The sequence below is a fragment of the Streptomyces sp. NPDC030183 genome (assembly GCF_055573455.1).
The window spans coordinates 1-54,757 of sequence record NZ_JBVIBK010000019.1; the positions used below are offsets into that span (position 1 = coordinate 1).

Consider the following 54,757-nt stretch of genomic DNA (forward strand, 5'->3'; position numbering starts at 1 on the left):
CACCCCCCAGGTCATCCCATCGACAGGGGGCAACAGTCATGCCGGGCCCGGAGGCCAGCGGCCCTCTTGCAGGACCGCGAAAAACATAACGGGGCGATCCGTGCCCGAGGGCCGCCGGGGTGTCCAGTCGGCCGTCCCCCGCGCGCCTCGCCCGCCGCCGGCGTCGGCTCGAAGTCCTCCACCCGTCACTTGCGGCGGTTGGTGGTGACGGCGACCTCGGGGACGAAGGGGACGGAGTGCCGTGAGTGATCATTCCTAAGAGGGAGGGCCGCCTCTACACTTACCGTCGGCGGACTCGCGGGCGGTGAGGGGCGGTTGACGGTGCGTAAGGCATGGATCGTGGTGATCTCCGCTGTCGGCGCCGGACTCGCGTTCGTCATGCTGCTGGTCGTCGGTGTCTACCTGGTCGCCGGGAACCTCGCCAACGGGGTCGGAGGAAAGGCCGTCGGGCTGGCCAAGGGTGCCGTGCCGGCGGCGTACCAGTCGCTGGTGCAGAAGTGGGGCAATCTGTGCGACGCCATCAATCCGGCGTTGCTGGCCGCCCAGCTGTACCAGGAGAGCGGGTTCAACCCGAAGGCGCAGAGCCCCGCGGCCGCCCAGGGCATCGCGCAGTTCATCCCGGGGACGTGGGCGGCGCACGGGCTGGACGGTGACGGGGACGGCGACCGTGACGTCTGGGACCCGAATGACGCGATTCCATCGGCCGCCTCGTACGACTGCAAGCTCGCCTCGTACGTGAAGGACGTCCCCGGTGATCCGACCGCGAACATGCTCGCTTCCTACAACGCGGGCGCGTACGCCGTCATCAAGTACGGGGGTGTCCCGCCCTACAAGGAGACCCAGAACTACGTCAAGACGATCACGACGCTGTCGGAGAGCTTCGCCGCGCCCACGAGCCGCGTCGACCCGAGCGAGCAGGCGGCGGGAGCCATCGCGTACGCCCAGAAGAAACTCGGCACGCTCTACCTCTGGGGCGGTAACGGCACCGCTGACCAGGGCGGACGTTTCGACTGCTCGGGTCTGACGAAGGCGGCGTACGCGAGCGTCGGGATCACGCTGCCGCGCGTCGCGAACGATCAGTACAACGCCGGGCCGCACCCGTCGCGGGGTGAACTCCTGCCGGGCGATCTCGTCTTCTTCTCCGACGACCTCACCAACTCCCGCGCCATTCGGCACGTCGGTATTTATGTGGGGGGCGGATATATGATCAACGCCCCGCGGCCGGGCGCGGTCATCCGGTTCGACCCGATTGACACCCCCGACTACTTCGGGGCCACCCGGGTCACCGAAGATGGCGCGAAAGCGCTGCCCAAGACTGTCTGACGGGGCCGTAATTCTCCGTGAACCCCTGCCCTGAGCTGCGGCGACGCGTCTCTCTTCGATAACGTCTGCGTGATCATTCAGTGGAGGGTGGAACGCATTGGAGAGAAGTGTGCGTTCCTATTTGACGTAGCGCGTTGACGCCTACGTACACCACGGGGGTGGCAACAGCGCGGCGCACGTACGGGTGCGGTCGCGAGGACGATGACGAAAGGGCCGCAGCACGATGGCTGGACTCGCCGCGCATGCCGCACTTGCCGCTGATTCCGGATCCAATCCCGACGTCGAGCTGCTGTATGACATCAATGGCCTGGCCAAGGACGCCCCGACCTGGCTCGACCGGGTCATGGAGTTCGTCGGCGAGTACGGCCTGCTGTTCGCCATGGTGCTGCTGATCCTGTGGTGCTGGTGGGGCGTGCGCAGGCGCGGTGGCGAGGACGCGGCCTCGTCCGTGGCCGCGCTGGTGTGGGCGCCGCTGGCCGCCGGTGTCGCCGTCCTGATCAACGTGCCGATACGCGGGTTCGTCGAGCGGCCCCGGCCCTTCCTCGACCACGAGGGGCTGGAGGTGCTCGTCTCCGGCAAGACCGACTACTCCTTCGTGAGCGACCACGCGACCCTGATCATGGCGATGGCGGTCGGACTCTTCGTCGCCAACCGGAAGTTCGGCCTGGTCGGCCTGGTCATCGGGTTCCTCGGCGGCTTCATCCGGGTCTACATGGGCGTGCACTACCCGACCGACGTGATCGGCGGCTTCGCGCTCGGCACCGCCGTCGCCCTGCTGCTCTCGCCGCTCGCCATGGCGCTGCTGACGCCGGTGATGAAGGCGATCGAGCGGTCGCCCCGGGTGGGGTGGCTCGTCCGGGCGCGCGGGCGTGACGGTCAGCGCGCGGTGATCCCGGGCGCGCGGGTCGAGGCGTCCTCCACGGAGGAGCGGGACCTGGCGGCGTAGCCACGACCGCCCGGCTCGGCGCGACCGAACGGCCCCCTCACCGCGTGCCGGTGAGGGGGCCGTCGTCATGGGACCGCCGTGGCCCCCGGGAGCGCTACAGGGCCTGCGGGAAGGTGAAGAAGCGGTTCGGGTCGTACTTCTTCTTCAGAGTGGTCAGCCGGGCGGCCGCGTCGCCGTAGTACGCCTTCTTCCAGTTCGTGAGCGTGGGGTCGGTGTAGTTCTGGTAGGCGGCGCCGGAGGCGTGGCGGGCCATCGACTTGTGGGCGGTGTTCAGCCAGGACTGGGCGGCCGTGCCGGAGGTGCCGGGCTTCCAGGAGGCGATGTACTGGGCCAGCATCCGCGAGCGGCGGTGGACGAAGGCCGTCGCGGTCGGCGAGACGCGGTTGACCTGGCCGCCGAGCGCGGTGAGGGCGATGCTGCCGGCGCCGCCCTTGACGCCGGTGATCTGGGTCAGCAGGGTCTGGATGCCCGCCGAGGAGATCGAGCGGTCGAAGAAGTCCGAGCGGGCGGCGTACGTCTCGCGGCCCAGCTTTCCCTTGGGGGACCGGCCGGGCGTCGTGCCCGGCAGATGGCACTGGGCGTCCTCGGCGAAGGACCCGCAGCCCGCGTAGCCCTCCATGGCGTCCTCGTAGGTGCGGCGCTTGAGGGAGACGCTGCGGGCCGGGGCGCCCACCCGGTCGGCGAGCCGGTCGACGGCGTTCTGGAGCTCGCCGTAGGTGCCGAGGGAGAAGGCGGCGACGGAGACGGTCGGGGTGCCGCCGGCCGACTTCGCGATGTGGCAGGACGACCAGATCTCGTCGGCCTGGGTGGGGCCCCACTCCTGCCATGCCTTCAGGACGGCGGCGGCCCGGGACCAGGGCCAGGTGAGGTACGCGGTGACGCCGGCCGGGGCCGCGTGGGTCTTGAAGCGGAGTTCGGTGACCACGCCGAAGTTGCCGTTGCCGGCGCCGCGCAGGGCCCAGAAGAGGTCCGTGTTCGTGGTGGCGTTCGCGACCAGCTGCTTGCCGTCGGCGGTGATGAGGGTGGCCTGGGTGAGGCTGTCGCAGGTCAGGCCGTAGGCGCGGGACGTCACACCGTGGCCGCCGCCGAGGGTGAGACCGGAGACGCCGACGGTGGGGCAGGAGCCGGCGGGGATGGTGACGCCCTTGGCGGCGAGCGCGCGGTAGACGTCGATGAGCTTCGCTCCCGCGCCGATGACGGCCTCGCCGCCGGAGGCGCGGACCTTGCTGAGCTTGGAGACGTCGATGATCAGCCGGCCGTTGCCGGAGGACCAGCCGGCGTAGGAGTGGCCGCCGTTGCGTATCGCGACCTTGAGGTCGTGGGCCCTGGCGTAGGCGAGGGTCGTGCGGATGTCGTCGGGGTGGGCGACATAGGCGACGGCGGTGGGCTTCAGGGTGTCGAAGCGGGTGTTGTAGAGCTGGCGGGCCGTCGTCCACGCCTTGTCACCGGGGCGGATCAGCGGGCCGTCGAGGTCCCGGGCGAGGGCGGACCAGTTGGCCGCGCCGGGCTTCCCGCCCGCGCCGGTGACCGTCGTCGTGGTCGTGAGGAGGGAGGCGTTCGTGGCCGTGGCCGAGGCGTCGGAGCCGCCGCCGGAGGTGCAGGCCGAGGCGGTCAGTGCGGTGAGTGCGGCCGCACCGCCGCCGATGAACGTACGCCGTTCCATGTGCGCCTCCCGGTGCGCCGCGAGCTGGGGTCGTCTGACGAGACGGGGGTTGGCGGGGGTCGGGTTCCCTCCGTCCGGGAGTGTGTTCGGGGTGCCGGCTGGATCGGGGTGCCTGTGGATCGGAGCGCCCATGAACTCGGGTGCCCGATGTCGTCGCGGGTGTGCGCGGGCTCGGTGATTTCCCGCGCGGTTCCCCGGGCCCCCTGCCCGGTCCGGGTGGACGTGTCTGGTATGCGTGGAGTTTCCTTTTCTCGAAGGATTTCTCCACCTGTGAAATTGCAGAGATGCCGGTCGACCCCCGCACCGCAGGGTGCCGGTGCGGGCGGGTGTTCCGTCCAGAGGGCGGCGGGCGCCGTAAGCATTCCGTTACCTCACCGCACTGTCGGCAGGGGTTCACTCGCCGTTCACTTCCGTCCATCGGCGGCTTCACCTGATCTGCCTAATTTCGGCCTTACCCGGTGCGGGGTGCGGGCCGAGAACGGCCCATACACCCCGTGACGACAGCAGCCTGAGGGACGACAGGCGCCCGCGAGGGCAGTCCTGAGGCTGATACGACGACTTCGCACGCCGCCATGTGGACGGCGGCTCCTGGAAGGAACCCCCGAAAGTGAAGCTTCAGCGCAAGAACCGGCTGCGCGCCCTTTCCCTCGGTGCTGTCGCCGTCACCGGCGCCCTGACCCTGACGGCCTGCGGCTCCGACGAGACCGGCAACCCGGCCGACGGGGGCTCCTCGCAGGCGGCCAACAGCAAGATCGACTGCGGCGACGCCAAGGGCCAGCTGCTGGCCGACGGCTCCTCCGCGCAGAAGAACGCCATCGACGCCTGGGTCAAGCAGTACACGGCCTCCTGCAAGAGCGTCCAGATCAACTACAAGGGCAGCGGTTCGGGCGCCGGTATCACCGCGTTCACGCAGGGCCAGGTCGCCTTCGCCGGTTCCGACTCCGCGCTGAAGCCGGAAGAGGTCACCGCCTCCAAGGAGGTCTGCAAGGGCGGTCAGGGCATCGACCTGCCGATGGTCGGCGGCCCGATCGCGGTCGGCTACAACGTCCCGGGCGTCGACAGCCTGGTCCTGGACGCCAAGACCCTCGCGCTGATCTTCGACAGCAAGATCACCAACTGGAACGACAAGGCCATCAAGGCGCTCAACCCCGACGCCGAGCTGCCCGACCTCAAGATCCAGCCGTACCACCGCTCGGACGAGTCCGGCACCACGGACAACTTCACCAAGTACCTGATCGCCGCCGCGCCCGACAACTGGAAGTACGAGGGCGGCAAGGCCTGGCAGGCCAAGGGCGGCCAGTCCGCGCAGGGCTCCTCCGGTGTCGCGCAGGGCGTCAAGGAGACCAAGGGCGCCATCTCCTACATGGAGCTCTCCTACGCCAAGGACGGCATGAGCACGGTCGACATCAAGACCGGCGCCACCGAGCCGGTCAAGGCGACCGTCGAGAACGCCACCAAGGCCATCTCCGAGGCCCAGGTCGTGGGCACCGGCAAGGACCTCGCGCTGAAGCTGAACTACACGCCGACCGCCGAGGGCGCGTACCCGATCACCCTCGTCACCTACGAGATCGTCTGTGACAAGGGCAACAAGGCGGACACCCTGCCCGCCACCAAGTCCTTCCTCACCTACATCGCCTCCGAGGACGGTCAGGGCCTGCTCGCCGACGCCGGCTACGCCCCGATGCCCGAGGAGATCATCACCAAGGTCCGCAGCACCATCTCGGGCCTGAGCTGATCCGCGTGCGGCCCAGCCCCGACCGGGACTGGGCCGCACCGTCCGGTGCACCGCCGCCAGGAGCCGTTCCGCCACCGCGGACGGCTCCGCCCCGAGTCGCCGTCCGCACGACGACGGCTCCGCAGACCGGAGAACCTGATGGACATATCCACGACCAAAGACACTCCCCTCCCCTCCACACCGCCGCCGCCCGCCGCGGAGGAGAAGCGCGCCGCCCGCGGCGCCACCCGCCCCGGCGACCGGATCTTCCTCGGCCTCTCCCGCGGCTCCGGCATCTTCCTGCTGGCGATCATGGCGGCCATCGCCGTGTTCCTCAGCTACCGCGCCGCGCTCGCGATCAGCAAGGACGAGGGCAACTTCTTCACCACCTTCGAGTGGAACCCCACCGGCAACCCGCCGGTCTTCGGCATCGCGGTCCTGGCCTTCGGCACCATCGTGTCGTCGATCATCGCGATGGCCATCGCGGTCCCGGTCGCCGTCGGGATCGCCCTGTTCATCACGCACTACGCCCCGCGCAGGCTGGGCGGCCCCATCGCGTACGTGGTCGACCTGCTCGCCGCCGTGCCGTCCATCGTGTACGGCCTCTGGGGCGCCCTCGTGCTCGTACCGCAGCTCGACGGCCTCTACGGCTGGCTGAACGACTACCTCGGCTGGACCGGCATCTTCGAATGGCAGGGCGGCGCCCCCCGTTCGATGCTCACCGTCGGCATCCTGCTCGCGATCATGATCCTGCCGATCATCACCAACGTGAGCCGCGAGGTCTTCCGCCAGGTCCCGCAGATGCACGAGGAGGCCGCGCTGGCCCTCGGCGCCACCCGCTGGGAGGTCATCCGCATGGCGGTCCTGCCCTTCGGGCGCTCCGGCGTCATCTCCGCCTCGATGCTCGGCCTCGGCCGCGCCCTCGGCGAGACCATGGCCGTCGCGATGGTGCTGTCCTCCAGCTTCGAGATCAACCTCAGCCTGCTCGACCCGGGCGGCGGCACCTTCGCCCAGAACATCGCCAGCAAGTTCAGCGAGGCCACCGAGATGGGCCGGGACGCGCTCATCGCCTCCGGTCTGGTCCTGTTCGTCATCACCCTGCTGGTCAACGGCGCGGCCCGCCTGATCATCGCCCGCCGCAAGGAGTTCTCGGGGGCCAACGCATGAGCAACGCAACTCTCACCGACAAGCGCCCCAGCTCCCTGCGCGCCGCGTCCCTGCCCAAGTGGTTCTCCTGGGCGGTCGCCGCCGCCTCCGTCGCCCTCGGCCTCGGCATCTCCGCCGCCCTCGGCCTGGAGAGCTCCATCCAGTGGGCCCTGATCGCCGGCGTCCTCTTCGTCGCCGGGACGTTCGGCATCGCCGCCCGCGTCGAGGGCAAGCGGCAGGCCAAGGACCGGGTCGCCACCAGCGTCGTCTGGGTCGCGTTCCTCCTCGCCGTCGTCCCGCTGGCCTCCCTCGTCTGGGAGACCGTCAGCCGCGGTGTGAAGGTCCTCGACATGTACTTCCTCACCCACTCGATGGGTGTGGTCGCCGACACCGAGCCGGGCGGCGGTATCTACCACGCCATCCTCGGCACCCTGGAGCAGGTCGGCCTCGCCACCCTGATCTCCGTGCCGATCGGTGTGCTGACCGCGATCTACCTGGTCGAGTACGGCCGTGGCAGGCTCGCCAAGGCCGTCACCTTCTTCGTCGACGTCATGACGGGTGTCCCGTCGATCGTCGCGGGCCTGTTCATCCTCAGTACCTGGATCCTGATCCTGGACATGGGCCCCTCCGGTTTCGCCGGCGCGATGGCGCTGACCATCCTGATGCTGCCGGTCGTCGTCCGCTCCACCGAGGAGATGCTCAAGCTCGTCCCGAACGAGCTGCGCGAGGCGTCGCTGGCGCTGGGCGTGCCGAAGTGGCGCACGATCCTCAAGGTGGTGCTGCCGACCGCGATCGGCGGCATCACGACCGGTGTCATGCTCGCGGTCGCCCGTATCGCCGGTGAGACCGCCCCGGTCCTGCTGCTGGTGTGGGGTTCGAACTTCATCAACGCGAACCCCTTCTCCGACCCGCAGGCGTCGCTGCCGATGTACATCTACCTGCAGTACGCCAACAGCGGCGGCTCCGGAGCGGCGTACGACCGTGCGTGGGCGGCGGCCCTGACGCTCATCGCCTTCATCATGATCCTGAACCTGGCGGCCCGCGGCATCGCCCGCTGGAAGGCCCCGAAGTCCGGTCGCTGACGCGGCCATACAGCGACCAGAACCCAGCGAATTCCCCGCGAATTCCTCGCGAAAGAAGCAGTGATTCACATGGCCAAGCGAATCGACGTCAGCGGCCTCAACGCCTATTACGGCTCCTTCCGGGCCATCGAGGACATCTCGATGACCGTCGAGCCCCGCACCGTGACGGCCTTCATCGGCCCCTCCGGCTGCGGCAAGTCCACCTTCCTGCGCACCCTGAACCGGATGCACGAGGTCACGCCGGGTGGCCGCGTCGAGGGCAAGGTCATGCTCGACGACGAGGACCTGTACGGCGCCGGGGTCGACCCGGTGTCGGTGCGGCGTGAGGTCGGCATGGTCTTCCAGCGCCCCAACCCGTTCCCGACGATGTCGATCTACGACAACGTGGCGGCCGGTCTGAAGCTCGTCGGCAGCAAGAAGAAGTCCGAGATGGACGACGTCGTCGAGAAGTCCCTCAAGGGCGCCAACCTCTGGAACGAGGTCAAGGACCGCCTGAACAAGCCGGGCTCCGGTCTCTCCGGCGGCCAGCAGCAGCGGCTCTGCATCGCCCGCGCGATCGCGGTCGAGCCGAAGGTGCTGCTCATGGACGAGCCCTGCTCGGCCCTGGACCCGATCTCCACGCTCGCCATCGAGGACCTCATCGGTCAGCTGAAGGAACAGTTCACGATCGTCATCGTGACGCACAACATGCAGCAGGCGGCGCGAGTCTCGGACCGCACGGCGTTCTTCAACCTGGCGGCCGTCGGGCAGCCGGGCAAGCTGATCGAGATCGACGACACCGAGCGGATCTTCTCCAACCCGTCGGTGCAGGCCACGGAGGACTACATCTCCGGCCGCTTCGGCTAGGCCGGTCTCCTCAGGAACCCCTCGTGGTGCTGCATGGCGGTGCCGCCACGAGGTAGGTAAAGGGCCCGTCCCCCGGCTCCCGGGGGACGGGCCCGTGCCCTTGTGGGCGGGTGTTCCCGTCAGGGCGGTGGTTCCGTCAGAGGACCGCCAGGTTCACGATCCAGAAGCTGGCCGCGGCCACGAGGGCGGCCGCCGGCATGGTGATGAACCAGCCGAGGACGATGTTCTTGGCGACGCCCCAGCGGACCGCGTTCACCCGCTTCGTGGCACCGACGCCCATGATCGCCGAGGTGATGATGTGGGTCGTGGAGATCGGCGCCTTGAAGATGAAGGCCGTGATGAACATGATCGACGCGCCGGTGGTCTCGGCGGCGAAGCCCTGCGGCGGGTCCAGCTCGATGATCTTCCGGCCCAGGGTGCGCATGATGCGCCAGCCGCCCGCGTAGGTGCCGAGGGACAGCATCACGGCACAGGCGATCTTCACCCAGATCGGGATCGGGTCGCCGTAGTCCTCGACGTCCGCGATGACCAGGGCCATCACGACGATGCCCATCGTCTTCTGGGCGTCCTGCAGACCGTGGCCGAGGGCCATGCCGGCCGCCGACACGGTCTGCGCGATACGGAAGCCGTGCTTGGCCTTGTGCGGGTTGGCGCGGCGGAAGATCCACATGATCGCCGCCATCACCAGGTAGCCGACGACCAGGCCGACCACGGGGGAGACGAACATCGGGATGACGACCTTCTCCAGCACGCCGGACCAGTAGACCGTCGTGCCGCCCGCCAGCGCGGCCCCCACCATGCCGCCGAACAGCGCGTGGCTGGAGGAGGACGGCAGGCCGAAGTACCAGGTGATGAGGTTCCAGGTGATCGCGCCGACGAGGGCCGCGAAGAGGATGCCCATCCCCTTGGAGCCCTCGGGGGTGGAGATCAGCCCCTCGCTGACCGTCTTGGCGACGCCGCTGCCCAGGAACGCGCCCACGAGGTTCATGACGGCGGCCATGGCGAGGGCCGCGCGCGGGGTGAGCGCACGCGTCGAGACCGAGGTCGCGATCGCGTTCGCGGAGTCGTGGAAGCCGTTGGTGTACGTGAAGAAGAGCGCGACCCCGATGGTCACGACCAGAGCGAAGGTGTCCATGAAGGGCTCAGGACTCCTTGACCGCGATGGTCTCCACCGTGTTCGCCACGTGCTCGAAGGCGTCCGCCGCCTCCTCCAGCACATCCACGATCTGCTTGAGCTTCAGGACCTCGATGGCGTCGTACTTGCCGCTGAAGAGATAGGCGAGCAGCTTGCGGTGGATCTGGTCCGCCTGGTTCTCCAGCCGGTTCACCTCGATCCAGTACTCGGTGAGGTTGTCCATCGTGCGGAGGTTCGGCATCGCCTCGGCCGTCAGTTCGGCCGCGCGGGACAGGACCTCGATCTGCTGCTCGACGCCCTTCGGGAGGTCCTCGATGTTGTAGAGGACGACCAGGTCGACGGCCTCCTCCATGAAGTCCATGATGTCGTCGAGGGAGGACGCGAGGGAGTAGATGTCCTCGCGGTCGAACGGCGTGATGAACGAGGAGTTCAGCTGGTGGAAGATCGCATGGGTGGCATCGTCACCGGCGTGCTCGGCTGCCCGCATGCGCTCCGCGATCTCGGCCCGGGCAGACGTGTCCGCCCCGAGCAGTTCCATGAGGAGCTTCGAGCCGGTGACGATGTTGTCCGCGGAGGCGGCGAACATGTCGTAGAAGCTCGTCTCCCTGGGGGTCAGACGAAAGCGCACAAGGGGTCCTCGGGGTGCATCGGTTTCGGTCAGGCTGATGCTAAGTGCATCATCCGGCCACGGCTAATGGGCCGTCCCCCAGTGTCGCCCATCGGCTACAGCGGTCGGCAGGGGGGCCGCCCGGAGGCCGTATACCCGCCAAAGTTCGATACGATATACCCAGTAGGGGTATATGTCTGGAGGACGCGATGACGACCACCGGGGCCGGCGCGGGAGCGCCCTCCGTCGCAGATGCCGTGGAGCCGCCCGTCGTGACCGACCACGACCATGGAATCCACGGTTATCACCACCAGAAGGACGAGCATCTCAAGCGGCTGAGGCGCATCGAGGGCCAGATCCGTGGGCTCCAGCGGATGGTCGACGAGGACGTCTACTGCATCGACATACTCACGCAGGTCTCCGCCTCCACCAAGGCCCTGCAGTCCTTCGCGCTGCAACTGCTGGAGGAGCACCTGCGGCACTGCGTGGCCGACGCGGCCCTCAAGGGGGGCGCCGAGGTCGACGCGAAGGTGGAGGAGGCCACGAAGGCGATCGGCCGGCTCCTGCGGACCTGAGCGTCCGCCCGCCGGCCCAGGTGACCGGATTTCGGCCACCGCCCGCGTCCCCGGACGCCCTCCCGCGCCGGGAGCGGGCGGCGGGCCGCGCACCACGGCCGGGGGTTACGGGGTGTCCTGGGCGCGTTCCTCCCACACGCGGAGGACTTCGTCGATGCGGTCGGGGCTGAGGCGGTCCCCGTCGGTGGCCGAGGCGGCGATCATGAGTTCGCCGCAGAGCTCGATCTCGGCGAGGGCCACGTGGTCATGGACCGCCGTACCGCCTGCCGGAGCCACGCGCATCACCTCTTCTCCGCCGTCACCGACCTCCTAGGGTAGGCAGCGGCCCACAGGCCGCGCATGGCACCAACGGACCATTTCCGGCCCCGCGCGGCCCCCGAGGGACCTACTCCTCGGCGATCTTCCCGGCGTAGATGTCCTGCGGCCGTGGCAGCCGTACGGCGACGTGGACACCGAAGTCGTACAGCAGGGTCGTCGAGGCGACGGCCACCGTGTCCTGCTGCCGGCCGTTGACGAAGCTGAACCGGTGGCGGACCTTGCGGATCCGTCCCTCGTCGTCGAGGTACGCGTCGAAGGGGACCCTGGCCGTGGCGAACCCCCGGGCCGCGGCGCGCAGCGGGGCCCGGTTGCCCTCGGAGGCGGCGCGGGAGGCGGCGGTGAGGTCGGCGGTGCCGCGGTAGTGGCGGACGGGGATGCCCTCGACCTCGGCCCGCCCGACGTAGGTCGCGGTACGTGTGCCGCGCAGGACCTCGGCGGCGGCGAACGGGTCGGTGGCGCCGCCGGTGACCAGGTTGCCGTCGGAGAGGGTGCCGGTGTCGACGCGGACCCACTTGTCGGGGGGAACACCGGCGCCCCGGTTCTTCATGAACAGGGCGCCGGGGGCGAGGAGTTCGGTGATGGGGCGGTGCTCGCTGGTGCCGGCGGGGTCCTGCGGCAGCAGCACCTTGAGCCGGCCGAGCTGTCGGCCGTAGTCGTAGACGCCCTCCCCGTGGATGGTGACCCGGGTGCCGCCGGTGGCCATCTCCATCTCCGTACGGGTCTTGGAGCTGCCCGCGCGGACGAGGGCGGGGGCGGCGCGGTGGAGGAGGCCGACGGGGTCGGAGGGGGCGGCGTCGTCCCCGGGGCCGCCGGGGGCACAGCCCAGGGGGGAGACCACCAGTCCCGCCGCGACGACCACCGAGCCCGCTCTGCTGTGCCGCCGCGTCACCATCGCCCGCAAACCCCCTGGCCGGTCCGTACCGGGTCCTCCTGTCGTCCGGTTAACGACGGGTAGGGGAGGTCGTCACGCGGGGTGCCCCCGGCACGTGCGGGGCGGGAGTTGGGGAGTCGTTCACCTGACGTGGGTAACGTCATCGTGTGGCACAGCACGACGAGGCGGTATTACCGCAGGAGCACCGCACGACGACCGTCGAACAGGGCCGATTCTGCGTGGCCCGCTGCATCTGTGGATGGCGGGGTCCGGCGCGCAGAGCCCGCAGCCTGGCCCGCACCGACGCCGAGGGGCACGAGACCGGAGGGTGAGGGGCGCGGGCGCGGACGGGGCCCGGGCGGTCAGGCCAGGCGCAGGGTCGCCAGGAACTCGTCGACCAGTTCCCGGTCCCGGGGCTGGGTGAGACGGGCGCGGGCGGTGGCCGGCTCCAGCCAGAGCACGCGGTCCACCTCGCGGCTGGGGGTGAAGGAACCGGCGGTCGCCTCGGCCGCCCAGTAGCTGACCCGCTTGGCGCGCCCGCCCACGTAGTAGTGGGTCGAGGGCAGCCGCGGACCGGGCTCGCAGCGGTACCCGGTCTCCTCCTCGACCTCGCGCAGCGCGCCGTCGAGCGGGGCCTCGCCGCGCTTCAACTTGCCCTTGGGGTGCGACCAGTCGTCGTACTTCGGCCGGTGGACCAGGCAGATCTCCAGGTCCCCGGCGGCGGGGGAGCGGCGCCACAGGACGCAGCCGGCCGCGTGGATGACGTCGTCGCTCATGACGTACTCACCGCCTCTTTCTGCCAGGACTGCTGGAACGCGAAGCGGGCCGCCTCGACTTCGTGGCGCTGGTCGGCGTGCAGGACGCCGAGGGCGTAGGCCGTGGCCGGGGCGATCCGGGGGGTGCGGGCGGCGGCCGCCGCGGCGGAGGCCGCCTCGGAGGCGTCTCGGTGGCGGTTGAGGGCCTCGCCGGCCGCCAGGAGGCGTACGTCCACGGGGACCGCCTGGGGGTGGAGGACCTCCAGGGCGTAGCGGTGCAGGCGCAGCAGGAGCCGGACCTGGTGCCAGGGGGCGTCCTGGGGGTGGGGGGCGGTGTCGGGGGACAGGCCGTGGATGAGGGCCTCGGCGTTGTAGGGGTGGCCGGCGGTCAGCAGGGGGAGGCCGGCGACGGCGTCGCGGAGGCGGTCGTGGGCGGCGGCGGCCAGGGGGCTCAGGTCCATGGCGGACGCGGCCGGGGTGAGGGGGACCTCGCTGGCCAGGACGGCGACGCTGTCGGCGACGGCGTGGAAGCGGGACGAGCCGAGCGCCTGGAGGGCCGCCGAGTGGGCCCGGGTCCGGGCGAGGGTGAGCTGGCGGTCGAGGAGGGCGCCCGCCTTCGCGGCGCCGACGGTGAGGTTGCCGCGGTCGGGAGCGGCCGGGGGGCGGGTGCCGCCGGCCGGGCCCGCGCGTTCCGCCCCGGCGGCGCGGCCGGCCGATCCGGCCTGTGCGGGGAACCCGGTGGCGGCTCCGGACAGCCGGTTCAGGGCCGCCACCAGGCGGTCCAGCCGGGCCGCGTAGGCGTGCTCGCGGCCCAGGGTGCCCGACAGCCAGGCCAGTTCGGGACGGAGGGACTCCGACCAGTCGGCGTCGAGCAGCGGGCGGAAGGTGTGGAGGGTGCCGCTGATGCGGCGGGCCGAGCGGCGCAGGGCGAGCGCCGCGTCGGTGGACTCCTCGGCTCCGCCGACCGCGCCCCCACCGGTCTCCCGGTGGGTGCGCAGCGCGCGGAGGAACTCGGTGGCCTGGGACCGCAGATACCCGGCGAGGGCGTCGGCGGCGACGGCCGTGGAGTTCCTGGGGTCAAGGTGTTGCTGTGCCACGCCGGCGCCTCCGGGCGTCAATGAGCATCTCCTGGACGTTGCGCAGGGGCTGGCCGTCCGTGTCGGTCGAGTGCCGGGTCCACTCGCCGTCGGGGCCGAGGTGCCAGGAGGAGGTCGTGTCGGACATACCGGTCTCCAGCAGGCGGTTGAGGGCCGCCCGGTGGGCCGGGTCGGTGACTCGTACGAGGGCCTCGATCCGGCGGTCGAGGTTGCGGTGCATCATGTCGGCGCTGCCGATCCACACCTCGGGCTCGCCGCCGTTGCCGAAGGCGAAGATCCGGGAGTGTTCGAGGAAGCGGCCGAGGACGGAGCGGACGCGGACGTTCTCCGACATGCCGGGGACGCCCGGCCGTACCGCGCAGATGCCGCGCACCCAGATGTCGACGGGCACGCCGGCCTGCGAGGCCCGGTAGCAGGCGTCGATCAGGGCCTCGTCGACCATCGAGTTGACCTTGATGCGGACGTACGCGGGACGTCCGGCGCGGTGGTGCTGGACCTCCTTGTTGACGCGGGCGATCAGTCCGTCGCGCAGGGACTTGGGGGCGACGAGGAGCCGGCGGTACGTCTCGCGGCGGGAGTAGCCGGAGAGGCGGTTGAACAGGTCGGAGAGGTCCGCGCCGACCTGCTGGTCGGCGGTGAGCAGGCCCAGGTCCTCGTAGAGGCGGGCCGTCTTCGGGTGGTAGTTGCCCGTGCCGACGTGGCTGTAGCGGCGCAGGGTCTCGCCCTCCTGGCGGACCACCAGGGACAGCTTGCAGTGGGTCTTCAGACCGACCAGGCCGTAGACGACGTGGCAGCCCGACTCCTCCAGCTTGCGGGCCCACTTGATGTTGGCCTGCTCGTCGAAGCGGGCCTTGATCTCGACCAGGACGAGGACCTGCTTGCCGGACTCGGCGGCGTCGATCAGCGCGTCCACGATCGGGGAGTCGCCGGAGGTCCGGTACAGGGTCTGCTTGATGGCGAGGACGTCCGGGTCGGCGGCCGCCTGCTCCAGGAACGCCTGCACGGAGGTGGAGAAGCTGTCGTACGGGTGGTGCAGCAGGACGTCCCGCTCGCGCAGCGCGGCGAAGATGTCGGGCGGCGACGCCGACTCGACCTCGGCGAGGTCGCGGTGGGTGCCGGCGATGAACTTCGGGTACTTCAGCTCGGGCCGGTCGAGGGCGCCGATGCCGAAGAGGCCGGTGAGGTCGAGGGGGCCGGGCAGCGGGTACACCTCGGCCTCGGAGATCTTCAGCTCGCGGACCAGCAGGTCGAGGACGTACCGGTCGATGGACTCCTCGACCTCCAGGCGCACCGGCGGCCCGAAGCGGCGCCGCATGAGCTCCTTCTCCAGGGCCTGGAGGAGGTTCTCGGCGTCGTCCTCCTCGACCTCCAGGTCCTCGTTGCGGGTGAGGCGGAACGTGTGGTGCTCCAGCACCTCCATGCCCGGGAACAGCTCCTCCAGGTGGGCCGCGATCACGTCCTCGATGGGGACGTAGCGGCTGGGGGACGCCTCCAGGAAGCGGGAGAGCAGCGGGGGGACCTTGACGCGGGCGAAGTGGCGGTGGCCGGAGACCGGGTTGCGGACGACCACGGCGAGGTTCAGCGACAGGCCCGAGATGTACGGGAAGGGGTGGGCCGGGTCCACGGCGAGGGGGGTGAGGACCGGGAAGATCTGGTGCCGGAAGAGCGTGAACAGGCGGGCCTGCTCCTTCTCGGTCAGCTCGCCCCAGCGGACCACGTGGATGCCCTCCTCGGCGAGCGCCGGGGCGATGTCCTCGTGGAAGCAGGCGGCGTGCCGGGCCATCAGCTCACGGGAGCGGGCCCAGATCATCTCCAGCACCTCGCGGGGCTGGAGGCCGGAGGCGGACTTGGTGGCGACGCCGGTGGCGATACGGCGCTTCAGACCGGCCACCCGGACCATGAAGAACTCGTCCAGGTTGCTGGCGAAGATCGCGAGGAACTTGGCCCGCTCCAGCAGGGGCGTGTTCGGGTCCTCGGCGAGCTCCAGGACACGCTCGTTGAAGGCGAGCCAGCTGCGCTCCCGGTCGAGGAAGCGGTTCTGCGGCAGGCGGTCGCCGTCGTACGGCGCCTCCTCGTAGGCGTCGAGGTCGGCGTCCATGTCGGGTTCGAGATCGGAGACGACCGCGGCCACCGTGTGCGGGCGGTGCGCGGCTATGGAGCCGACGGACGGCTGCGCGTGCTGGACCTGTGCCTGGGCGTTGGACTGGCTCATGGCACCATTCTTCCGCGCCGCGAGCATCACAGGCGCGTCGGAGAGGGCCACAGGGAGCGCGACGGCGTTCCCGGCGATGTCCGCGTCGATCCGCGCGACGACGTCGTCGCTGACGCCGGGGCGCGCGGCGGTGGGCGCGGGGCGGCCGCTCCCCGCGCTCTTCCCGTTGCTTGGGCCGTTGCGTGGGGGAGGCGAGGGCTCGGGCGGGACGGGGTTCATTGCGGAAGCGTCGCAAGGTCGTCTGAATCGCCGGTTACGGAGACCTTACGTGCGGGATAGCGCAGGGAGGCCCGCCGGTTCCCCGGGCGTGCGCCCCCGGCCCGGGATGTGCGCCGCCGCCTCGCCCCGCACCGGTTCACGTCCGCGGCACGCCCCTCCCCCCGTAGGAGGGGCGTGCCGGGTCAGGGTCGCCGTCAGCGGGTGCGGCGGCGCAGCAGCCAGTAGGCGGCGCCGGTGGCCACGGCGGCGACGGCGAGGACGACGCCGGTGGTCATCAGGTGCAGGGGCCAGAAGTGGGAGGCCGGGTGGTCGTCGGGGAACAGGATCTCGCCGGTGCCGGAGAGGGTCCTCGCGGGCCACAGCTCGTGCCAGTGCCTGTCGACGTACAGGTGGAACCAGAGGACGAAGCCGAACGCCACCGCCAGGGCGGGCAGGGAGCGCCGCAGGGCGATGCCCGCGAGGGCGCCGACGGCCAGGGCGCACAGGGCGTACGCGAGGACCGCGGGGCCGCGGTTCAGGAAGGGGTCGGGGTCGTACCACTCGCCGCCCCGCAGCTCCCCGCTCGCCGACCAGAACCAGCGGTAGACCAGGACCAGGACGGTGGTCCCGACGGTCAGCGCGACGGCCGGCACCGCGAGCTTGGCGGTGAGCCAGCGGGTGGGGGTGAGGGACTGGGCCCAGGCCAGCTGGGCGGTGCCCCGCTCCAGCTCGCGGCCGATGAGGGAGGCACCGGCCCAGGCGGCGATGCCGTAGGAGGAGTAGGCGATGAGGGTGCCGATCCAGCCCTCGTTCATGGAGTGGCTGAACGTCATCACGTCGATGCACCCGCCCTCCACCCTCCGGCAGGCGTCCAGCTCGGCGCGCACCCGCGCGGCCGAGACGTGGTGCACCCAGAGCATCCAGCCGGTCATCAGCAGGACGTACGCGCACCACACCAGCAGGGCCGGGCGGTGCACGCGCAGCACGGTCCAGGTCAGGCCGCGCGGGCGGCGGCCTTTACGGGCGGCGGTGGCGGCGACGGCGGTCGTCATGACGTACCTCCCGTACGGCGGCGCAGCAGGTGGAAGGAGGCCAGGACCAGCAGGGCGGTGACGGCGAGGACGATGCCGGTGGTCATCAGATGCAGGGGCCAGAAGTGGGACTGGGGGTGCACCTCGGCGTACAGGTCGGTGAAGCCGTTGTCGGCCATGCACCTGGCGTAGCCGGCGTCGGTGTCGACGTCGAAGCAGGTCAGGTCATTGATCCGGGCACCCGAGCCGGTGACCGCTCCCAGCTCCAGCTGGTCGGCCGACATCGGCAGCCGGCTCGCGGCGGTGCCGGTGAGCGTCTTCGCCGGCCACAGCGTGTTCGACCGCTCGTCGAGGTACAGGTGGAGGCAGACGACGAAGGCGAGGGCCGTGCCCAGCGCCGGCAGCGCCCGCTTCAGGGCCAGGCCCGCCAGCGCGCCGACGGCCAGCGCGCACAGGGCGTACGCGACGACCGCGGGGCCACGGTTGACGAAGGGTTCGCTGTCGTACCACTCGTCGCTGCGCACCTCTCGGTTCGCCGACCAGATCCAGCGGTAGACCAGCATCAGCACCGTGGTGCCCACGGTGAGGGCGACCGCGGGAACCGCCAGCTTGACCGTCAGCCAGCGCGTCGGGGTGACCGACTGGGTCCAGGCCAGTCGGGCCGTGCCGTGCTCCAGTTCGCGCCCGGTCAGGGAGGCACCCGCCCAGGCGGCCACGGCGTAGGAGGCGTAGGCGACGAGGGGGCCGATCATGGACATGCCCTGAGTGAAGGGGAACACGTCGAAGTCGACGCAGCCCCCGTCCCGCCCCAGGCAGGTGTCGCGCGCGGCGCGCGCCTGCGCCCCCGAGACGTGGTGCACCCAGAGCATCCAGCCGGTCATCAGCAGGACGTACGCGCACCACACCAGCAGGGCCGGGCGGTGCACGCGCAGCACGGTCCAGGTCAGGCCGCGCGGGCGAGGGCCTTTACGGGCGGCGATGGCGGCGACGGCGGTCGTCATGACGTACCTCCCGAACGGCGGCGCAGCAGGTGGAAGGAGGCCAGGACCAGCAGGGCGGTGACGGCGACGACGACGCCGGTCTCGACGAGCTGGAGGGGCCAGAAGTGGGAGGCGGGGTGGTAGTCGCGGTAGTGGCCGACGACATCCTCCCCGGGCATGCATTCCGTGCTGGCCATGCAGAGGTCGGGGACCCGGACACCGCTGGGGGTGATGCCGCCCTCCTCGACGGTCATGCCGAGGTAGGCGGGGTGGCTCAGAGCGGACTGGGTCGTCGCGGTCCTCGCCGGCCACAGGTACGGCCGGGCCAGTTCGAGGGCGTACAGCAGACCGCCGAGGGCGAAGAAGCCGTAGCCCATGGCGGCCAGGGAGCGGCGGGTGAGCAGGCCGGCCAGGACGCCGACGGCGAGGCCGAGCAGGACGTGGGCGAGGGCGACGGGACCGTTGCCGATGAAGATCGAGCTCTCGTGCCACTGCCAGACGCCCCGCGTCCCCCACTGGTCGGTGTGGGCCTGCCACATCGTCCGGTGCAGCTGGACGAGCAGGAGCGTGCCGGAGGAGAGCACGGCCGCGGGGAGGGCGAGCTTGGCGGCGAGCCAGCGGGCCGGGGTGACGGACTGGGTCCAGGCGAGTTTCGCGGTGCCGTTCTCCAGCTCCCGACCGATCAGCGCGGCCCCCGCCCAGACGGCGACGAGCATCGGCGCGATGGTGATGATCGCGGAGCCCAGGTACAGGGCCGTGTCGTACAACTCGATCGCGGGGGCGTTGAGGTTGCAGCCCTCGTCCACCACTCCGTTGTCGCAGCCCCCCGAGGTGTACGCGGCCCAGGCGGCGTCGCCGCCCGCCACCGCGGCCCACAGCAGGCACCCGGCGGCCACGGCGACGAGGAGCGCCCAGAACCACAGGGCCGCGCTGTGCAGGCGCAGCAGTGTCCAGGTCAGTCCGCGCGGGCCGCCTCCCGCGCGGGACGCGGCGGTCGTGAGGGCGGTCACGCGGCGCCTCCCGTGCGGTGGCGCAGCAGGTGGAAGGAGGCCAGGACCAGCAGGGCGGTGACGGCGACGACGATGCCGGTCCCGACGAGCTGGAGGGGCCAGAAGTGGGAGGAGGGGTGGGAATGGGCCCAGTAGCCGACGACGTCGCTCCGCCCGCAGTCGAAGTCCTCGCAGAGGGAGTTCGAGATCCGGTCGCCCGAGGCGGTGACGACGCCCCGGTCGACGAGCATGCCGGTCCACCGCGGCTCCGAGGCGGTCGCACGGGTCTCCGCCACGGGCCACAGGTGGTGCCGGTTCCCCTGGAGCACGCCCATGAGGGCGGCCGTGCCCGCGAAGCCTGCGGCGAGCGCGGGCAGGGAGCGGCGGAGCAGCAGGCCGGCCACCACGCCGGTGGCCAGGGCGAACAGGGCGTAGGCGGTGGCGAGGGTGCCGTTGCCCGTGAAGGTGGTGTACCCGAACCAGTCCCGGGTGCCCACCGCGTCCCGGAGCGGCTCCTCCCGCCACCACACCAGGCGGTTCAGCAGGGTCAGCAGGACCGTCCCGGAGACGATCAGGGCGGCCGGGACCGCCAGCTTGGCGGCGAGCCAGCGGGCCGGGGTGACGGACTGGGTCCAGGCCAGGTTCGCGGTGCCGCTCTCCAGCTCGCGGCCGATCAGCGAGGCACCGGCCCAGGCCCCGATCAGGAGCGGCGCCACGGTCAGCGCGGCGGGAGCCAGGCTGACGACCAGGTCGTAGTGCTGGTACGCGGGGCCCATGTCGCAGTAGTCGGCCTCCTTGCAGCCACTCCTGAGGTAGGCGTCCCAGACGGCGTCGTACCCCGGCCCGGCGGCCCACAGCAGTCCGCCGCCGATCAGCACCAGCAGCAGCCCCCAGAACCACAGCGCCGACTGGTGCGGGCGGAGCACCGCGCGGGCCAGGGCACGGGCGGGGTGCGCGGGGCGACGCTCCGGTGCCCCGGCGGACACCACGGTCACGGCGCTCATACGGAGGCTCCGCGGGTCTGCGCGCCGTTGGTCTCGCCCTGGTCGCCGTCGATCCCGCCCTCGTCGTCCTCGTCCGTGAGGGTGAGGGCCGGGGCGCCGGGGGAGCGCAGATGGGCGAGGACCAGCTCCTCCAGGGTCGGCTCGGCGGTCTGCCAGCCGGCGGCGATCCGCCCCTCGGGGCGTATGAGCGCGGTGAGCTGACGGCCGGTCGTCCGGGACTCGACGACGGTGTGCGGGGCGAGGTCACCGGTCGGGCCCGTGACCAGGGTGTGTGCGGCGATGAGGGCGTCCAGCGGGCCGGCGAGGCGGACGCGACCGCCGCCGAGGAGGAACAAGTGGTCGCAGGAGCCTTCGAGTTCGGCCACGACGTGCGAGGACATGACAACCGTGGTGCCGTGTTCGGCGGAGTCCGCGAGCAGGGTGCCCATCAGCTGGTGTCGGGCGAGCGGGTCGAGGTCGGCCATCGGCTCGTCCAGCAGCAGCAGTTCGGGCCGCTTGCCGAGGGCCAGGGCGAGGGCGACCCGGGTGCGCTGGCCGCCGGAGAGGGAGCGGATCTTGGAGCCGAAGTCCAGCCCGCCCTCCTCGACGATCCGCTCCGCGACGGCCGCGTCCCAGCGGCGGGGGTTCAGCTCGGCGCCCATGCGCAGGGTCTCGGCGACGGTGAGCTGCGGGTACAGGGGCTTGTCCTGGGCGACGTACGCCATGCGTTCGCGGGCGGCCGACGGCGTCGTGCCCAGCACGCTGATCGCGCCCTCGGTGGGGGCGAGCAGGCCGGCCGCGTGGGCCAGCAGCGTCGACTTGCCCGCGCCGTTCGGTCCGACGACCGCGCAGACGCGCCCCACCGGGAGCCGCAGCGTGCAGTCGCGCAGCGCCCAGCCCTTCTGCCGCCACCCGAACCTCTTGCCGAGTGCGGCCGCCTCGATGGCCGTGTCGGTCATGCCTCGTCCCCCTGATCTTCCTTGAAGTGTTCGTCCAGTACGGAGGTGAACAGCGCCTCGACGTCGCCCCGTTCGAGCCCGGTCTCCTTGGCCCGGACGGTCCACTGAGCCAGCTCCTCGCGCAGCGGGGAGTCGACCGGATGGGCGCCCAACGACTTCCGTACGAAGGTGCCGAGGCCGCGGCGGGCCTCGACCAGGCCCTCGCGCTCCAGCTCGCGGTAGGCCTTCAGCACCGTGTTCGGGTTGATGGCGGTGGCCTCCACGACCTCGCGGGCCGTGGGGAGCTTGTCGCCGGGTTCCAACAGGCCGAGCCGCAGGGCCTGTTTGGTCTGCTGGACGATCTGCACATAGGTGGCGACACCGCTGCGCCGGTCGATGCGGTACTCGACCACTCGAACAACCACCCTTTCACTAATTGAGTAGTGAAAGGGTGGTGCAAGAGAGGGGGCGGTGTCAACACACCGCCCCCTGCCTGTGGACGACCTCCGCCGGGGGAGGCGCAGGCCCCCGTCCCGTGCGTCAGGTTTCGCTGCGGTACATCAGATCCGTCTCGTACGTCACGAATCCGAGGCGTTCGTACACGGTCACCGCCGCCTTGTTGTCCGCGTCGACGTAGAGCATCGCGGTCGGCAGGCCCTGTGCGGCCAGGTGGCGCAGGCCGATCGTGGTGAGCGCCTTGCCGAGGCCGCCGCCCTGGGCGCCGGGGCGGACGCCCACGACGTAGACCTCGCCGAGCTGTTCGGCGGCGTGGACCTTCGTCCAGTGGAAACCGGCGAGTTCGTCGCCCCGGAAGGCCAGGAAGAACCCGGCCGGGTCGAACCAGGGCTCTGCCTTGCGGTCGTCGAGGTCGCGCTGGGTGAGGGAGCCCTGTTCGGGGTGGTGGGCGAACGCCTCCGCGTTCGCGGCGAGCCAGGCCGCGTCGTCCTCGCCGGGCACGAAGGCGCGGACGGTGACGCCCTCGGGGAGGGCCGGCTCCGGGGGGTCGAAATCGGCCAGTGAACGGCGCATCTGGCGCAGTTCGCGGAAGAGGGTGAGGCCGAGGACCTGGGCGAGATGGCGGGCCGCGGAGTGCCCGCCGTGCGCCCACACCCGCAGGCGCTTGCCGGACTCGGCGAGCAGCGCCGAACCGAGGGCCCGGCCGTGGCCGTGGCCCCGGTGCGAGGGGTGCACGACGAGTTCGGCGGCGGGGGCCTCGACGGGGTCGGTGTCCTCCAGTTGGGCGTAGCCGACCAGGGTGTCGCCGACGGTGAGCAGGAGGTGGCGGACGCCTTCGCGGGGGCCGCCGCGGAGTTGGAGGCGGCCCTGCTCGGACACCGCGGGCTGGCCGTCGACCTGGGCGGCCTCGTCGAGGAGGTCGAGGACGGCCGTCCTCTGGTCGGGGGTGAGTTCCAGGCGGGTCTCGATACTGCGGGCGGCTGAGTGGGGCCGGGCGGTGTCGTCGCTGGTCATGGGTTCGAGATTAACCGGGGGCCGCGCCGGGAGGGCGCCTCGGAACGGGGTCGGTTCCCGGGGGTGGCGGGCGGGGGATGTGGATGGCCTGATCCCGCCTGCGCGGAGGGGCGGCGGGTGGCGTGAAGCTGCCTGCGCGGAGGAGTGGCGGGAACCGGCCGTGCGGAGGGGCGGCGGGTGACGGGAACCGGCCGTGCGGAGGAGCGGCGGGTGGCGTGAATCGGCCACCGTGCCCGAGCCGTGCCGGGGGTTCCGGGCGGACCGTACGCCCCGTTTTGTCAACCATCCTCCTCGATGGCAACCAGGTCGTAACCATGAACCCCCTGTCGCGCTACGCGCGTTGAATCTACGCTTCGGGCCGACGGGGCCTGTTCTCACGTTTTCCTTACGTCTCTTACGAACCAGGGGGGCACATGTCAGCCACACCCCACGCGCAACGCCGTGGCAGCCGCCGCAACCGGATCGTCGCGGTCGCGGCCGGTCTCGCGACCGTCGGCGCGCTGGCCGCCGCGCTCCCGGCGAGCGCCGGTGAGGCCAAGCCGGGCAAGACCGAGCCGAGCCGGTACCAGGACGTTCAGCTGCTGTCGTTCAACGACCTGCACGGCAACCTGGAGCCCCCGGCCGGTTCCTCGGGCCGGGTGACCGAGCTGCACGAGGACGGGACGACCACGACGATCAACGCCGGTGGTGTGGAGTACCTGGCCACGCATCTGCGCGACGCCCGCGGGGACAACCCGTACTCGATCACGGCGGCCGCCGGTGACATGGTCGGCGCCTCGCCGCTGCTGTCGGGCCTGTTCCACGACGAGCCCACCATCGAGGCGCTGAACAACCTCGACCTGGACGTCACGAGCGTCGGCAACCACGAGTTCGACGAGGGCGCCAAGGAACTGGCCCGCCTGCAGAAGGGCGGCTGCCACCCCACCGCCGGCTGCTACGTCAAGGGCAAGAAGTTCAAGGGCGCGGACTTCCCGTACCTCGCCGCGAACGTCATCGAGAACAAGACCAAGAAGCCCCTCCTCAAGCCCTACTGGGTGTGGAAGAAGAACGGCGTCAAGATCGGCTTCATCGGTGTGACCCTGGAGGACACGCCGGGCGTCGTCTCCGCCGAGGGCGTCAAGGGCCTCACCTTCAAGGACGAGGTCAAGACGATCAACAAGTACGCCAAGGAGCTGGAGCGCCAGGGCGTGAAGTCCGTCGTCGCGCTCATCCACGAGGGCGGTGCCCCCGCCTCCACGTCGTACAACTACGACTGCGACTCGCCCGGCGCCGGTGACGGCATCTCCGGCCCGATCGTCGACATCGCCAAGAACATCACCCCGAAGGTCGACGCCCTCGTCACCGGCCACACGCACGCCGCGTACGCCTGCACGATCAAGGACCCGTCGGGCAAGCCGCGCATGGTCACCTCGGCCGCGTCCTTCGGCCGCCTCTACACCGACACGACGCTGACGTACGACCGCAAGACCGGCGACATCTCCCGTACGGCCGTGAAGTCCGCCAACCACGTCGTCACCCGTGACGTGGCGAAGGCCGCCGACATGACGGACCTCATCAACCGGTGGAACACGCTGGCCGCGCCCATCGGCAACCGGCCCATCGGCTACATATCCGCCGACATCCCGAGCACCGGCACCGAGTCCCCCATGGGCGACCTCATCGCCGACGCGCAGCTCGCCGCCGGCAAGAAGCTGGACCCGGAGACCGACCTCGCGCTGATGAACCCCGGCGGTGTCCGCGCGCCCCTCACCTACGCCGCCAAGGGCAGCGAGGGCGACGGCGTCGTCACCTACGCGGAGGGCTTCACCGTCCAGCCGTTCTCCAACACGGTGAACCTGCAGAACTTCACGGGCGCCCAGCTCGTGCAGATCCTCAAGGAGCAGGTCAGCGGCTCCAACGCGGCCTCGCCGAAGATCCTGCTGCCGTCGACCGGCTTCACGTACACGCTGGACATGACGAAGACCGGCGCCGACCGGATCGTCGTCGACTCCATCAAGCTCAACGGCGCGGCCCTCGACCCGGCCGCCACGTACCGCGTCGCGACGAACAGCTTCCTCGCGGGCGGCGGCGACGGCATCACCACGCTGGGCCAGGGCACCAACGACCTGGTCGGCGGCGACGACCTCGCCGCGCTGGAGGCGTACCTGCTCGCCAACTCCTCGGCGGGCAACCCGATCGCCCCGCCGGCGGCCAACCGCATCACGATCGTCAGCTAGTCGCCGGCCGGCTGTTCGGTTCGCCGTGCCAGCCGAATCCCCGCGTCCCCGAGTCTCAGGGGCGCGGGGATTCGCGTTCGCTGTCTTCGCGTCTCGCTCAGACGCCGACGGGGGTCCGCTCCACGGGGGTCCGCTCCACGGGGATCCACAGCTCGGCATCCGCCTCGGTGGCGTCCTCCGAGAGACGGGTACGGAGTATCTCCGGGCCCGGTCGGCTCCGGTACGGGTTGGACGGGAACCACTGGGTGAAGACGTCCCGCCAGAGGTACTGGAGGGCCTGCGGGAACGGGCCGGAGCTTTCGAAGACCGCCCACGAGCCCGCCGGGACGAGGAGCGAGTCCAGGTCGTCCGGGACGTCCGGTGCGGCGGCCGACGTCACCACGGCGTGGTAGTAGTCCAGTTCGGTGCCCTCCGCCCGGCTCGGGTCGAGGTTGTCGCTCACCCCGAGGATGCCCGCCGGCTCCTCGTCGGAGAGGGCGGCGATCCGCTCGATCGTGTCCCGCCCGAGCCCGCGCACGAACTCGACGATCCCGGGGTTCATCCCCTCGTGGACCAGCGGCACCCTCACCTTCCTCCCCACCACACGGAACTCCTCCTTCTCCACGACCCGGTATCGCATGCTGCTCCTCCCTTCGACGACGAGACGGAAGGACATCCGAGGCTGCGACCGCAGCGCCGCGCGGTCCCGCCGGGCCTCGCCCGGCCCCACCCCGTGCATCGCCTTGAACGCCCGTGCGAACGCCTCGCCCGAGCCGTAGCCGTGGCGCACCGCGATCTCCAGCAGCGTCCGCTCCCCCGCGAGCACCTCGGCGCCCGCGAGGGTGAGCCGCCGGCGCCGGACGTACTCCGAGAGCGGGATCCCCGCGAGTGCGGAGAACAGCCGCCGGAAGTGGTACTCCGACGTGGCCGCGATCCGGGCCAGCTCGGTCACCTCGATCGGCTCGGCCGACTCGGCGAGCCGTGACTCGATGTGGTCCAGGGCCTGGTTCAGCCGCTCCAGCACCTCGGTCTCCTTCCCTTGCGCCGTCCACGCTAGGAAGAGGACACCGCACCGCACCCGACATCCTGTGCCCGGTCGGGTCAGTCCGGGTCCGGGACGGGGGCCGAGGTCCCGTCGAGCCGTCGCCCCCGGCTGACGGCGATCCGTACGACGTCCTCCAACGACTCCACGGCCCGCGTGAGCGCGAACCGCAACGCCCGCTCCCCGGCCACCGGGTCCGCCAGTACGGCCCTGCCACCGGCCGCGACCTCCTCCGCCGACCCCAGCTGCATCGTCTCCACGTGGTCGGCGAGCAGGGACAGGGTGCCCGGGTGCACGGTGTCCGGGTCGAGATAACAGGGCTTGCCGTCGGGGGAGGTCCAGGGCAGCAGCCGCAGCCCGGGCATCACGCGGACACCCCGTCGAGGTCCACGCCGTAGACGTACAGCTCCTCGGGGCTCAGCACGTAGGGCCGTACGAAGTTGTCGTAGGGCTCGAAGGGCCAGAGGTCGTCGATGGGTTTGAGGGAGGGGAGCGGAAGGGGTTCGGGTGGCTCGTGGGTATCCACAGGCTGTGGGTCCACGGCGGTGTGCCGTTGCATGAAGACCCGGAGTCTCGCGACGAATCCGCGCATGGCAAAGCGTCCCCTTCTCGTCTCAGGGTTATTTCAGGGTCGGAATGACGAGCGGTGATTACCGTTCGCGATCAGATCGTCACGGCTGCGGCGTACGTTGGGGAAGAGGCCAGGCGTTGCCTGGAGCGCCAGACAACGGGGAGGGGTGACGTGAGCGAATCGGTTGACGGGATGGCGGAGTCGGGCCGGGCGGTGCTGGGTCAGGCCCTGCGCTTCCTGAGGGAGAAGGCGGGCAGGACGCTCGGGCAGTTGGCCGACGAGACCGGGTACGACAAGAGCTATCTGAGCCGCCTGGAGTCGGGTGAGCGGCTGTCCAAGCTGACTGTGATGGAAGACCTGGACGGGTATTACGGCTCCGCTGACCTGCTGGTCTGTCTGTGGAAGGTGGCTCGGCTCGACGCCTTCAAGGACAAGTACAAGGAGTACATGCGGCTGGAGGCGTCAGCCCGGATCGTGCATGTGTACACCCCGGACGTGCCGGGGCTGTTGCAGACGGAGGAGTTCGCCCGCGAGGTGTTGTCTGAGCCCCAGACAACACCCAAGGACGCTGAAGTGATCGAGGAGCAGGTGGCTGCGCGCCTGGGGAGGCAGCTGCTGTTGAACAGGGATCCGGCGCCCAGCATCCGCTTCGTGATCGATGAACCGGCGCTCCGACGTCGGGCCTCCAGCGCGGAGACCTGGCACGGCCAGTTGCTGCACCTGGAGGCAGCGGCCCAGCGGCCCAATGTGGTGATTCAGGTGCTGCCGTTCACCGCGGGAATCCACCACTTCGTGGGGAAGGGATCGCTGACCCTGTTGTGGCAGCCGGACGCAACCGCCGTGGCCTACACGGAAGGTGACAGCAGCGGACTGTTGATGGACGATCCGGAGGACGTGCTGCACCACCGTTTGTCCTACGATCGGCTTCGGGATCTGGCACTGTCCCCCTCGGACTCGCTGACGTTCATCAGGGACGTACTGAAGGAGCACAGATCATGACGCGCACCCCCGATCTCAGCACCGTCACCTGGCGCAAGTCGAGCTACAGCGACGGGGGAGCGAACAACTGCCTGGAGGTCGCCGACGGCCCCCTCCACCTGGTCCCCGTCCGCGACAGCAAGGCCCCGAACGGCCCGGTGATCGTCTTCGACGCGACCTCGTGGATTGCCTTCCTTCCGTCCCTCCAGGCTGGTGTTCATCCCCTGAGGTGAACCGGTATGGATCACGGTGGAACAGATCTTCCTGGCAGGAAGGCGGGGAGAGCCCTATGTCATCTCCGGCGGAGGCGTGGTCGCGCCCGGCAGTCGGACCGTGGCCAGCGTGCCGCCGCCCTCCGCTCGGGTCAGGGTCACCTCGCCGCCTGCCTGTTGGATCGTGCGGGCCACGATGGAGAGGCCCAGGCCGGAGCCGGGGAGGGCTCTCGCGCTGGGGGAGCGCCAGAAGCGGTCGAAGACGTGGGGGAGTTCGTCGGCGGGGATGCCGGGGCCGTGGTCCCGGACCGTGAGGACGCCCGCCTCCAGCGCCACATCGATCGTGCCGCCCTCGGGGCTGAACTTCACCGCGTTGTCCAGGATGTTGACGATCGCCCGCTCCAGGGCTGAGGGCTCGGACCGTACGTACCAGGGCTGGAGGTCCGCCGTGATGGTCAGCTCAGGCCCCCGCAGCCGGGCCCGGCGCAGCGCGGCCTCGACCGTCTCCTGGAAGTCGACGATCTGGAGCCGGCCGCCGTTCTGACCGGAGTCGGAGCGGGACAGCTCCTGCAAGTCCCCGATCAGCGAGGCCAGTTCCGTCATCTGGGCCTTCACCGAGGCGAGCAGGGCCTTGCGGTCGTCGGCCGGGATGGGGCGGCCCGTCTCCTCGCTGCGGCTGAGCAGCTCTATGTTCGTCCGCAGGGAGGTCAGCGGGGTGCGCAGTTCGTGGCCCGCGTCCGCGATCAGTTGTTGTTGCAGGTCACGGGAGCTGGCCAGGGCGCTGGTCATCGAGTTGAAGGAGCGGGACAGCCGGGCGACCTCGTCCTCGCTCTCGTCCTCCACCGGGATACGGATGCTCAGATCCTCCGTGCGCGCCACGTGCTCGACGGCTTCCGTGAGCTTGTCGACGGGGCGCAGCCCCGCCCGGGCCACGGCCAGTCCGGCCGCTCCGGCGCCGACGACTCCGATACCGGAGACGAGGAGGAGGATCAGGGCGAGGTCGTTGAGGGTGGCCTGGGTGCCGTGAAGGGGGAGGGCGGCGATCAGCGCCGCGTTGGACAGCTGGCCCGTGTCCGGATCAGCGATACTCACCGGCTGGGTCTTGACGCGTACGTCGTTCCCCTTGGTGTCGGTTCCGTTGTGGTAGATGGCCTCGGTGCGCTCGGTGCCGTTCACGACCTCCATGTCGGTGGGGGTCACCTTGACCAGACCGGAGGAGAAGTCCAGGACACAGGACTTCCCGTCGTCCAGGACCACCTGGAAGTAGGTGTTGCGGGGGCCGAAGCGGGGGTTCTGCTCACTCACGGTCTGTGTGCAGTTGTTGACCGCGTACCTGGCCTGGTCCTGGATCGCCCCCATGCTCATGGCCTTGTCGAGTTCGTCGTCGACCAGGTCGTACAACTTCCCCCGCACGATGAACCAGCACGTCACCGATACCGCCGCCACCGCGAAGGCGACCGCCGCCGCGACCAGGAGGGACAGGCGGGTGCGGATCGGCAGGGTGCGGTAGCGGCGCAGGATCCTCCTCACTCCGCGCCGCCTTGCCGCAGGACGTACCCCACGCCCCGCACCGTGTGGACCAGGCGGGGCTCGCCCGCCGCCTCCGTCTTGCGGCGCAGATACATGACGTACACGTCGAGGGAGTTGGAACTGGGCTCGAAGTCGAAGCCCCAGACGGCCTTCAGGATCTGCTCGCGGGTGAGGACCTGGCGCGGGTGCGCCATGAACATCTCCAGCAGCGTGAACTCCGTACGGGTCAGCTCCACGGGCCGGTCGCCCCGCCGCACCTCACGGGTCGCCAGGTCCATCCGCAGGTCCGCGAAGGTGAGCGCCTCGTCCTCCCGGTCCGTCTCGGCGACGGCCGCCGCGTACGAGCTGCGGCGCAGCAGGGCCCGGACGCGGGCGAAGAGTTCGTCCAGCTCGAAGGGCTTGACCAGGTAGTCGTCGGCGCCCGCGTCGAGCCCGGTGACACGGTCGCCGACCGTGTCGCGGGCCGTCAGCATCAGGATGGGGGTCGTGTCGCCCGCGCCGCGGATCCGGCGGGCGGCGGTCAGGCCGTCCATGCGGGGCATCTGGATGTCGAGGATCACCAGGTCCGGCCTATACGCGGTCGCCTTCTCCAGCGCGTCCGCGCCGTCGACCGCGACCTTCGTGTCGTACCCCTCGAAGGCGAGGCTGCGCTGGAGTGCTTCGCGCACCGCCGGCTCGTCGTCGACGATGAGGATGCGCTGGGGTTCACGGTCGCCTTCGGCGGGGCTCATGGTCGTGTCGTTCCTCGGGTGCGGTGGGGCATGGCGGGGGAGAGGGAGTGAGGAGTGGTCGATCCGGACTCAGCCTCGCACGTTCCAGGGCGCCGGGTCGGGCACGGCTGTGGATAAGTCGAGCCTCAACCGATCATCCGACAGTCGTGCGGTCGATCACCCGACAGTCGCATGGCGGTCGCCCTCAGTCCGAGCCGCCCGCCCGCAGCGTGCTCAGGTCGGACTTGACCGTGTTGATCGGGATGGCGAAGCCGAGGCCCGCGCTGCCGGCGTCGCCCGAGGAGGACGCGGAGTACATCGCGGAGTTGACGCCGATGATGTTGCCGTTCATGTCGATCAGGGCGCCGCCGGAGTTGCCCGGGTTGAGGGACGCGTCGGTCTGGATCGCCTTGTACGTGGTCGTCGAGGAGCCGGTGTCACCGTTGAACTCCTGGCCGCCGAACTCGAACGGCCACCCGCCGCCACCGTCCTGCTGTTGCTGCCGGCCCTGGTCCGTGGGGACGGTCACGTCACGGTCGAGCGCGGAGACGATGCCGCTGGTCACCGTGCCGGTGAGCCCCTCGGGGGAACCGATCGCCACGACCTGGTCGCCGACCTTGACCCCGTTGCTGTTGCCGAGGGTCGCCGCCTTCAGCCCGGAGGCGTCCCGCAGCTTGATGAGGGCGAGGTCCTTCTTGCTGTCGGTGCCGACGATCTCGGCGGAATACGTCTTGCCGCTGTGGGTCGTCACCTTGATCCGGGAGGCACCGGAGACCACGTGGTTGTTCGTGACGATCTCGCCGGTGCTGGTGATGATCACACCGGAGCCGGTGGACTCACCCTCGTTCGAGGCGGCGTTGATCTCCACGATGCTCGGGCTGACCGCCGAGGCCACCCCGGCGACCGTGCCCTTCTGGCTCGTCGGCACCACACTCGTGCTGGTCGAGCTGGAGGCCACGGTGTCGTTGCCGGTCAGCTCCTGGATCCCGTACGCCGTACCGCCGCCGATCGCCGCCGCCACGATCGCCACGGCCGCCACCAGCGCGAGGGGGCCCTTGGCGCGCTTCTTCGAGGCGGGCGAGGACGAGGACGAGGCCGCCGTCGCGGGAGCGGCACCGGAGGGCACCGCCTCGGAGAGAGGAGCGGTCGGGGCCGAGCCGTACGCGGACGTCGGCGTCGGCGGGGTCGGCGCGTAGGCCGGCGGGGGCGGCCACTCCGGGTTCACCGGAGACGTGCCGTGCTGCTGCTGGTCACCCTGATAGGGGTTCTCGTGTTCGCCGCTGCGGCGGAAGCTCTCGGTCATGGCTCAGAGCTTGACGCGCCACCATGAGAGCTCCCTGAGTGCTCCCTGAGAAGCCCGGCAGAACCTCGTATGTCCCATATAAAGGCGCCCGGCCCCGTCACAGCCCCGGACGCAGGAAAACGTGGGAAACAAAGGCTCGCGGACGGCTGATGCCGGTGCGCCCCTACCGCTTCACACGCACCCGCAGGACCGCCGCGTGACCAGCTTCGACGGGAACAGCTTCACCCGCTCGCGGCGGGAGCCCGCCACCCGGAGGCCGTCGTCGAGGACGAGGTCGACCGCGGCGCGGGCCATGCCCGTGCGGTCCGTCGCGACCGTGGTCAGCGGCGGGTCCGTCAGCGCCGCTTCCTTCACGTCGTCGAAGCCGGCCACCGCCAGCTCGCCGGGCACCTCGATGCGCAGTTCGCGCGCGGCGCGCAGCACACCGATGGCCTGGTCGTCGGTGGAGCAGAAGATGGCCGGGGGCCGGTGCGGGCCGGAGAGCAGGTCGAGGGCCACGTTGTACGCGTCGTAGCGGTTGTAGGGGGCCTCGAAGAGGCGCCCCTCCGTGGAGATGCCGGCCTCGTCCATCGCGCGGCGCCAGCCCTCCACGTGGTCGGAGACGGGGTCGCCGACCAGGGGGGTCTCGGCGATGCCGCCCAGACAGGCGACGTACTCGTGCCCGTGCGACAGCAGATGCTCCACGGCGAGCTGGGCGCCGCCGAGGTCGTCGGTCACCACGGCGACGTCGTCGATCGCCTCGGGCCGCTCGTGCAGCAGCACCACGCGCGCGTCCCACGCCTCTATCTCGGCGGCGGCGTTGTCGTTGAGCGCGTGGCTGACCAGGATCAGCCCGGAGACACGCATCCCGAGGAACGCCCGCAGATAGTGGACCTCGCGCTCGGCGATGTAGTCGGAGTTCCCGACGAGGACCATCTTGCCGCGCTCGGCGGCCGCCTGTTCGACCGCGTGCGCCATCTCGCCGAAGAAGGGCTGACGGGCGTCCGGGACGATCAGGCCTATCAGCTCGGTGCGCCGCGAGGCCATGGCCTGGGCGACCCGGTCGGGCCGGTACCCCAGTTCCTTGATCGCGGCGAGGACACGCTCGCGCGTGGCCGGGGCGACCGGCCGGGGTCCGTTGTTGATGACGTAGCTGACGACGGCGGTGGAAGTTCCCGCCAGTCGCGCCACATCATCCCGAGTCACCTTGGCCACGCGCGGAGTCTACGCGGATGGACCGCCCCTGGGCAGGGCGTACGAGGGCTCGACTGCGCCACACGCGTGCGTCCGCCGTGCGCCGAGGAGGGGGCGGGGCGGCGCACTACGCCTCGGCCGCGACCTCGGCGGCCTCCAGGGGCGCCGTCTCGTCCGCATCCTCCGCCTTTGAGCGTCCGGCCTTGGCCTTCGCCTCGTCGGCCGCGCGTTCGCCCTTCTCGGGCGTAACGAATCGATAACCGACGTTCCGGACGGTGCCGATCAGCGACTCGTGCTCGGGGCCGAGCTTGGCGCGCAGCCGCCGTACGTGGACGTCCACGGTGCGCGTGCCGCCGAAGTAGTCGTAGCCCCAGACCTCCTGCAGCAGCTGGGCGCGGGTGAAGACGCGGCCGGGGTGCTGGGCGAGGTACTTGAGGAGCTCGAACTCCTTGAAGGTGAGGTCGAGGACGCGGCCCTTGAGCTTGGCGGAGTACGTCGCCTCGTCGACCGACAGGTCGCCGTTGCGGATCTCCATCGGGGAGTCGTCGTTGACGATCTGCTGCCGGCCCATGGCGAGCCGCAGCCGTGCCTCCACCTCGGCGGGGCCGGCGGTGTCGAGGAGGACGTCGTCGATGCCCCAGTCGGCGGTGACGGCGGCGAGGCCGCCTTCCGTGACGACGAGGATGAGCGGGCAGCCGGGCCCGGTGGAGCGCAGCAGCTGACACAGGCTGCGGACCTGCGGGAGATCACGGCGTCCGTCGATGAGGATCACGTCCGCACCGGGGGTGTCGACGAGGGCGGGGCCTTCCGCCGGGGCCACGCGCACGTTGTGCAGCAGCAGGCCGAGAGCCGGGAGCACCTCCGTCGACGGCTGGAGGGCATTGGTCAGGAGCAGCAGAGAACTCATACGTCTGGTTCCTCCTCGGTCCCTGCGAGGACGTTTACGGCACTGCGAACTGCACTGCGGAACTTCACAGCGGTCTGCTCTGCGTTCCCGGGGGCCCGTACACCTGCGGTCACCTGGTGTTTCCCGCTTCGTATACAACGCTTCCGAAAGCACAAAAGGACCCGGGGGCTACGTTGCCCGAGTCCTCTGTCCAGCAGAATAGCCCACATGAGCGCTGGTCCGGCAGGTGATGTGACGCGATCTTCCGATATCCCGGACTCTGAGACGGGGTACCGAACCGCTTCCGGGCCGCCGAAGAACCCTCTGCGCAGGTTTCTGAGCACGGAAGACGGGGTGAATATCGAGGCCGTATACAACCCGGGCACGGTCGTATACAACGCCTCTCACTCTCTCTCCGACGACACCGGAAAGCCACTCGGAAGTCATCCGGCGATCGTCGTCGCGCATGGTTTCACGGGCGGTGTGGACCGGCCGCATGTTCGAAGAGTGGTGTCGGCCCTCACCCGGTACGGCTCCGTCGTGACCTTCTCCTTCCGCGGCCACGGACGGTCCGGCGGCCACTCCACGGTCGGCGACCGCGAGGTCCTCGACCTGGCGGCGGCCGTCCGCTGGGCCCGCGCCCTCGGACACGAACGCGTCGCCACGGTCGGCTTCTCCATGGGCGGGTCGGTCGTCCTGCGTCACGCGGCCCTGCCCGACGCCGGCACCGACGCGGTGGTCTCGGTCAGCGCGCCCGCCCGCTGGTACTACCGGGGGACGGCTCCCATGCGACGCCTCCACTGGCTGGTCACCCGCCCCGCGGGCCGCCTCGTCGGCCGCTACGGCTTCCACACCCGCATCCACCACCGCGAGTGGAACCCGGTGCCGCCCTCGCCGGTGGAGTCGGTCCCTCTGATCGCTCCGACGCCACTGCTGATCGTCCACGGCGACAGGGACGGCTACTTCCCCGTCGACCACCCCCGGATGCTCGCGGAGGCAGCGGGCGGGCACGCGGAACTGTGGCTGGAGGAGGGCATGGGCCACGCGGAACACGCGGCCACCGGGGAATTGCTGGACCGGATGGGGGACTGGGTGGTGCGAAAGGGGCTGGACGGCACGATCCGCCCGCGGTTTCTCCACGGCACGGACTCCCCCGTAGCCTGATGCCCGTCACGACTAACCAAGAGGAACGCAGATGCCAAAGGGCACCGTCCGCTACTGGGCCGCGGCCAAAGCCGCCGCCGGCATCTCCGAGGAGCCCTACGACGCGGACACCCTCGCCGAGGCCCTCGGCGAGATCAGCGAGCGCCACCCCGGCGAACTCGTCCGGGTGCTGAGGCGCTGCTCCTTCCTCGTCGACGGGAACCCCGTGGGCACCCGTGACCATGAGACGGTACGTCTGGCCGAGGGCGGCACGGTCGAGGTGCTCCCGCCGTTCGCAGGAGGGTGACCCCCAGATCATGAGCAACCAGCCGTACGGGTACGAGGGCCACCAGGGGCACCCCGGCTACGACGCCCAGCAGCAGCCGGAGCAGCAGCCGCCGTACGCGGCGCAGCAGTGGCAGGGGTACGACGAGGACCAGGCCGCCCACGCGCAGCAGTACACCCAGCAGTGGGACGGCCAGACCTGGGAGACCCAGACGCAGCCGCGGACCGCCCCCTTCGCGGCGAACCTGACGGAGACGGCGTACCTGCCCCCGCAGCCGGACGGCCGCCCCGCGCAGTACGCCGCGGACCACCAGGCCGGACAGCAGGGCCAGCCCGGACAGCATGGGCACACCGGGCAGCATCGGCAGGCCGGTCCGCAGGGGCAGCAGGGGCAGGCCGGTCCGCAGGGCCAGGCGTACCCGCACGGTCAGGGGTTCCCCCAGGGGCAGGCGCCGGGGGCTCCGCACGGCCACGCCCAGGGCGGCGACCCCGCCCACTCCTCCGGCTCCGGGGCCGGGCCCGCGTACGGGCCCCCGACGCTCACCGGGAACGCGCGGATCACCGACGCGCAGCGGGCGCGGGCCGAGGGACGGTCGCCGATCATCGAGCCCGGCATGCAGCCGGCGCTGATCACGGCCGTCCTGGGTCTGCTGCTGGCGGGCGCGGCGGCGATCGGGGAGTACGCGCTCGCCGTACCGCTGGTGATCCTCCAGGCCGTGACGGCGGCGGGCTGGTTCCGGCTGAACGGCATGTGGCCGGCCCGGCAGGGCATCGTGCTGGCGTTCGCCGGTGCGCTCGCGGCGGACGCGGCGCTGTTCGTGGCCGGGCGGGAACACGCGCCCGCGGCGATCCTCGGGACGCTCGGCGTCTGGGTGCTGCTCGGGATCGTGCTCGGGCTGCGCAGCCACGCGGACCCCGACGAGCGGCTGTACGGCCTGATGGCGACGGTCGCCTCGGCGGCGCTCGCGATCATCGCGACCGGGTATCTGGCGGCCACCGCGAACGCGGTCACGGTCGGCGGGGTCGCTGTGGCGGTGGCCGTGGTGGCGCGGGCGCTGCCGCTGCCGACGGCGGCATCGGTGGTGGTGGCGCTGCTGGCGGCGAGCGGTGCGGGGGTCGCCGTCGGCGGAACGACCGAACTCGGCAGCTCCGGGGCGCTGCTGGGCGCGGGGGCCGGGCTGTGCGCGCTGGTCGGCCACCGGGTCGCCGCCTACGACTACCCGTCCCGTTTCGTGCACTTCACGGCGGGGGTGGCGCTGCCGCTCGCCGCGGCGGCGCCGGCGGTGTATCTGCTGGGCCGGGCGCTGGGCTGAGGCCGGGCGCCTTGTAGCTCGGGGCGCGCTGTTTGTTCGGCCGACCTGTGTCGGCGGTGCGGGTGCGCGGGGGCTGGTCGCGCCGTTCTCGCGCCCCTGAAAAGCACCCGGGGCTGCGCCCCGTGCTTTTCACGCGACCAGCGCTCACCCACCCGTACCCGAAGCCCGGTCCACCCCGGCCCGCGTCCTGTCACAGGTGATCAACAACGTTCACGAACCGACGCCCGTTTTACCGCCGCGCGATTACCCTCGCCCGGAGCGGCCACTCTGGTCGTTGAAGGACGAGCGGGCCGCCGAGTGGACAACGTGGGGAACACCGAGAGATGCGCGCACTGCGGATACTTGTGATCGTCGCCGTGATCCTGGGCGGCCTCTTCGTGGTCGCCGACCGCGTGGCCGTCGGGTTCGCCGAGGACGAGGTCGCCCGGAAGCTGAAGAGCAGCGAGGGCCTGACCGCCACCCCGGACGTGTCCATCAACGGCTTCCCCTTCCTCACCCAGGTCGCCGGCGGCGAACTGGACGACGTCGAGGTCGGCATCTCGGACTACGAGGCCACCACCGGCAAGTCCGACGAGAGCATCCGCATCGCCGACCTGACGGCGCACATGCGCGGCGTGGAGTTCTCCGGCGACTACAGCTCCGCCACGGCCGCCTCCGCCACCGGCACCGCGACCATCGCGTACGACGAGCTCCTCAAGGCCGCCAAGTCCGAGCCCACCCGGGTCGCCCCCGGCACCACCGCGCGCGTGGTCGGTCTCTCCGACGGCGGCAACGGCAAGATCAAGGTCGCGATCGAGGCCGACATCCCGATCCTCGGCAAGAAGACGTTCCCCGTGCTGAGCACCGTGAGCGTCAAGGACGACTCCGTGGAGGTGCGCGCCGACTCGCTGCCCGAGCTCGGTGCCGCGCTGGCCGAGAACGCGGTCCGTTCGATCACCGACTTCCAGCAGGCCATCGACGACCTGCCCGGCGGTATCAAGCTCGACAAGGTGGAGGCCGCGCCGAACGGGGTGGACATCTCGGTGAAGGGTTCGAACGTCCGGCTGGCCGGGTAGTCCGGTAGCTGCGAGCAACCCCGGAGCACCCTGGAGCACCCCCGAGCAGCCGGGGAACGCGAGGGCCAGAGTGGGCGGGCCGAGAGGCTCCGCGTCCGACAGGCGAGACGGCGGTGTCCGTACCGCAGATGTGACGACGGCCGCGCCGGCCCGCGAGCCCCTTGCGTATCGCCGTTCCGGGGAACTCATCCCACAATCCGGACGATCGCGTCTCAGAATACGACATGCCGGTGACACGCCCGCCTGTCCGTCCCTACGATCGACAACCATGAAGCGACAGGCGGATCTCACGAAGCGGCGGGCAGTAGACCTGTGCCGCGTCGCCGCCATGCTCTGTCGCACTTTCTGAGAGCGGCAGCCCCCGGCCGGCCGCCTTTCCCGTTCGCCCTGCCCGAACAGGGCACACACCCGTGCGCGCCCGGCTGAAACCGCCGGAGGCGCTTCGCACGCCCCGCCGCAACTGCCCCGGAGGAGAGAAAGCATGAGCCGCAGCGACGTCCTCGTCGACGCCGACTGGGTCGAGGCCAACCTCGACAACCCGAACATCGCCATCGTCGAGGTCGACGAGGACACCACCGCGTACGAGAAGAACCACATCAGGAACGCGATCCGGATCGACTGGACGAAGGACCTCCAGGACCCCGTCCGCCGTGACTTCGTCGACCAGGAGGGCTTCGAGAAGCTCCTGTCGGAGAAGGGCATCGCCAACGACACCACGGTGATCCTCTACGGTGGCAACAACAACTGGTTCGCGTCCTACGCCTACTGGTACTTCAAGCTGTACGGCCACGAGGACGTCAAGCTGCTCGACGGTGGCCGCAAGAAGTGGGAGCTCGACGCCCGCGAGCTGGTCGACGAGGTTCCGGTGCGCCCGGCGACCGAGTACAAGGCCAAGCCGCAGAACACCGCGATCCGCGCCTTCCGCGACGACGTCGTGGCGGCCATCGGCTCCCAGAACCTGGTCGACGTGCGCTCGCCCGACGAGTTCTCCGGCAAGCTGCTCGCCCCGGCCCACCTGCCGCAGGAGCAGTCGCAGCGTCCGGGCCACGTCCCGTCCGCCCGCAACATCCCGTGGTCGAAGAACGCCAACGACGACGGCACCTTCAAGTCGGACGAGGAGCTCAAGGAGCTCTACGCCGAGGAGCAGGTGGACCTCGCCAAGGACACCATCGCCTACTGCCGCATCGGTGAGCGCTCCGCGCTGACCTGGTTCGTCCTGCACGAGCTGCTCGGTGTCGAGAACGTCAAGAACTACGACGGCTCCTGGACCGAGTACGGCAGCCTCGTCGGCGTCCCGATCGAACTCGGCGCCAACAAGTAAGCACCCCCAGCGGTACCCGCACACCCCCGTTCGTCCCGACCGGCCTTCCTTCCGGTCAGACCCCATCTGGAGAAAGACATGTGTGGAGCGAAGGCCGGCGGCCCGGACGCCTCGACGATCAAGCCCGGTGAGACCACGATCCAGGGTCAGGTGACCCGCGACGGCGAGCCGGTGACGGGCTACGTCCGTCTGCTGGACTCGACCGGCGAGTTCACGGCGGAGGTCCCCACCTCCGCGACGGGCCAGTTCCGCTTCTACGCGGCCGAGGGCACCTGGACCGTCCGCGCCCTGGTCCCCGGCGGCACCGCCGACCGCACGGTCGTCGTCGCCGAGAAGGGCGCGCTCGCCGAGGTCGCGATCGCCGTCTGAGGCACCCCCTGAACGGCACCCCGTGAACGGGCACTCCGTGAACGGGCACTCCGTGAACGGGCACTCCGTGAACGGCCGAAGGGCCGCGCCCCCCTGGGTTGGACGCCTGGGGCGCGGCCCTTCGGCATGCCCGGACGCCGGGCCGCCGGTCCTGGGGCATGCCGGGACCGGCCGCCCTACCCTGGAGGCATGTACGCGCGGAGGCGCCACCGCTACTTCGTCATGATGGGGACGTGCCTCACGCTCTTCGTCCTCGCGTGGGGAGTCGTACGCCTCTGGTCGGTTCCCGTGGCGGTCGGCATGTGTCTGGTCGCCATGGTCATCCCGCCGCTGGCCGCCGTCGTCGCCAACCGGCGGGGGCCCGACGACCGCTGGTGGGACGACCCGTCCGGCGACCCCAAGTCCGACGAGTGGTGGGACGAACTGGACGGCAAGAGGCGCCCCGGCCGACAGCCCTGAACGGCGGCCGGCCGGCGGTGGACCGGTGTCTCAGTAGACGAGCGCCTGGGTGTCGTCGGCCAGGGTCTCCTGCACGAAGACCTGGGCGCCCGCGATCCGTACGCCCTTGATGACGTCCTGCTCGGTGATGTCGCGCCGGGCGGCGCACTGGGTGCACAGGGTGAGACGGCCACCCGCGAGGACCGAGTCGATCAGGTCCGGCAGCGGCGCCGCGTGCGGCAGCTCGAACTCGGCGGCCCGGCCCGGCAGCGCGAACCACGCCGACTCCCCGGTCAGCCACAGGGAGACCTCCACCCCGCTGGCCACGGCCACCGCGGCCACCGTGAACGCCTGGGAGCAGCGCTCGGGAGCGTCGGCCCCCGCCGTCACCTTGATCACGAGCTTCTTCGCCATGCCCGCAGCGTAGTCCGCCGACCGCCCGGGGAGCCCGCCGAGCGCACGGGCGCGGCGGCGCCGACCTCACGGACCGTCCCCGCACGGGGCCGCGTAAGCTGGGGGCCGGCCCTGTGTAGTACCGAACCTTCGCTCATTTCGAGGAGCACCCCGTGGAACTCTTCTTCGAACTCCTGCTGGTCGCGGTCTGCGTCGGCGTTCTCGCCTTCACCGGACTGGCTGTGAAGAAGCTGTACCAGGGCCAGCGCTGACCGACCACCCCAGGAACCGCCACTCATGATCGAGATCCCGTCCGACCTGCACAAGGACCTCGTCCCCCTCGCCTTCCTGCTCGGCAGCTGGTCGGGCGCGGGCGTCCACGACTTCCCCGGCGCCGAGAAGTGCAACTTCGGCCAGGAGGTCTCCTTCACCCACGACGGCCGGGACTTCCTCGAGTACCACTCCCACAGCTGGGTGCTGGACAACGAGGGCAACAAGGTCCGTCCGCTGGAGTCCGAGTCCGGTTTCTGGCGGATCGACGCCGACCGCAAGGTCGAGGTCACCATGGTCCGCAACGACGGCGTCGTCGAGGTCTGGTACGGCGAGCTGGCCGACAAGAAGCCGCAGATCGACCTGGTCACCGACGCCGTGGCCCGCACCGCCGCCTCCGGCCCCTACACCGGCGGCAAGCGGCTGTACGGCTATGTGAACAGCGACCTCATGTGGGTCGGCGAGAAGCAGACCCCCGAGGTCGAGCTGCGCCCCTACATGTCCGCCCACCTGAAGAAGGTCGTCACCCCGGAGGACGTCGAGCGCTGGGCCAAGGCCCTCCCCGACGACATGCCGGACGACGGCATCGCCTTCTTCAAGTAGTCACCAGGGGGTGTTGGAAAGTCCGGCACAGCACCCGACTTTCAAACACCCTAGACTTCCAGTGTGGTGAGCACCGACTGGAAGACTGATCTGCGGCAGCGCGGTTACCGCCTGACCCCGCAGCGGCAGCTTGTGCTCGAAGCCGTGGACACCCTGGAGCACGCGACCCCCGACGACATCCTCGCGGAAGTGAGGAAGACGGCGTCGGGGGTCAACATTTCCACCGTCTACCGGACCCTGGAGCTCCTGGAGGAGCTGGGGCTGGTCAGCCACGCCCATCTGGGGCACGGGGCGCCGACGTACCACCTGGCCGACCGGCACCACCACATCCACCTCGTGTGCCGGGACTGCACCACGGTCATCGAGGCCGATGTGTCGGTGGCGGCCGAGTTCACGGACAAGCTGCGCGAGACGTTCGGCTTCGACACGGACATGAAGCACTTCGCGATCTTCGGCCGCTGCGCGGACTGCTCGGCGAAGGCCGCGAAGGCGGCGGGGCCCGGGACGGGCCCGAGCGCCCCGGACGACCTGAAAGATTCAAATACCGAGTCGTAGGCTTAGTCGTATGAAAAGCCCTCTGCTGTCCCTGCCCGGCGCCGTCCCCGCGGAGGGCGTGGACGAAGGTGTCGCCGCCCACTACGGCGATCTGTTCCGCGAACAGCGCGCCCTCGCCGACGGCACCGGATTCGTCGACCTCTCCCACCGTGGCGTCATCACCGTCACCGGCCAGGACCGGCTCAGCTGGCTGCATCTGCTGCTCACCCAGCACGTCAGCGAACTCCCGACCGGCCAGGCCACCGAGGCCCTCATCCTCTCCGCCAACGGCCACATCGAACACGCGTTGTACCTCGTGGACGACGGCGAGACCGTCTGGGCCCATGTCGAGCCCGGCACCCGGGAGGCGCTGCTCGCCTACCTGGAGTCGATGAAGTTCTTCTACCGGGTCGAGGTCGCCGACCGCACGGACGACTTCGCGGTCGTCCATCTGCCCGCCGGGTCGATCACCGAGGTCCCGGAGGGTGTGGTCGTCCGCGAGACGCCGTACGGCCGTGACCTCTTCCTCCCGCGGGGCGACCTGGAGACGTACGCCGAGAAGGCCGGCCCGGCGGCGGGTCTGCTGGCGTACGAGGCGCTGCGCGTCGAGCACCACCGGCCCCGCCTCGGCTTCGAGACCGACCACCGCACCATTCCGCACGAACTGGGCTGGATCGGCTCGGCGGTGCACCTCCAGAAGGGCTGCTACCGCGGCCAGGAGACCGTCGCCCGCGTACAGAACCTGGGCAAGCCGCCGCGGCGGCTGGTCTTCCTCCACCTCGACGGCAGCGAGGTCCACCTGCCGCCCCCCGGCACGGACATCCGGCTCGCCGACGACGGCCCCGAGGGCCGCAAGCTCGGCTTCATCACCACGTCGGTACGCCACCACGAACTGGGCCCCGTCGCGCTGGCCCTGGTGAAGCGGAACGTCCCGGTGGACGCGCCGCTCCTGGCGGACACGACGGCGGCGGCCCAGGAAGTCGTCGTCGAGCCGTAGAGCCCCGTACGGGCCCCGCGAGGGCGTCCCGGCCGTGACCGGCGGGGCGCCCTCCACCTCCAGCAGGACGGTGAAGGGGCCGTCACATCTCCAGCAGGACGGTGAAGGGGCCGTCGTTCGTCAGGGACACCCGCATCTTCGCGCCGAACCGTCCCGTGGCCACCGTCGCCCCCAGCTCCCGCAGCCGGGCCACGACCTCGTCGACGAGCGGCTCCGCGACATCACCCGGGGCCGCCGCGTTCCATGTGGGCCGGCGGCCCTTGCGCGCGTCCCCGTACAGCGTGAACTGGCTGATCACGAGCAGCGGCGCGTCGATGTCGCTGCACGACTTCTCGTCGCTGAGCATCCGCAGGGACCACAGCTTCCGCGCCAGCTGCGCGGCCTTCTCCTTGGTGTCCTCGTGCGTCACCCCGACCAGGACGCACAGGCCCTCGCCCTCGATCGCCCCGACCGTCTCACCGTCCACGACGACGCTCGCGCCGTCGACCCTCTGCACCACCGCACGCATGCCGACCATCATGCCGCCGCCGTCCATCAGCCGTGGGTGAGGGGGTCCTCCGTACGGGGGGTTCGTGATCACGGGCGTTTGAGGAGCGCTTTGCCCGGTCTTTCTTATTGATCCATTACCGACCATCTGGGGGTGGATCGGGGGGACTCGGTCACAAAGCGGCCACCGAGAGTGGCACCATGCTCACACACACCGGTCGAGGGGACGGTTGAGGCGCATGAGCACATCGAGTACCGGGCAGCCCCCGGTCACTGCCACGTTTGCCCGTACGGGGCCGGGGTCCGCACCGGGGATCCGCCGGCCGCCGGTCCAGCGCACGGACAGCGGACCACTGCTGCCGCCGGACCCACCGGAGCACGATCTGTCCCGGCTGCGGCTGCCGGAGCTGCGCACCCTGCGCCGGGACGCCCAGCGGGACGAGGCCGACCTCAGCTATGTGCGGCGGCTGCTGCAGGGCCGGATCGACATCCTGCGGGCCGAACTGGCGCGCCGAGGGGGCGCGGCGGAGCCGTCCGGGTCCGACGGGCGTACGCCGGCGCTGGTCGACCGGCTCTCCGAGATCCTCACCGACGCGCCGGCCCGGCACCGTTCGTCGGCCCGGCACGTCACCGTGGGGACGCCGCACGGGGAGGAGTACCGGCTGCTGGCGGCCGAGATGCTCGCCGAGGTCGAACTGTCGGACCTCGCGGCCCGTACCGACGAGGAACTCACCGCCGGGCTCGCCCGCCTCGTCGGCTACGAGCAGCAGGTGTCCGGCCGCCGCCAGCGGCTCCAGCGCACGGCGGACGAGTGCAGCGCGGAGATCGCGCGGCGCTACCGGGAGGGCGAGGCACAGGTCGACGACCTGCTCCTCTGAGACGGCGGGCATCGTGCGGGCATCGTGTGGAGGGCGGCCGGTGTTGGGTACCGGAGTGAGACCCCGCCGCTCCCGTACCGGAAGGTGACCGCCGATGCCCGTGAATCCCACAGAGCCGGAGACAACCGCCGGGGTCGGTGAGCCGGAGACCGCCGCCGGGGCCGGTGGGCCGGAGACCGCCGCCGGGGCCGGTGGGCCGGAGACCGCCGCCGGGGCCGGTGGGCCGGAGATAACCGCCGGGGCCGGTGAGGCGCCGGTCCCGCCTGTTCTCGCGGAGGTCGTGCGGTCGGGGTTCGTCGAGGGGCGGCACCGGGGGAGTCTCGTCGTGCTGGGGGCGGACGGGACCGTGGAGTGGGCGGTGGGGGACGTGACGGCGCCCGTCTTCCCGAGGTCCGCGAACAAGCCGATGCAGGCCGCCGGGGTCCTGCGCGCGGGACTCGATCTCGCGGGCGAGCGGCTGGCGTTGGCCGCCGCGAGCCACTCGGGGGAGGCGTTCCACCGGGACCTCGTACGGAAGATGCTCGCGGAGTCGGGGCTCGGCGCGGAGGCGCTGGGATGCCCGGCGGACCTGCCGTTGGACCGGGTGGAGGCGGAGGCGTACCTGGCCGCCGGCGGGGTGCGGGACCGGGTCGCCATGAACTGCTCCGGCAAGCACGCGGCGATGCTCGCGGCGGCGGCGGGGCGGGGGTGGCCCCTGGAGACGTACCTGGAGCCGGACCATCCCCTCCAGCGGCTCATCCGCACGGTGGTCGAGGAGGCGGCGGGCGAGCCGGTGGCGGCGGTGGGCGTGGACGGCTGCGGTGCTCCCCTGATGGCGATCGGCCTCACGGGGCTGGCCCGGGCGTTCCGCGCGTTCGTGCGTGCGCCGGACGGTTCCGCGGAGCGCCGGGTGGCCGACGCGATGCGTGCGCATCCCGAGTACGTGGCCGGTACGCGCCGGCACGACACGTGGGTCATGCGGGAGGTTCCGGGCGCGCTGTCCAAGATGGGCGCGGAGGGGGTCCAGGCGGTGGCGCTCGCCGACGGGCGCGCGCTCGCGTTCAAGGTCGACGACGGAGGGGGGCGGGCGCTGGGGCCGGTGCTCGGGCGGGCGCTCGCGTTGATGGGGGTCGAGGGGGCGGTGGTCTCCCGTATCGGCCGGCTGCCGTTGCTGGGGGGTGGCCGGGAGGTGGGGGAGGTACGGGCGGCGTTCTGAGGGGCGCCCAGTAGCTCGGGGGTGACCGTCGCAGGGCGGCTGCGGGTGCGTCGTGGCCGGTCGCGCAGTTCCCCGCGCCCCTGAAAAGCGACCGGGCTGCGCCCGTGCTTTTCATGAAGGGGCGGGCCGCAGGCCCGTTCCCTTCAGGGGCGCGGGGAACCGCGCGACCGGTCACAACCCACCCGCACCCGCCGACGCACCCGTGCCCCCACCCGGCCCGCGGCCCCCACCCGGACCGCGCCCCCACCCCGAACCGCACCCCCACCCCGGACCGCGGCCCCCGAAAACCCCGCGACAGCCCCTCCGCGCACCCCCTAGCGTGGCTTCATGAGCCCCTCCCAGGACGTAGCTGTGCGTGCCATCACCGAGGACGACAAGGCCGGTTGGATCCGCGCGCTGAACACCGGGTTCCTGCGGCCGCCGGAGACGTGGTCGGAGCAGGAGTTCAAGGACCGCACCGCGCACATCGTCCCGGCCCGTACGCTCGGCGCGTTCGACGGGGACCGCTGTGTCGCCACGTTCCGTTCGTTCCCGCAGCAACTGACCGCGGTGGGCGGCGCGGCCGTCCCCGCCGACGCCATCTCGAACGTCACGGTCACCCCCACGCATCGCCGGCGGGGCCTCCTCACCCGGATGATGGCCGACGACCTCGCCGCCGCGAAGGACCGCGGGGACGTCGTCGCCACACTGATCGCCGCCGAGTACCCGATCTACGGCCGCTACGGCTTCGGCCCCGCCACCTGGACCACCGAGTGGACGATCGACGTGCCCCGCACCGGCCTCGACCCTCGCTGGTCCGGCCCCGCGGACGGCGGCCGGGTCGACCTCGTCGACGGCGCGGACGTCCGCAAGCTCGGCCCTGAGCTGCACGAGCGGCTGCGCCTCGCCCAACCGGGCGCCGTGAGCCGCGACGAGCGCTGGTGGCTGCTCAACACCGGTGAGCCGGGCCTCGTGTCGTCGTGGACCGAGCCGTTCTACGCCGTGTACCGCTCGGCGGGCGGTGAGGTCGAGGGCCTCGTGTCGTACGGGTCGGACGACAACTGGCACGACAAGCAGCCGCACAACACGGCGGACGTCAACTGGCTGATCGCGACGACCCCCGCAGCCGAGCGAGCCCTGTGGCACTTCCTGTGCTCGATCGACTGGATCACCAAGGTCAAGACGGGCTGGCGGGCCCCCGACGACCTCCTCCCGCACTTCTTCCCCGACCCGCGCGCCGCGCGGGTCACCGCCCAGGCGGACTGGCTGTGGGTACGGATCCTGGACGTCGTACGGGCGCTGGAGGCGCGGACGTACGCGGGCAGCGGGACGCTGGTGCTGGAGATCGCCGACGACGCCCGGTTCGCGGCCGGGCGCTACCGGCTGGACGCCGGTCCGGACGGCGCGAGTTGCGTGCCGACGAGCGAGGACGGCGATCTGGTGCTGGACGTCGCTGACCTCGGCGCGCTGTGGCTGGGCGACGAGTCGGCGGTGCGACTCGCCGCGCTCGGCCGTGTCGTGGAACAGCGGAAGGGCGCCGCCGCTGTCGCCGACGCCCTGCTGCGGACGTCCAGGCGCCCGTGGTGCCCGGACATCTTCTGATGCCGGGTCCGCCGCCGGGACCCGGGAGTTGTCGTTCGACCCTTCCTCGGTGTGCTGGTGTGGTGCGTCCGTAGCTGTTCAGTTGTGGTTGTGGCTGCGCATTCAGTTGTGGCTGTGCCATTCAGTTGTGGCTGTGCGGACCGGTCGAACTCCCGGCTCCCCTCCGGAAGGGAGGTCGAACGGTCGGTCTCTGCGAGCGAGGCCACCAACAAGCTGAAAGTTGGACCATGTCAGGGAAGTTGGCGACCAACTCTTCCTTACTTATCTCCGCTTGGAGTCGGCTCATAACCACCTTCCCATGAACTGCCGCAAGATGGCGTGAAGTTGTAACGTTTGTACGTGGAGCGGGAACGCGCGGCCGTCGATCGACGGAAGTCGTCACAGCGGCCCCAGAGGTCACATCACGAGGTGGCCGACGTGTTGCGCCGCCGGATCAGGTCCGGTGAGCTGCGACCGGGACAGCGCATGCCCACCCAGGCCAAGCTCGCCGACGAGTTCGGGGTGGAGCGCGGTGCCGTCCGCCAGGCGCTGCGCATCCTCCAGTCGGAGCGGCTGCTCACCAACGTTTCCAAGGGGAGCCCCGCGACGGTGGCTCCGGACCTGGCAAAGACGTTCACCGGCGGCCCCGGTTCGCCGCCGCGTCCCACCATGGTGGAACTCGCCCCACGCATATCCGCCGCCTTCGCCGCCCCGCACGTGGTGATCGACGCCCTCTGCCTGACGGCCGTGTCCCTCACGCTCGCCGTGGGTGAGCCGTTGCGCGAGATTCACGCGGGGCGCATAAAACCGGCCAGGGTCGACGTACGGGTGCTGCTGCCCAGCCGGGACATCCCGCTCGCCTTCCCGGCGCCGGTCGACGCCTCGGTCGACGGCCGGCTGCAACGCCGCTGGCTCGCCCAGCGCAACGCCCAGGGCCAGGTCCTGCGGCACAACCTGCTGGCCCTGCGGTCCACGCACGGGGTCGACGTCCGTGTCACCTTCCGCGCGCTGCCCTTCACCCCGCCGGTGAAGCTGTACCTCCTCAACGGCGCGGAGGCGCTGTTCGCGTACTACACCGTGCGGCGGACGGAGGCGGAAGTGGACAGCGAGCAGCTGGAGATGTACGACGCCGAGGGCACCCAGTCGATGCTGTTCGCCTTCGAGCGGGGCGCCGGCTCGGCCCCCAGGGACGCGAGCTTCGTCGAGCAGTCCCGGCTGTGGTTCGACGCGCTGTGGGACACCATCAGCTCGGAGCTGGTGCTCACGAGCTGACGGTCGGGCCGGTCGTCACAGGGCGGGACCGGCGAAGACCAGTGCGAGGATCACGGCGCCTATGGAGCTGCACGTGTGGTTGCGCGCCTTCAGGCCGACGGAGAGGAGCAGCAGGCCGACGATCCCCATCGTGCCGTAGCGCCACTCGACCATCTGCTGGAAGGCGACGACGGCGATGGCGGAGAGAAGGGCGAGGGCGGGCATGGTGGTACCTCCTTCGAGGCGCTGGGGCGGGGCGGGCAAGAGGAGGCTGGACGTCCGCCAACTTCACCAAGTTGGTTACCAACTATGATGAGATGGTGCCCACTTGGTTGATACTCATAACCACCTTGCGGTGAACTCCACAAAGATGGATGAGAGTTGTAGCGTTTTGGTCGTGACCCAGGAGAACGTCGCAGTGAACGGCAGCAGAAGGCTCTCGTCCCAGGAGATCGCCGACACCCTGCGGGAACGCATCCGCAGCGGCGGGCTCAGGCCGGGCGAACGGCTGCCCACCCAGGCCGAGCTGGCCGACGAGTTCGGCGTCGAACGCGGCACGGTGCGACAGGCCCTGCGCGTCCTGCACGAGGAGGGGCTGCTGAGCAATGTGAGCAAGGGCAGCCCGCCCCGGGTCGCCGAGGCCACCCGCCCCGCCGGCCACGAGCCCCAGCCGACGATGGTGGGCCTCGCCCCCCGGCTCGCCGAGGCGTTCTCGGCACCGCACGTCCGGGTCGACGCCGCCTGCCTCACCGCCGAGACGCTGATGCTGGCGCTCGGCGAACCGGTCCGCCTCATCCATGAGGGAACGATCCGCCCCGAGTCGATCGACGTCCGTATCCTCCTGCCGTCCCGGAAGATCAACCTGGCCTTCCCGGTGCCGGTCGAGGGCCGCGGCGAGGACGACGAGGAGGACCCCGTCCACAAGCGCTGGCTGGACCAGCGCAACGCCCAGATCCGCGTACTGCGCCACAACCTCCGGGCGCTGCGCACCTCCCACGGCATCGACGTCCGGGTGGCCTTCCGCGCGCTGCCGTTCACCCCGCCGGTGAAGCTGTACCTCCTCAACGGCACCGAGGCCCTCATCGCGTACTACACGCTCATGAGGCGCGAGGAGCAGTTGGAGGGCGGCCCGCTGGAGATGTACGACGCGTTCGGGACCCAGTCGCTGCTGTTCTCGTTCGCGCGGGAGACCGGCCGGCGGGACGAGGCGTTCGTGGAGCAGTCCCAGCAGTGGTTCGACGCCCTCTGGGAAACCATCACCACGGACCTGACACTCTCCTAGTGACGCCTGATACGAAGCAGACTGATGCGGTGACGGTCGAGACAGAGATCCTGCGTGAGCTGATCGCTCCTGTTCGCTACGTGTTGTTCGACTTCGACGGTCCGATCTGCCGGCTGTTCGCGGGCCATTCCGCGGAGCAGGTGGCCAAGGACCTGGTCGCCTGGCTGGAGGGACAGGGGCTGCACGGCCTGCTCACCGAGGAGGAGCGGGTCCACCCCGATCCGATGGTGGTGCTGTACGCCATCGACAGAAGACGCCCACGCAGTGATCTGGTGGCCGAGCTGGAGGAGAGGTTCACCCAGCAGGAACTCAAGGCGGTCACCTCCGCCATGCCCACCGCGTACGCCGATCCGCTGATCCGCACCTGGTGGGCGGTCGGCGTCCGGCTCGCCGTCGCCACCAACAACTCCCCCCGCACCGTGGCCGATTACCTCGCCGGGCGGGGCCTCACCGGGTGCTTCAGCCGGCACATATACGGCCGGACGAGCGACCTCCACCTGCTGAAGCCGGACCCCCACTGCCTGAACCGGGCGCTGGGCGCCCTGGGCGCCACCCCTTCCGCCGCCCTGATGATCGGCGACACCCCCACCGACGTGATCGCCGCGGAAGGCGCCGGGGTGCCGTTCCTCGGCTACGCCCGCGACGAGGCCAAGGGACGACAGCTGAGGGAGGCGGGCGCCCGGGTCGTCGTCCGCTCGCTGGAGCCCGTCCTGGACGTGCTGCGGTCCCGGGCCTGAGCCGAGCGCAAGTCCTGAACCAGCCATTGACCGGGTGCGCCGGGGCCCAGCCCATTACAGTGGCCCCACTCTCACTTTCGTCGCATGGACATCAGAGGCGACGCACGGCTGTTCAGGAGTGACCCTTGGATGGTCCACCCATGCCTGGTGCCCGGAGGACGGCGTTCGACGGCTTCGTGCGTCACGCCACGGCTCTGGGAGAGTTCCGGCGGGGCCATCACCACCTTGACCACACGGTGCGGACGCCGACCGAGGCCGACCGGCGCCTCGTGGGCTGCGACCCCGGGCAGTCCCTCACCGTGCGCCGGTGCGTCGGGTCCGCCCTGCCCGCGGCCGTCAGGACCTGGCAGGACGAGACGGAGGTCCTGCGCGCGGTCCACCGGGTCCTGCCGCACGTACCGCGCTGTCTCGTCCGGCGCGGGGACCTGACCGTCCTGGCCCATGCGCCGGGCGTACGGCTGTCCGATGTCTGCCCCGACGGCAAACCGCTCGACGCCCGTCTGGTCCAGGGCCTCACCGGGCTGCTGGCCGACCTGACCCGCGTACGCAGGAAGGACCTGCCTCCGCTGCCGCAGTCCTGGCCCCGGTCGGGCAGGGACGGCCGGGCCTTCCTGCGGGCGCTCGCCCTCGCGGCGGAGGAGCAGATCGGACGGCGCGCCTGGGACCGGTTCGGCGGGCTCTTCGCGACCCTGGGCATCCCCGACGACGCCCTGCTGCGGTTCGCCGAGCGGGTGCCGGCGATGATCAGCCGCCCCTTCGGCCTGCTCCACACCGATCTGCGCCGCGACAACGTACTCGTGCCGGACGACGGTGCGGACGACGGCGATCCCCCGCTGGTCTGCCTCGACTGGGCGTCGGCCACCTACGGCGATCCGCTGCACGACCTCGCCGCCCATCTGCTGCGCACCCGGTACCCGGACGAGCAGTGGGAGGAGGTGACGGACGCCTGGCGCGAGGCGGTGGGCCGGCGGCGGAGCGAGGCCGCCCACGGTCTCGACCGGGACCTGCGGCACTACCTCGCCTTCGAGCGGGCCCGTTCCGTCTACCCCGACGTCATGCGCGCGGCGACCTCGCTCGGCGACCCGTCCGACCGGCGCGCCCTGGACGAGGCGACCCGTACGGTGCACCGGGCCCTGGTGGCGGCGGAGGAACCCCTGCGGCTCCGGTGTGTGCCCGACGAGACCGCCATCGAGCGCGTCCTCTTCCGGTGGAACCTGTCCCACGGCGCACGGGACAGCCGTGAGCGGGCGGTGTCCGCCGTCTCCTGGGAGCGCGACCCGAGAGTGCCCGAGCATCCGGAGTTCCCGGCCTCCGCCGTACGGGAGGCTCTGTTCGAGGAGGGCGCGGCCTCCGCGGACCGGGTTTTCAGGGGCACGGCCCACCTCAGCACGGCCGTGCGCGTGTCCGGTTTCCCGCGTCCCGTGATGGTGCGGCGCAAGGTCGGCACGGCCGTCCCCCGGGAGCGGCGCTTCCTCAACGAGCACGCGGTCCTGCGGGCCGTCGAACGGTCCTGCCCGGGGATGCGCGCCCCGCGCGTGCTGGCGCTGGGCACCAGCGCCCTCGGCGACCGGTTCACCATCCACTCCTACGAGGGGCCGGCGGGAGCCGTCCGGCGCCCCGACCACCCGGTGGACGGCCTGCTGCCGCACGAGGCGGACGACCTCGTGGACCAGCTCGCCGAGCTGACCCGGGTGGAGTGCCGGGAGCTGGACCCGAGCGCCGCCTTCGACGACTTCTACCCCCGCCTGTGCGACGAGCTGATCCGGCTGGTCGCCGAACTCCCCGGGCGCACCCTCGACCTCGCCCGGGGCCTGGGACTGCCCGGCAGCGGCCGTCTGGGCGAACTCCTCCGGCGCCATCTGCTGACCCCGCGCCGCCCGGCCCTCCTGCACGGCGACCTCAACCCGTGGAACCTCGTGCGGCGCGAGGACGGTGGAGGGCTGACCCTCATCGACTGGGAGATGGCGATGGTGGGCGACCCGCTGTACGACCTGGTCCGCCACATGCATCTGACCCCGACCCTGGCGGACATCCGCGAGCGGCTGTTCAGCCGCTGGTGCCGGCTGCTGCCGGAGGAGTGCACCAAGGGGTGGAAGGACGACTGGCGGGTGTACCGCTGGATCGAGACCGTCCGCTCGGCCTACGTCGACCTCGACCGTCTCGTCACCGGCGACGGCCTGGACGCGCCCAATGTGCGCCGCGCGGTGGACGGGTACGCCATGACGCTGGCGGCCGCGACCGCGGGCCTGGGCCTCCACGCCAGGTCGAACGCGTTCCACGGCTCCCGGGCGACTCTCCGGGGCCGGGATGCCGGTGCCCTCGGGGGCCGGGATGCCCTCGGCGAGCGGGCCACGCTCGACGCCCGCGCCTCCCTCGACGCCCGGTCCGGCGCCCGCTCCGACGTCCGTCCGGTCTGCGTAGGCTCGCCGCATGAGTGAGACCGGTCTGCGGGAGCGCAAGAAGAAGCGGATGTACGAGACGGTGTCGGAGACCGCGATCGAGCTGTTCCTGGAGAAGGGGTTCGACGCGGTCTCCGTCGCCGAGATCGCCGCGGCCGCCGAGATCTCCAAGCCGACCCTCTTCCGCTACTTCCCGGCGAAGGAGGACCTCGTCCTGCACCGGATCGCCGACCACGAGACCGAGTCGGCGCGGGTCGTGGCGGGCCGGGCCGAGGGCGAGTCGGTGGTGGGGGCCCTGCGGGACCACTTCCTGGCCGGGCTGGCCCGCCGGGACCCGGTCACGGGGCTCAACGACCACCCGCGGGTCCTCGCCTTCCACCGGCTGCTCTACGGCACGCCGTCGCTGGTAGCGGGCATGTACGGCCACCTGGAGCGGTCCGAGGAGGCGCTCGCCGAGGCGCTGGGCGGCGGCCTGGACGCGCGGGTCGCCGCCGGGCAGCTCGTCGCCGTACGGCGGGTGCTGGCCATGGAGAACTGGCGGCGGATCGAGCGGGGGGAGCGGGCGGAGGAGATCGAGCCGGAGGCCGTCGCGGCGGCGGAGCGCGTGTTCGGACGGCTGGAGCGGACGCTGGCGGTGTGAGGGGCGACTGACATGCCCCCATGTCGAAGAATCATGAAGTCCGGTTAAAAATTTAACTCGGTCACGTCATTCGGTACGCTCGGCGGAATGACGTCCACTCGTGCGCCCGAGAACCCGGCCGACCCCTCCCTCGCCCTGCGCCACGCCCTCGTCCGTGAGCGCGCCCATCACGACGCCTGCCGCGCCGCTTTCACCGCCATGGTGGAGGGGGCGGGGGAGCAGGTGGTGATCGGTGAGGACGTCTCCGCGTCGGGGGCCGACGCGGAGGTGCTCGGATACCGCCTCCGCAGTCAGGCCAAGGAACTCCAAGAGCTGCCGGAGGGGCCGCTGTTCTTCGGCCGGCTCGACTTCGCGGACGACGGCCGGGGCGGTGAGCACGCCGGGCAGAGCTATCACCTCGGGCGGCTGCGGATCACCGAGCATCCGGGCTCACCGCCGCTGGTCGTGGACTGGCGGGCGCCGGTGGCCCGCGCCTTCTACCAGGCGAGCGTCAGGGACCCGAGGGGCGTGGACGTCCGGCGGCGCTTCGGCTGGGCACCCGGCAGCCGGGGCGACTCGGCTGACCTGACGGGGTTCGAGGACGAACACCTGGGCGGCCGGGACGCCCGCGACCCCGCCGGCGGACCGGACGGCGGAGCGGAGGGGGGACCGGGCGGCGGAGCGGAGGGAGGACCGGGCGGCGGGCCGGATGGGGCACCGGACGGGCGACCGGACGGCGGGGGCCCCGCCGCCAGTCGCTTCCTGGCTGCCGAGATCGAGCGGCCGAGGACCGGGCCCATGCGGGACATCGCCGCCACCATCCAGCCGGAGCAGGACGACCTGGTGCGTGCCGACCTCGCTACCTCGGTCTGCGTGCAGGGCGCCCCGGGCACCGGCAAGACGGCGGTCGGTCTGCACCGGGCCGCGTACCTCCTCTACACCCACCCCCAGCGCATCCGCCGCGGCGGCATGCTGATCCTCGGCCCCAACCGGACCTTCCTCTCCTACATCGCCGAGGTCCTCCCGGCGCTCGGCGAGGTGGGCGTACGTCAGTCGACCGTCACGGACGAGATCGCCCGGCAGCCGGTCACCGCGGAGGACGACGAGCGGGCCGCCGCGCTCAAGCACGACGTCCGGATGGCGGAGGTGCTCCGCCGGGCCCTGTACGCCCGTATCGCCACCGGCGAGCCCGACGCGCTGGTGGTGCCCGACGGCACGTACCGCTGGCGGGTGTCCGGCGACCGCCTCGCGCGCATCGTGGCGGACGTACGGGAGGAGGAGCCGGAGCCGCCCTACGACACCGGGCGGGAGCGGGTCCGGGCGCGGGTCGTGGCGCTGCTGCGGGAGCAGGCCGAACGACGGGCCGGGCCGCAGTCGAACGCCTGGGCGTGGCGGATCTCCCGTTCACGGCCGGTGGGCGCTTTCCTCGACTCCGTGTGGCCGCGGGTCCGGCCGGAGGAGGTCGTGGCGGGGGTGCTGGCCGATCCGGACACGCTCGCCGCCGCGGCGGAGGGGGTGTTCGACGCGGAGGAGCAGCAGGCAGTGCGGTGGGCGAGGCCGCCGCGGTCGTGGCGGTCGGCGCGCTGGTCGGCCGCCGACCTCGTCCTCCTCGACGAGGTCGCCGGGCTCCTCGAACACCCCGAGGGGTACGGGCACATCGTCATCGACGAGGCGCAGGACCTCTCGCCGATGGAGTGCCGTGCGATCGGGCGCCGGGCCGTGTTCGGCTCGCTGACGGTCCTGGGCGACCTGGCCCAGGGAACCACCCCCTGGGCGGCCCGCGACTGGCCCCGCCTCCTCGCCCACCTCGGCAGGCCGGACGCGACCGTCGTGCCCCTGACCACCGGCTTCCGGGTACCGCGAGCCGTGGTGGAGGTGGCCAACCGCCTGCTGGGGAGGTTGGGCGTGGACGTACCGGAGGCCCGGTCCCTGCGGGGGGACGGGGAACTGCGCGTGCGGAGGGTGGGGGTGGGGGAGGGGGCCGTGAGGGAACGGAGCGGGGGAGAGGTCGGCGGTGACGGTGAGGGTGCCGGTGGGCGGGAGGCCGCGGCCGGGGACACCGGTCTCATGGACGCCGTTGCCCTGGAGACCGTCGCCGCCGTGCGGGACGCGCTCACCCGCGAGGGGTCCATCGGGGTGATCGCGGCCGA

Annotated in this window: 55 protein-coding genes (1 of these 55 cut by a window edge); 29 read left to right on the forward strand and 26 right to left on the reverse strand. The window is 71.2% G+C overall.

Features of this window, described 5'->3' with window-relative positions; translation table 11 throughout:
• The first annotated feature begins 315 nt into the window (after positions 1–315).
• Positions 316–1,323 carry a C40 family peptidase gene (locus tag ACZ4Z2_RS22875; RefSeq protein WP_468078496.1) on the forward strand — a complete coding sequence of 336 codons (1,008 nt, stop codon included), beginning with the start codon at positions 316–318 and terminating at the stop codon, positions 1,321–1,323.
• 223 nt (positions 1,324–1,546) lie between these two features.
• Positions 1,547–2,269 (forward strand): phosphatase PAP2 family protein, encoded by a 723-nt coding sequence (locus ACZ4Z2_RS22880; protein ID WP_468078497.1) that lies wholly within the window; start codon positions 1,547–1,549, stop codon positions 2,267–2,269.
• Between the two features lie 94 nt (positions 2,270–2,363).
• Here the strand turns inward: ACZ4Z2_RS22880 and ACZ4Z2_RS22885 are convergent, their stop codons facing one another.
• Positions 2,364–3,932: an FAD-binding oxidoreductase gene (locus ACZ4Z2_RS22885; protein WP_468078498.1), complete on the reverse strand. Its 1,569-nt coding sequence runs from the start codon at positions 3,930–3,932 to the stop codon at positions 2,364–2,366.
• A 607-nt stretch (positions 3,933–4,539) separates the two neighbouring features.
• On the opposite strand from ACZ4Z2_RS22885, the gene pstS reads away from it, so the two are divergent.
• From pstS to pstB, 4 genes are all read left to right on the forward strand, one after another.
• On the forward strand, positions 4,540–5,667 hold the full coding sequence (gene pstS, locus ACZ4Z2_RS22890; RefSeq protein WP_468078499.1) for a phosphate ABC transporter substrate-binding protein PstS: 1,128 nt from the start codon (positions 4,540–4,542) through the stop codon (positions 5,665–5,667).
• Between the two features lie 138 nt (positions 5,668–5,805).
• Complete coding sequence (gene pstC / locus ACZ4Z2_RS22895) at positions 5,806–6,813, forward strand: phosphate ABC transporter permease subunit PstC (protein WP_468078500.1); 1,008 nt, start codon at positions 5,806–5,808, stop codon at positions 6,811–6,813.
• A complete protein-coding gene (gene pstA, locus ACZ4Z2_RS22900; protein WP_468078501.1) occupies positions 6,810–7,874 on the forward strand; it encodes a phosphate ABC transporter permease PstA in 1,065 nt (354 codons plus the stop codon). Before pstC ends, pstA begins: the two co-directional genes overlap by 4 nt.
• 69 nt (positions 7,875–7,943) lie before the next feature.
• A complete protein-coding gene (pstB, locus tag ACZ4Z2_RS22905; RefSeq protein ID WP_468078502.1) occupies positions 7,944–8,720 on the forward strand; it encodes a phosphate ABC transporter ATP-binding protein PstB in 777 nt (258 codons plus the stop codon).
• A 136-nt stretch (positions 8,721–8,856) separates the two neighbouring features.
• On the opposite strand, the gene ACZ4Z2_RS22910 is transcribed toward pstB, so the two are convergent.
• Together ACZ4Z2_RS22910 and ACZ4Z2_RS22915 are read right to left on the reverse strand one after the other, a co-directional pair.
• Entirely contained in the window at positions 8,857–9,855 is a 999-nt protein-coding gene (locus ACZ4Z2_RS22910) for an inorganic phosphate transporter (RefSeq protein WP_468078503.1), read from the reverse strand.
• Between the two features lie 7 nt (positions 9,856–9,862).
• Positions 9,863–10,483 carry a DUF47 domain-containing protein gene (locus ACZ4Z2_RS22915; RefSeq protein ID WP_468078504.1) on the reverse strand — a complete coding sequence of 207 codons (621 nt, stop codon included), beginning with the start codon at positions 10,481–10,483 and terminating at the stop codon, positions 9,863–9,865.
• A gap of 188 nt (positions 10,484–10,671) precedes the next feature.
• Here ACZ4Z2_RS22915 and ACZ4Z2_RS22920 point away from each other — a divergent pair, with 188 nt between their 5' ends.
• Positions 10,672–11,037, forward strand: coding sequence for a metal-sensitive transcriptional regulator (locus tag ACZ4Z2_RS22920; RefSeq protein WP_468078505.1), 366 nt, complete (start codon positions 10,672–10,674; stop codon positions 11,035–11,037).
• Between the two features lie 105 nt (positions 11,038–11,142).
• Here ACZ4Z2_RS22920 and ACZ4Z2_RS22925 read toward each other — a convergent pair whose 3' ends face one another.
• The 12 genes from ACZ4Z2_RS22925 to mshD form a co-directional block, all read right to left on the reverse strand.
• Positions 11,143–11,313 (reverse strand): hypothetical protein, encoded by a 171-nt coding sequence (locus ACZ4Z2_RS22925; protein WP_468078673.1) that lies wholly within the window; start codon positions 11,311–11,313, stop codon positions 11,143–11,145.
• Positions 11,314–11,422: 109 nt separating this feature from the next.
• Positions 11,423–12,247, reverse strand: coding sequence for an SCO4651 family lipoprotein (locus ACZ4Z2_RS22930; RefSeq protein ID WP_468078506.1), 825 nt, complete (start codon positions 12,245–12,247; stop codon positions 11,423–11,425).
• 341 nt (positions 12,248–12,588) lie between these two features.
• The gene (locus tag ACZ4Z2_RS22935; RefSeq protein WP_468078507.1) at positions 12,589–13,002 is read right to left on the reverse strand and encodes an NUDIX hydrolase; all 414 of its coding nucleotides are present in this window, start codon (positions 13,000–13,002) and stop codon (positions 12,589–12,591) included.
• Positions 12,999–14,078, reverse strand: coding sequence for a CHAD domain-containing protein (locus ACZ4Z2_RS22940; RefSeq protein ID WP_468078508.1), 1,080 nt, complete (start codon positions 14,076–14,078; stop codon positions 12,999–13,001). Before ACZ4Z2_RS22940 ends, ACZ4Z2_RS22935 begins: the two co-directional genes overlap by 4 nt.
• A complete protein-coding gene (locus ACZ4Z2_RS22945; RefSeq protein WP_468078509.1) occupies positions 14,059–16,509 on the reverse strand; it encodes an RNA degradosome polyphosphate kinase in 2,451 nt (816 codons plus the stop codon). The genes ACZ4Z2_RS22940 and ACZ4Z2_RS22945 overlap by 20 nt, the downstream gene beginning before the upstream one ends.
• A 194-nt stretch (positions 16,510–16,703) precedes the next feature.
• Positions 16,704–17,540, reverse strand: a complete 837-nt coding sequence (locus ACZ4Z2_RS22950) for an ABC transporter permease (protein WP_468078510.1) — start codon at positions 17,538–17,540, stop codon at positions 16,704–16,706.
• Positions 17,537–18,520: an ABC transporter permease gene (locus ACZ4Z2_RS22955; protein WP_468078511.1), complete on the reverse strand. Its 984-nt coding sequence runs from the start codon at positions 18,518–18,520 to the stop codon at positions 17,537–17,539. The genes ACZ4Z2_RS22950 and ACZ4Z2_RS22955 overlap by 4 nt, the downstream gene beginning before the upstream one ends.
• Entirely contained in the window at positions 18,517–19,509 is a 993-nt protein-coding gene (locus tag ACZ4Z2_RS22960) for an ABC transporter permease (protein ID WP_468078512.1), read from the reverse strand. The genes ACZ4Z2_RS22955 and ACZ4Z2_RS22960 overlap by 4 nt, the downstream gene beginning before the upstream one ends.
• Positions 19,506–20,492, reverse strand: a complete 987-nt coding sequence (locus ACZ4Z2_RS22965) for an ABC transporter permease (RefSeq protein WP_468078513.1) — start codon at positions 20,490–20,492, stop codon at positions 19,506–19,508. Before ACZ4Z2_RS22965 ends, ACZ4Z2_RS22960 begins: the two co-directional genes overlap by 4 nt.
• The gene (locus tag ACZ4Z2_RS22970; RefSeq protein ID WP_468078514.1) at positions 20,489–21,430 is read right to left on the reverse strand and encodes an ABC transporter ATP-binding protein; all 942 of its coding nucleotides are present in this window, start codon (positions 21,428–21,430) and stop codon (positions 20,489–20,491) included. The genes ACZ4Z2_RS22965 and ACZ4Z2_RS22970 overlap by 4 nt, the downstream gene beginning before the upstream one ends.
• Positions 21,427–21,822: a GntR family transcriptional regulator gene (locus ACZ4Z2_RS22975; protein ID WP_099963468.1), complete on the reverse strand. Its 396-nt coding sequence runs from the start codon at positions 21,820–21,822 to the stop codon at positions 21,427–21,429. The genes ACZ4Z2_RS22970 and ACZ4Z2_RS22975 overlap by 4 nt, the downstream gene beginning before the upstream one ends.
• Positions 21,823–21,949: 127 nt before the next feature.
• A complete protein-coding gene (mshD, locus tag ACZ4Z2_RS22980) occupies positions 21,950–22,879 on the reverse strand; it encodes a mycothiol synthase (protein ID WP_468078515.1) in 930 nt (309 codons plus the stop codon).
• 413 nt (positions 22,880–23,292) lie between these two features.
• Here mshD and ACZ4Z2_RS22985 point away from each other — a divergent pair, with 413 nt between their 5' ends.
• Positions 23,293–25,095 carry a bifunctional metallophosphatase/5'-nucleotidase gene (locus ACZ4Z2_RS22985; RefSeq protein ID WP_468078516.1) on the forward strand — a complete coding sequence of 601 codons (1,803 nt, stop codon included), beginning with the start codon at positions 23,293–23,295 and terminating at the stop codon, positions 25,093–25,095.
• A 97-nt stretch (positions 25,096–25,192) separates the two neighbouring features.
• Here the strand turns inward: ACZ4Z2_RS22985 and ACZ4Z2_RS22990 are convergent, their stop codons facing one another.
• From ACZ4Z2_RS22990 to ACZ4Z2_RS23000, 3 genes are all read right to left on the reverse strand, one after another.
• Complete coding sequence (locus ACZ4Z2_RS22990; RefSeq protein ID WP_468078517.1) at positions 25,193–26,098, reverse strand: AraC family transcriptional regulator; 906 nt, start codon at positions 26,096–26,098, stop codon at positions 25,193–25,195.
• A 77-nt stretch (positions 26,099–26,175) separates the two neighbouring features.
• A complete protein-coding gene (locus ACZ4Z2_RS22995; protein WP_468078518.1) occupies positions 26,176–26,481 on the reverse strand; it encodes a hypothetical protein in 306 nt (101 codons plus the stop codon).
• A complete protein-coding gene (locus ACZ4Z2_RS23000) occupies positions 26,481–26,642 on the reverse strand; it encodes a hypothetical protein (protein WP_468078519.1) in 162 nt (53 codons plus the stop codon). The genes ACZ4Z2_RS22995 and ACZ4Z2_RS23000 overlap by 1 nt, the downstream gene beginning before the upstream one ends.
• A gap of 120 nt (positions 26,643–26,762) precedes the next feature.
• On the opposite strand from ACZ4Z2_RS23000, the gene ACZ4Z2_RS23005 reads away from it, so the two are divergent.
• Both ACZ4Z2_RS23005 and ACZ4Z2_RS23010 read left to right on the forward strand, forming a co-directional pair.
• Positions 26,763–27,686 carry a helix-turn-helix domain-containing protein gene (locus ACZ4Z2_RS23005; RefSeq protein WP_468078520.1) on the forward strand — a complete coding sequence of 308 codons (924 nt, stop codon included), beginning with the start codon at positions 26,763–26,765 and terminating at the stop codon, positions 27,684–27,686.
• Positions 27,683–27,898 carry a DUF397 domain-containing protein gene (locus ACZ4Z2_RS23010; protein ID WP_468078521.1) on the forward strand — a complete coding sequence of 72 codons (216 nt, stop codon included), beginning with the start codon at positions 27,683–27,685 and terminating at the stop codon, positions 27,896–27,898. The genes ACZ4Z2_RS23005 and ACZ4Z2_RS23010 overlap by 4 nt, the downstream gene beginning before the upstream one ends.
• A 54-nt stretch (positions 27,899–27,952) precedes the next feature.
• On the opposite strand, the gene ACZ4Z2_RS23015 is transcribed toward ACZ4Z2_RS23010, so the two are convergent.
• The 5 genes from ACZ4Z2_RS23015 to ACZ4Z2_RS23035 all read right to left on the reverse strand — a co-directional run bounded on the left by ACZ4Z2_RS23015 (position 27,953) and on the right by ACZ4Z2_RS23035 (position 33,500).
• Positions 27,953–29,407, reverse strand: a complete 1,455-nt coding sequence (locus ACZ4Z2_RS23015) for a sensor histidine kinase (RefSeq protein ID WP_468078522.1) — start codon at positions 29,405–29,407, stop codon at positions 27,953–27,955.
• Positions 29,404–30,138 carry a response regulator transcription factor gene (locus ACZ4Z2_RS23020; protein ID WP_468078523.1) on the reverse strand — a complete coding sequence of 245 codons (735 nt, stop codon included), beginning with the start codon at positions 30,136–30,138 and terminating at the stop codon, positions 29,404–29,406. Before ACZ4Z2_RS23020 ends, ACZ4Z2_RS23015 begins: the two co-directional genes overlap by 4 nt.
• 184 nt (positions 30,139–30,322) lie before the next feature.
• Positions 30,323–31,420 (reverse strand): S1C family serine protease, encoded by a 1,098-nt coding sequence (locus tag ACZ4Z2_RS23025; protein ID WP_468078524.1) that lies wholly within the window; start codon positions 31,418–31,420, stop codon positions 30,323–30,325.
• 171 nt (positions 31,421–31,591) lie between these two features.
• Positions 31,592–32,614, reverse strand: coding sequence for a LacI family DNA-binding transcriptional regulator (locus ACZ4Z2_RS23030; RefSeq protein ID WP_468078525.1), 1,023 nt, complete (start codon positions 32,612–32,614; stop codon positions 31,592–31,594).
• A 106-nt stretch (positions 32,615–32,720) separates the two neighbouring features.
• Positions 32,721–33,500 (reverse strand): response regulator transcription factor, encoded by a 780-nt coding sequence (locus ACZ4Z2_RS23035; RefSeq protein ID WP_468078526.1) that lies wholly within the window; start codon positions 33,498–33,500, stop codon positions 32,721–32,723.
• Positions 33,501–33,707: 207 nt separating this feature from the next.
• On the opposite strand from ACZ4Z2_RS23035, the gene ACZ4Z2_RS23040 reads away from it, so the two are divergent.
• From ACZ4Z2_RS23040 to ACZ4Z2_RS23070, 7 genes are all read left to right on the forward strand, one after another.
• Positions 33,708–34,643, forward strand: coding sequence for an alpha/beta hydrolase family protein (locus ACZ4Z2_RS23040; protein ID WP_468078527.1), 936 nt, complete (start codon positions 33,708–33,710; stop codon positions 34,641–34,643).
• Between the two features lie 31 nt (positions 34,644–34,674).
• A complete protein-coding gene (locus ACZ4Z2_RS23045; protein WP_468078528.1) occupies positions 34,675–34,929 on the forward strand; it encodes a MoaD/ThiS family protein in 255 nt (84 codons plus the stop codon).
• 10 nt (positions 34,930–34,939) lie between these two features.
• Positions 34,940–36,220, forward strand: coding sequence for a hypothetical protein (locus tag ACZ4Z2_RS23050; protein WP_468078529.1), 1,281 nt, complete (start codon positions 34,940–34,942; stop codon positions 36,218–36,220).
• Positions 36,221–36,543: 323 nt separating this feature from the next.
• Positions 36,544–37,275: an LmeA family phospholipid-binding protein gene (locus ACZ4Z2_RS23055; RefSeq protein ID WP_468078530.1), complete on the forward strand. Its 732-nt coding sequence runs from the start codon at positions 36,544–36,546 to the stop codon at positions 37,273–37,275.
• Between the two features lie 481 nt (positions 37,276–37,756).
• Positions 37,757–38,596: a sulfurtransferase gene (locus tag ACZ4Z2_RS23060; RefSeq protein WP_468078531.1), complete on the forward strand. Its 840-nt coding sequence runs from the start codon at positions 37,757–37,759 to the stop codon at positions 38,594–38,596.
• A 78-nt stretch (positions 38,597–38,674) separates the two neighbouring features.
• Positions 38,675–38,965, forward strand: a complete 291-nt coding sequence (locus tag ACZ4Z2_RS23065; protein WP_043502058.1) for a DUF1416 domain-containing protein — start codon at positions 38,675–38,677, stop codon at positions 38,963–38,965.
• A gap of 189 nt (positions 38,966–39,154) precedes the next feature.
• On the forward strand, positions 39,155–39,424 hold the full coding sequence (locus tag ACZ4Z2_RS23070; protein ID WP_468078532.1) for a DUF3099 domain-containing protein: 270 nt from the start codon (positions 39,155–39,157) through the stop codon (positions 39,422–39,424).
• A 30-nt stretch (positions 39,425–39,454) separates the two neighbouring features.
• On the opposite strand, the gene ACZ4Z2_RS23075 is transcribed toward ACZ4Z2_RS23070, so the two are convergent.
• On the reverse strand, positions 39,455–39,817 hold the full coding sequence (locus ACZ4Z2_RS23075; RefSeq protein ID WP_468078533.1) for a DsrE family protein: 363 nt from the start codon (positions 39,815–39,817) through the stop codon (positions 39,455–39,457).
• Between the two features lie 276 nt (positions 39,818–40,093).
• On the opposite strand from ACZ4Z2_RS23075, the gene ACZ4Z2_RS23080 reads away from it, so the two are divergent.
• The 3 genes from ACZ4Z2_RS23080 to ygfZ all read left to right on the forward strand — a co-directional run bounded on the left by ACZ4Z2_RS23080 (position 40,094) and on the right by ygfZ (position 42,200).
• Entirely contained in the window at positions 40,094–40,669 is a 576-nt protein-coding gene (locus ACZ4Z2_RS23080) for a heme-binding beta-barrel domain-containing protein (RefSeq protein WP_468078534.1), read from the forward strand.
• Between the two features lie 63 nt (positions 40,670–40,732).
• Entirely contained in the window at positions 40,733–41,224 is a 492-nt protein-coding gene (locus ACZ4Z2_RS23085; protein ID WP_468078535.1) for a Fur family transcriptional regulator, read from the forward strand.
• A 10-nt stretch (positions 41,225–41,234) separates the two neighbouring features.
• A complete protein-coding gene (ygfZ, locus tag ACZ4Z2_RS23090) occupies positions 41,235–42,200 on the forward strand; it encodes a CAF17-like 4Fe-4S cluster assembly/insertion protein YgfZ (RefSeq protein ID WP_468078536.1) in 966 nt (321 codons plus the stop codon).
• Between the two features lie 82 nt (positions 42,201–42,282).
• On the opposite strand, the gene dtd is transcribed toward ygfZ, so the two are convergent.
• Complete coding sequence (dtd, locus tag ACZ4Z2_RS23095; RefSeq protein WP_468078537.1) at positions 42,283–42,708, reverse strand: D-aminoacyl-tRNA deacylase; 426 nt, start codon at positions 42,706–42,708, stop codon at positions 42,283–42,285.
• Between the two features lie 217 nt (positions 42,709–42,925).
• On the opposite strand from dtd, the gene ACZ4Z2_RS23100 reads away from it, so the two are divergent.
• The 4 genes from ACZ4Z2_RS23100 (at position 42,926) to ACZ4Z2_RS23115 (ending at position 47,591) form a co-directional block, all read left to right on the forward strand.
• Positions 42,926–43,564: an RsiG family protein gene (locus ACZ4Z2_RS23100; RefSeq protein ID WP_468078538.1), complete on the forward strand. Its 639-nt coding sequence runs from the start codon at positions 42,926–42,928 to the stop codon at positions 43,562–43,564.
• Positions 43,565–43,658: 94 nt separating this feature from the next.
• Positions 43,659–44,759, forward strand: a complete 1,101-nt coding sequence (locus ACZ4Z2_RS23105) for an asparaginase (RefSeq protein WP_468078539.1) — start codon at positions 43,659–43,661, stop codon at positions 44,757–44,759.
• Between the two features lie 327 nt (positions 44,760–45,086).
• On the forward strand, positions 45,087–46,340 hold the full coding sequence (locus ACZ4Z2_RS23110; RefSeq protein ID WP_468078540.1) for a GNAT family N-acetyltransferase: 1,254 nt from the start codon (positions 45,087–45,089) through the stop codon (positions 46,338–46,340).
• Between the two features lie 408 nt (positions 46,341–46,748).
• Entirely contained in the window at positions 46,749–47,591 is an 843-nt protein-coding gene (locus ACZ4Z2_RS23115) for a winged helix-turn-helix domain-containing protein (protein ID WP_468078541.1), read from the forward strand.
• 15 nt (positions 47,592–47,606) lie between these two features.
• On the opposite strand, the gene ACZ4Z2_RS23120 is transcribed toward ACZ4Z2_RS23115, so the two are convergent.
• Complete coding sequence (locus tag ACZ4Z2_RS23120; RefSeq protein WP_468078542.1) at positions 47,607–47,795, reverse strand: hypothetical protein; 189 nt, start codon at positions 47,793–47,795, stop codon at positions 47,607–47,609.
• Between the two features lie 145 nt (positions 47,796–47,940).
• Here ACZ4Z2_RS23120 and ACZ4Z2_RS23125 point away from each other — a divergent pair, with 145 nt between their 5' ends.
• The 5 genes from ACZ4Z2_RS23125 to ACZ4Z2_RS23145 all read left to right on the forward strand — a co-directional run.
• Positions 47,941–48,852: a GntR family transcriptional regulator gene (locus ACZ4Z2_RS23125; protein WP_468078543.1), complete on the forward strand. Its 912-nt coding sequence runs from the start codon at positions 47,941–47,943 to the stop codon at positions 48,850–48,852.
• Positions 48,853–48,881: 29 nt separating this feature from the next.
• Positions 48,882–49,589, forward strand: a complete 708-nt coding sequence (locus ACZ4Z2_RS23130) for an HAD family hydrolase (RefSeq protein WP_468078544.1) — start codon at positions 48,882–48,884, stop codon at positions 49,587–49,589.
• Positions 49,590–49,729: 140 nt separating this feature from the next.
• Positions 49,730–52,027 carry an aminoglycoside phosphotransferase family protein gene (locus tag ACZ4Z2_RS23135; RefSeq protein ID WP_468078545.1) on the forward strand — a complete coding sequence of 766 codons (2,298 nt, stop codon included), beginning with the start codon at positions 49,730–49,732 and terminating at the stop codon, positions 52,025–52,027.
• Positions 52,020–52,628 carry a TetR family transcriptional regulator gene (locus ACZ4Z2_RS23140; protein WP_468078546.1) on the forward strand — a complete coding sequence of 203 codons (609 nt, stop codon included), beginning with the start codon at positions 52,020–52,022 and terminating at the stop codon, positions 52,626–52,628. Before ACZ4Z2_RS23135 ends, ACZ4Z2_RS23140 begins: the two co-directional genes overlap by 8 nt.
• Before the next feature lie 87 nt (positions 52,629–52,715).
• On the forward strand, positions 52,716–54,757 hold the 5' portion of the coding sequence (locus ACZ4Z2_RS23145) for a HelD family protein (RefSeq protein WP_468078547.1). The gene runs 253 nt beyond the window's last position; only the first 2,042 of its 2,295 coding nucleotides appear in the window; it begins with the start codon at positions 52,716–52,718; its stop codon lies beyond the right edge, outside the window.

What these genes read in the sequence shown, in the direction of transcription:
- ACZ4Z2_RS22950 (WP_468078510.1), bottom strand. Translation starts at nt 17,540, where the DNA reads ATGACGACCGCCGTCGCCGCCACCGCCGCCCGTAAAGGCCGCCGCCCG.
- ACZ4Z2_RS22985 (WP_468078516.1), top strand. Translation starts at nt 23,293, where the DNA reads ATGTCAGCCACACCCCACGCGCAACGCCGTGGCAGCCGCCGCAACCGG.
- ACZ4Z2_RS23135 (WP_468078545.1), top strand. Translation starts at nt 49,730, where the DNA reads ATGCCTGGTGCCCGGAGGACGGCGTTCGACGGCTTCGTGCGTCACGCC.
- ACZ4Z2_RS23055 (WP_468078530.1), top strand. Translation starts at nt 36,544, where the DNA reads ATGCGCGCACTGCGGATACTTGTGATCGTCGCCGTGATCCTGGGCGGC.
- pstC (WP_468078500.1), top strand. Translation starts at nt 5,806, where the DNA reads ATGGACATATCCACGACCAAAGACACTCCCCTCCCCTCCACACCGCCG.
- ACZ4Z2_RS23025 (WP_468078524.1), bottom strand. Translation starts at nt 31,420, where the DNA reads ATGACCGAGAGCTTCCGCCGCAGCGGCGAACACGAGAACCCCTATCAG.
- ACZ4Z2_RS22885 (WP_468078498.1), bottom strand. Translation starts at nt 3,932, where the DNA reads ATGGAACGGCGTACGTTCATCGGCGGCGGTGCGGCCGCACTCACCGCA.
- pstA (WP_468078501.1), top strand. Translation starts at nt 6,810, where the DNA reads ATGAGCAACGCAACTCTCACCGACAAGCGCCCCAGCTCCCTGCGCGCC.
- ACZ4Z2_RS23045 (WP_468078528.1), top strand. Translation starts at nt 34,675, where the DNA reads ATGCCAAAGGGCACCGTCCGCTACTGGGCCGCGGCCAAAGCCGCCGCC.
- ACZ4Z2_RS23105 (WP_468078539.1), top strand. Translation starts at nt 43,659, where the DNA reads ATGCCCGTGAATCCCACAGAGCCGGAGACAACCGCCGGGGTCGGTGAG.
- ACZ4Z2_RS23020 (WP_468078523.1), bottom strand. Translation starts at nt 30,138, where the DNA reads ATGAGCCCCGCCGAAGGCGACCGTGAACCCCAGCGCATCCTCATCGTC.
- ygfZ (WP_468078536.1), top strand. Translation starts at nt 41,235, where the DNA reads ATGAAAAGCCCTCTGCTGTCCCTGCCCGGCGCCGTCCCCGCGGAGGGC.
- ACZ4Z2_RS23080 (WP_468078534.1), top strand. Translation starts at nt 40,094, where the DNA reads ATGATCGAGATCCCGTCCGACCTGCACAAGGACCTCGTCCCCCTCGCC.
- ACZ4Z2_RS22920 (WP_468078505.1), top strand. Translation starts at nt 10,672, where the DNA reads ATGACGACCACCGGGGCCGGCGCGGGAGCGCCCTCCGTCGCAGATGCC.
- dtd (WP_468078537.1), bottom strand. Translation starts at nt 42,708, where the DNA reads ATGCGTGCGGTGGTGCAGAGGGTCGACGGCGCGAGCGTCGTCGTGGAC.
- ACZ4Z2_RS22965 (WP_468078513.1), bottom strand. Translation starts at nt 20,492, where the DNA reads ATGAGCGCCGTGACCGTGGTGTCCGCCGGGGCACCGGAGCGTCGCCCC.
- ACZ4Z2_RS23040 (WP_468078527.1), top strand. Translation starts at nt 33,708, where the DNA reads ATGAGCGCTGGTCCGGCAGGTGATGTGACGCGATCTTCCGATATCCCG.
- ACZ4Z2_RS22970 (WP_468078514.1), bottom strand. Translation starts at nt 21,430, where the DNA reads ATGACCGACACGGCCATCGAGGCGGCCGCACTCGGCAAGAGGTTCGGG.
- ACZ4Z2_RS23110 (WP_468078540.1), top strand. Translation starts at nt 45,087, where the DNA reads ATGAGCCCCTCCCAGGACGTAGCTGTGCGTGCCATCACCGAGGACGAC.
- ACZ4Z2_RS22880 (WP_468078497.1), top strand. Translation starts at nt 1,547, where the DNA reads ATGGCTGGACTCGCCGCGCATGCCGCACTTGCCGCTGATTCCGGATCC.
- ACZ4Z2_RS23060 (WP_468078531.1), top strand. Translation starts at nt 37,757, where the DNA reads ATGAGCCGCAGCGACGTCCTCGTCGACGCCGACTGGGTCGAGGCCAAC.
- ACZ4Z2_RS23140 (WP_468078546.1), top strand. Translation starts at nt 52,020, where the DNA reads ATGAGTGAGACCGGTCTGCGGGAGCGCAAGAAGAAGCGGATGTACGAG.
- ACZ4Z2_RS23065 (WP_043502058.1), top strand. Translation starts at nt 38,675, where the DNA reads ATGTGTGGAGCGAAGGCCGGCGGCCCGGACGCCTCGACGATCAAGCCC.
- ACZ4Z2_RS23100 (WP_468078538.1), top strand. Translation starts at nt 42,926, where the DNA reads ATGAGCACATCGAGTACCGGGCAGCCCCCGGTCACTGCCACGTTTGCC.
- ACZ4Z2_RS23075 (WP_468078533.1), bottom strand. Translation starts at nt 39,817, where the DNA reads ATGGCGAAGAAGCTCGTGATCAAGGTGACGGCGGGGGCCGACGCTCCC.
- ACZ4Z2_RS22955 (WP_468078511.1), bottom strand. Translation starts at nt 18,520, where the DNA reads ATGACGACCGCCGTCGCCGCCATCGCCGCCCGTAAAGGCCCTCGCCCG.
- ACZ4Z2_RS23070 (WP_468078532.1), top strand. Translation starts at nt 39,155, where the DNA reads ATGTACGCGCGGAGGCGCCACCGCTACTTCGTCATGATGGGGACGTGC.
- ACZ4Z2_RS23120 (WP_468078542.1), bottom strand. Translation starts at nt 47,795, where the DNA reads ATGCCCGCCCTCGCCCTTCTCTCCGCCATCGCCGTCGTCGCCTTCCAG.
- ACZ4Z2_RS23125 (WP_468078543.1), top strand. Translation starts at nt 47,941, where the DNA reads ATGGATGAGAGTTGTAGCGTTTTGGTCGTGACCCAGGAGAACGTCGCA.
- ACZ4Z2_RS22930 (WP_468078506.1), bottom strand. Translation starts at nt 12,247, where the DNA reads ATGGTGACGCGGCGGCACAGCAGAGCGGGCTCGGTGGTCGTCGCGGCG.
- ACZ4Z2_RS23050 (WP_468078529.1), top strand. Translation starts at nt 34,940, where the DNA reads ATGAGCAACCAGCCGTACGGGTACGAGGGCCACCAGGGGCACCCCGGC.
- pstB (WP_468078502.1), top strand. Translation starts at nt 7,944, where the DNA reads ATGGCCAAGCGAATCGACGTCAGCGGCCTCAACGCCTATTACGGCTCC.
- ACZ4Z2_RS23010 (WP_468078521.1), top strand. Translation starts at nt 27,683, where the DNA reads ATGACGCGCACCCCCGATCTCAGCACCGTCACCTGGCGCAAGTCGAGC.
- ACZ4Z2_RS22995 (WP_468078518.1), bottom strand. Translation starts at nt 26,481, where the DNA reads ATGCCCGGGCTGCGGCTGCTGCCCTGGACCTCCCCCGACGGCAAGCCC.
- ACZ4Z2_RS22910 (WP_468078503.1), bottom strand. Translation starts at nt 9,855, where the DNA reads ATGGACACCTTCGCTCTGGTCGTGACCATCGGGGTCGCGCTCTTCTTC.
- mshD (WP_468078515.1), bottom strand. Translation starts at nt 22,879, where the DNA reads ATGACCAGCGACGACACCGCCCGGCCCCACTCAGCCGCCCGCAGTATC.
- ACZ4Z2_RS22935 (WP_468078507.1), bottom strand. Translation starts at nt 13,002, where the DNA reads ATGAGCGACGACGTCATCCACGCGGCCGGCTGCGTCCTGTGGCGCCGC.
- ACZ4Z2_RS22945 (WP_468078509.1), bottom strand. Translation starts at nt 16,509, where the DNA reads ATGAACCCCGTCCCGCCCGAGCCCTCGCCTCCCCCACGCAACGGCCCA.
- ACZ4Z2_RS23035 (WP_468078526.1), bottom strand. Translation starts at nt 33,500, where the DNA reads ATGAGTTCTCTGCTGCTCCTGACCAATGCCCTCCAGCCGTCGACGGAG.